Below are 56,549 nucleotides of genomic sequence, written 5' to 3'. Positions count from 1 at the left end.
CGACGCTGCACTGCCTCACGGGCTGCGCCTTCGGCGAGATCCTCGGCCTGGTCATCGGCACGGCCTTCGCCTGGCACAACCTGCCGACGATGGTGACGGCCATCGCGCTCGCCTTCGTCTTCGGCTACAGCCTCACGCTGTACGCGGTGCTGCGCGCGGGCCTCGGCGTGAGTGCGGCGGTCAAGGTCGCGCTCACCGCCGACACCGTCTCGATCGTGGTGATGGAGGCCGTGGACAACTCGGTGGTGGCGCTGGTCCCCGGCGCGCTCGACGCGCAACTGACGGATCTGCTCTTCTGGGGCTCGCTGGCGCTGTCGTTCGTGATCGCCTTCGTCGTCACCACGCCCGTGAACCGGTGGATGATCGGCCGGGGCAGGGGCCACGCGGTGCTGCATCCCTACCACTGAGAGCGACCACGACCCCGCAGGGCACATCCGCCGGCCGCCGCTCCGGGCACCGGCCGCCGGCCGCGGCTACAGCTCGGGCCCCATGCCGGGCTCCTCCTGGTAGGAGTACCGCTGTTCCTTCCAGGGGTCCCCGAGGTTGTGGTAGCCGCGCTCCTCCCAGAAGCCACGGCGGTCCGCCGTCATGTACTCCACGCCCCGCACCCACTTGGGGCCCTTCCACGCGTACAGCTGCGGCACCACCAGCCGCAGCGGGAAACCGTGTTCGGCGGTGAGCAGTTCACCGGCGCGATGGGTCGCGAAGAGCGTCGTCTCCGCGGCGAAGTCCGCGAACCGGAGGTTCGAGCTGAACCCGTACTCGGCCCAGACCATGACGTGCGTGACGTCGCCGGCGGGAGGCGCCAGCTCCAGGACCGTACGGGCGAGCACCCCGCCCCATTCGGCGCCCAGCATGCTGAACTTGGTGACGCAGTGCAGATCGCCGGTGACCGTCTCGTACGGCAGCGCCGTGAACTCCTCGTGATTCCAGGAGTGCTTGTCGCCGTCGGCGGTCGCCCCGAAGACCCGGAAATCCCACCGCTCGGGCTTGAACCTCGGCACCGGTCCGTAGTGCGTGACAGGCCAGCCACGCTGGAGCCGCTGCCCTGGCGGAAGCGGTTGCTGCTCCCCTCCAGGACTCTCCGGCCGACCCATCCCTCCATGGTGACAGACCCCTCCGAGACCGCTTGCCGGCACCCCGGCGTCACGGTGGCCGCACGCTCTTCGCTCGCCAATTCGGCCCATTTCGGTAAGCCTTCGCTTACTGGACCGGCCGACGAGGCGGTGCGAAGATGCGCGCGCACGCACGCACCTGGCACTTTTTCTGTCCTGGAAGGAGCCCGCAGTCATGCAGGGTGATCCCGAGGTCATCGAGTTCCTCAACGAGCAGCTGACGGCCGAGCTGACCGCCATCAACCAGTACTTCCTGCACGCGAAGATGCAGGAGCACTTCGGCTGGCCGAAGCTCGCCCGCTACACCCGTGCGGAGTCCTTCGACGAGATGCGTCACGCCGAACGGCTCACCGACCGCATTCTGTTTCTCGAAGGACTCCCCAACTACCAGCGGCTGTTCCACGTGAACGTCGGACAGTCGCTGACCGAGATGTTCACCGTGGACCGGCAGATCGAGGTCGAGGCCATCGACAGGCTGCGGCGCGGGGTGGAGGTCATGCGCGCCAAGGGAGACATCACCTCGGCGAACATCTTCGAGGACATCCTCGCCGACGAGGAACACCACATCGACTACCTGGACACCCAGCTGGAACTGGTCGAGAAGCTCGGTGAGCCGCTCTACATCGCGCAGCTGGTGGAGCAGGAGGCGCCGGCGGAGAGCTGACGCCGGGACCGGCCGGGCCGAACCGGCCGGCGAAGCCGCGGGGTCAGGCGGCTTCGGCCACCGAGGGCGCCGACGCAGGCGCCGATGCCTGCTCCTCGACGACCGCCGCGGGCCCGCGCCCCGGGCATGCGGCCCGTCCGAGAAGTCCCTGAATCCGCCGCACGCAGGAGCCGCAGTCCGTACCGGCCTTGCTCACCGACGCGATCTGGCGCGGTGTGCAGGCGCCGGCCTCCTGGTGCTCACGGACCTGCCGGTCCGTGACGCCGAAGCAGGAGCAGACGTACACGCGGATCCTCCTAGGCCGGGATCGCAGGACTGATGAGGTAAACCTAACCTTGGTTAAGCTAACCTTACCTGCGGCCGTCTGTCCACCGCACAGGAGTGGGGCCCGCATCGATGTGATGCGGGCCCCACTTCTGTGTGCGCTGCCGTGTGTTGCTCCGGCGCGGCCTACTGGTCGCGGTACATCTCCGCGACCAGGAAGGCCAGATCGAGCGACTGGCTGCGGTTGAGACGCGGGTCGCAGGCCGTCTCGTAGCGCTGGTGCAGGTCGCCGACGAAGATCTCGTCGCCACCGCCCACGCACTCCGTGACGTCGTCGCCCGTCAACTCGACGTGGATTCCGCCCGGATGGGTGCCCGCGCCCTTGTGCACCTCGAAGAAGCCCTTGACCTCGTCGAGCACGTCGTCGAACCGCCGGGTCTTGTGACCGCTCGCGGCCTCGAAGGTGTTGCCGTGCATCGGGTCGCAGACCCACACGACCTGGGCGCCCGAGGCGCTGACCTTCTCCACGAGCGTGGGCAGCCGGTCCCGTACGGTGCCTGCTCCCATGCGCGTGATGAAGGTGAGCCGGCCCGGCTCGCGGTCCGGGTCGAGCTTGTCGATCAGCGTGAGGGCCTCTTCCGGCGTCGTGGACGGGCCCAGCTTCACACCGATCGGGTTGCGCACCTGCGAGGCGAACTCGATGTGGGCGCCGTCCAGTTGGCGGGTGCGCTCGCCGATCCAGACCATGTGCCCCGATACGTCGTACAACTTGCCGCTGCGCGAGTCCGTACGGGTCATGGCCGACTCGTAGTCCAGCAGCAGCGCCTCGTGCGAGGCGTAGAACTCGACGGTCTTCAGCTCTTCGGGGTCGGTGCCGCACGCGTGCATGAACTTCAGCGCCTGGTCGATCTCGCGGGCCAGCGCCTCGTAACGCTGCCCGGAGGGGGAACGCTTCACGAAGTCCTGGTTCCAGGCGTGCACTTGGCGCAGGTCTGCGTAGCCGCCGGTGGTGAAGGCCCGCACGAGGTTCAGCGTGGAGGCCGACGCCTGGTACATCCGCTTCAGGCGCTGCGGGTCGGGCGTACGGGCGGCCTCGGTGAACTCGAAGCCGTTGACCGAGTCGCCGCGGTACGTCGGGAGGGTCACCCCGTCCCTGGTCTCCGTCGGCTTGGAGCGCGGCTTGCTGTACTGCCCCGCGATGCGGCCGACCTTGACGACCGGGACCGACCCGGCGTACGTCAGCACGGCGCCCATCTGAAGCAGCGTCTTCAGCTTGTTGCGGATGTGCTCGGCGCTGACCTGGTCGAACGCCTCGGCGCAGTCGCCGCCCTGAAGGAGGAACGCCTCGCCGCGCGCGACGGCACCCAGCCGGGACCGCAGCTGGTCGCACTCGCCGGCGAAGACGAGCGGCGGATACGACTCGAGCTCGGCGACGGTCTCGCGCAGAGCCTCACGGTCCGGCCACTCGGGCTGCTGCGCCGCGGGAAGGTCTCGCCAGGTGCGGGCACCGGCGTCGGGGTTGGCGTTCGCACTCACGCGCCCCAGGTTACGGGGTCACGCGCGGCGTCCCCCGCCCTGACCGGGTGCTGAGACGGAAACCACCCTCGCGGCCACCGCTGAGGTAGGCTCCCCGCCATGTTCGCGCAGACCTTCGTGCCGCCGCTCCCGGCAGCGGCACAGCAGAACGACTGGTGGTGGACCGCTCATCCGGCGGCCCACTGACTGCGCGCGCATCACGAGACAGCGACAGACGCGAAGGCCGCCCGAGGGGCGGCCTTCGGTGTGTGTCCGCACGGCCGTTCCTCCGCGCGTGACCGGCGCTCTCCGAGGAAGGACCGTCCGATGTCCCAGCACCGACCGCCACGGCGGCCGCAGCAGTCCCGCTCCGCTTCCGGCCCGTACGCTCCCGCACCGCCCGCCGACGCGGACGCGGACGCGGACCGGGACGCGTATGCGCCTCCGCCCGCGTCCGAGATCGTCGGGCGGCTGCTGCGCGACGACGCCCCGCCCTTCGCGCTGCTGCGCCGCCGCACCCCGGGCCGCCCGCACGACACCGTCGAGGTGCTGACCGGGCCCGTACACGAGGCGGAACGGCTCGCGGACATCCCGGACGGCGGCCCGCGGCCCGGGTACGGCGCCCTCGCGCTCGTGCCCTTCCGGCAGATCCGCGAGCGGGGCTTCCGCGTGCGGGACGACGGGACGCCGCTGGCCGTGCTGCTGCCGCGCGAGGTGTACGAGCTGCCGCTGGCGGACGTCGCCGCGGCGCTGCCCGCGCACCGGGTGAACGTCGAGGACGGGGCCTTCGACGTCTCCGACAAGGAGTACGCCCGTACCGTGCGCCGCGTCGTAGAGGACGAGATCGGCACGGGCGAGGGCGCCGACTTCGTGGTGCGGCGCACCTTCGAGGGCCGGATCCCGGGCTTCTCGCGCGCGGACGCGCTGGCGCTCTTCGGGAGGCTGCTGAGCGGCGAGCGGGGCGCGTACTGGACCTTCGTCGTGCACACCGGCGAGCGGGTGCTGGCGGGGGCGAGCCCCGAGGTGCACGTGCGGATGTCGGGCGGCACGGTCGTGATGAACCCCATCAGCGGCACGTACCGCTATCCGCCCGGTGGCCCCTCCGCCGAGGGGCTGCTGGACTTCCTCGCCGACCGCAAGGAGAGCGAGGAGCTGTCCATGGTCGTGGACGAAGAGCTGAAGATGATGTGCACCGTCGGCGACATGGGCGGCGTCGTGGTCGGCCCGCGGCTGAAGGAGATGGCTCATCTCGCGCACACCGAGTACGAGTTGCGCGGGCGCAGCACCCTGGACGTGCGCGAGGTGCTGCGGGAGACGATGTTCGCGGCGACGGTCACCGGCTCGCCCGTCGAGAACGCCTGCCGCGTCATCGAGCGCCACGAGCCCGGCGGCCGCGGCTACTACGCGGGCGCGCTCGCCCTGGTCGGCCGGGACGCCGGAGGCGCGCAGACCCTCGACTCGCCCATCCTCATCAGGACCGCCGACGTGGACGCGGCGAGCGGCCTGCTGCGCGTACCCGTCGGGGCCACGCTGGTCAGGGCCTCGCAGCCGGCGAGCGAGGTGGCCGAGACGCACGCGAAGGCCGCGGGCGTGCTGACGGCGCTGGGCGTGCGGGAGGCACCCGCGCACCGGAGGCGGGCGGCGCCGGCGGTCCCGCTCGCCGACGATCCACGGGTAAGGGCGGCGCTCGCGGCACGCCGCGCGGACCTGGCGCCGTTCTGGCTCCGGATGCAGACCGGCGGCGGCAGCGAGCGTCCTGAGCGGGGGCCGCGGCCCGGAACCGGGGACGTGCTGATGGTGGACGGCGAGGACACCTTCACATCGATGCTCGCCCACTTGCTGCGGGCCACCGGCGCATGGGTGGAGGTGCGGCGCTTCGACGAGCCGGGGCTGCGGGAGGCGGCGCTCGCGCACGGCGGCCCCGTCGTGCTCGGTCCGGGTCCGGGCGACCCGCGCGACCTCGCCGACCCGAAGATCCGCGTGCTGCGGGACCTGGCGGCGGAACTGCTGCGGGAGCACCGGCACGGGCTGCTCGGGGTGTGCCTGGGGCATCAACTGCTCGCGGTCGAGCTGGGGTTGGAGATCGTACGCAAGTCACCGCCGTGCCAGGGCGCGCAGGAGACGGTCGGCGTCTTCGGGCGGGAGGAGACCGTGGGGCTCTACAACTCGTATGCGGTGCGCTGCGGTCGGGAGGAGGAAGGCCGGGCGGGCGGGGCTCGCCTACCGGGCCGTGTCGAGGCCGACCGCGACCCGGTGACCGGCGAGGTGCACTCGCTGCGGGGCGAGGGGTTCGCGAGCGTGCAGTTCCACCCGGAGTCCGTGCTGACGCTGAACGGCCCGGGGATCGTGGCGGAGATGCTGGAGGCGGCGGCGGGGGCGGGCGCCCGGCGCGGCGCGGGCGAGCCGCGCTGACCCGCGCGAGCGCGGCAGGACCAATGTGAGGAGGGGTGCACACGCGCTGTGTGCACCCCTCCTCACGGGCTGGGCGGGCCGGCGGTGGAGACGGTGGAAACGGCACCGCCGCCGGCCGAGCGCTCAGCCGAAGAAGACCTCGGCCTCCTCGTACAGCTCCGGATCGACCGTCTTCAGCTTCGAAGTCGCCTCCGAGATCGGCACCCTGACGATCTTCGTGCCCTGGAGGGCGACCATCTTCCCCCAGTCCTGGTCCCGTACGGCGTCGATCGCGTGCAACCCGAAACGGGTGGCCAGCCAGCGGTCGAACGGCGTGGGCGTGCCGCCGCGCTGGATGTGCCCGAGGACCGTCGTACGGGCCTCCTTGCCGGTGCGCTTCTCGATCTCCTTCGCCAGCCACTCGCCGACGCCCGACAGCCGCACGTGCCCGAACGAGTCGTGCGAGTCGTCCTTCAGCACCATCTCGCCGTCGCTGGGCATGGCGCCCTCCGCGACGACGACGATCGGTGCGTAGCTCGCCTTGAAGCGGGACTGGACGTAGCCGCAGACTTCGTCGACGTTGAAGCGGCGCTCGGGGATGAGGATGCAGTTGGCGCCGCCCGCCAGGCCGGAGTGCAGGGCGATCCAGCCCGCGTGCCGCCCCATGACCTCCACGACGAGGACGCGCATGTGCGACTCGGCGGTGGTGTGGAGCCGGTCGATGGCGTCGGTGGCGACGTTGACCGCGGTGTCGAAGCCGAAGGTGTAGTCGGTGGCCGAGAGATCGTTGTCGATCGTCTTGGGCACGCCGACGGCCTTGACGCCGAACTCGTCGGTGAGCCGGGCGGCGACACCGAGGGTGTCCTCCCCGCCGATCGCGATGAGTGCGTCGACGTCGTGCTTGACGAGGTTCTCCTGGATGCGGCGTACGCCGTTCTCCTCCTTGAACGGATTCGTACGCGACGAGCCAAGAATCGTGCCGCCGCGGGGCAGCGTGCCACGCACAGCGGGAATGTCCAGCTGGACCGTGTCGCCTTCCAGCGGCCCGCGCCAGCCGTCCCTGAACCCGACGAAGTCGTAGTCGTACCGCTGGACGCCCTTACGGACGACGGCCCTCATCACCGCGTTGAGTCCGGGGCAGTCGCCGCCACCGGTCAGCACTCCGACCCGCATGGGATCTCCCTTCTCACATCGCCGCGCGTGCGTCGTGCCGCGCGGCCTGTACGCAACTGCCGCCACGCTAGCGGTGATCCACATCACGAGGGGCAGGGCGCGGAGAGGTTTTCCGATCAGTTACGGGACGGGAGGCGGCCCCGACGGCCCGGCGGCTGCCCGGTCGCGCTCCCCGCCGCGGGGATCACTCCGCGTCCAGGCCGCGCTGGATCGCGTACCGCACCAGCTCTACGCGGTTGTGCAGCTGGAGCTTGCCCAGCGTGTTCTGCACGTGGTTCTGCACCGTGCGGTGGGAGATGACGAGCCGCTCGGCGATCTGCCGGTAGCTCAGGCCCTTCGCGACGAGGCGCAGCACCTCGGTCTCCCGCTCCGTCAGCCGCGGTGCCGCGGGCTCGTCGGAGCCGGCTGCGGGCGCGGGGTCCGAGGCGAGCCTGCGGTACTCGCCGAGCACGAGGCCCGCCAGGCCCGGCGTGAAGACCGGATCGCCCAGGGCCGTACGGCGGACCGCGTCCTGGAGCTCCTCCATGCTCGCCGACTTCACGAGATAGCCGGTGGCCCCCGACTTCACCGCCTCCAGCACGTCGGCGTGCTCGCCGCTCGCCGAGAGCACCAGCACGCGCAGGCCGGAGCCGGTGCCGACGAGGCTGCGGCACACCTCGACACCGGGCAGGCCCGGCAGGTTGAGGTCCAGCACCAGCACGTCGGGCGAGGCGGCTCTGGCACGGCGTACGGCCTGGGGGCCGTCGCCCGCGGTGGCCACCACGTCGAAGCCGGCCTCGCCCAGGTCGCGCGCCACCGCGTCCCGCCACATCGGATGGTCGTCGACGACCATCACCTTCACGGGCCGCTGCCGCGCGTCGGATCCCGCGCCCGCGGCCCCCGTGTCCTTCCGCGTCTCGTCCGGGGTGACCTCCGGAGTTCTCTTCAGGGTGCCTTCCGGACCCTTCAGGGTGTCTTCCTGGCTGCCCTCGGTGTTCGTCATCGCCCCCGACCCTTCTCCGTCATTTCCCGCGCCCCCGGGGCGACTTCGGCACCCGCAGCTCGACCTCCGTGCCCTGGCCGTGCACCGAGACCAGCTCGGCGCTGCCACCGAGGTCCCGCAGCCGGCCCCGTATCGAGAGCGCGACTCCCATCCTGCCTTCGGCCTCCGCGTCCGCGAGCCGTCCCTCCTCAAGTCCCGGGCCGTCGTCGCGGACCGTGACCAGCACGGCGTCCGGCTCGTCCTCCAGCAGGATCCACGCCTGCGCCTCCTCGCCCTCCGGTCCGCCCGCGTGCTGCCGCACATTGTCCAGGGCGGCGCTTACGGCCGCGGCCACCTCGTTCGCCGCCTGCGCGGGCAGCGGAACGGGCGCGCCCGGCTCCACGAAGGTCACACGGGAACCGGAGTACGGCGAGAGCAGGGCGCGCAGATCGCACTCGGCGGCAGCGGCTGGCGCTTCGCGGCCGTTCGGCCTGCCGCGCGCGGTCCTGCCCGCGCGCACGCCCGCTCCCGCGTCGGTGATTCCGCCCGCGCCCGCGGCTCCGCCCGAACCCGCACCCGAGCCGGGGCCGGTACCTGCGGCCGTACCTGCGCCCGCAACTGTGCCCGTGGCCCCCTCCGGCGCCGAGGGCGGCCGCGCCGTCACAGCCTGGGCCGCTCCCGGAATGCCCGTGGCGGCACCGGCTTCCCCGGACCTCCGCAGCCCGTCCGTCTCGCGCGATACGAGGCTGCGCAGCGCCACCTCCTGCTCCCCCGCCATGCGGCCGAGCTCCGCCGCCTCGCCGCCGATCTCGTTGCCCCGGCGCTGCACCATGGCCAGTACCTGGAGCACGCTGTCGTGTATGTCCCGGGCCAGCCGCTCCCGCTCGCGGGTGGCCGCCTCGATCTGGAGGGCGTGCTCCAGGGTGCGTTCGCTGGCCCTGGCCACCTCGATGACGTAGCCGATGCCGATGCTCGCCACGCACACCAGCAGCACGTTGTGCAGCGTGGGCCGGGTGATCGCGCCCCGTTCGATGATGTTGGCGATGCCGACGACGGTCGCGGCCACCGCCCCCCAGCGCCAGCCGCCCTTGACCGCGAACGCGAGCACGGGCCCCGCGACCCAGATGGTCGGGAGGGTGGGCCCGATCCTCCCGGCGGCGTCGACGTAGAGGGAGCCGAGGATGCCCGCGACGGCGAGGGCGATGTCGACGGTGAGGAAGCGCTTCGTGCAGCGCCGCGCGGAGAGGACGTGGGGGACCGTGGCCAGCGTCCACACCGTCAGCACGCCGAGGTAGATCGCGCCCGGCACGGGATGCGCGAGACGGTCGTACGCCCACACGAAGACGGCGATCGCATAGCCGAGCCCCAGCAGCCGGTAGCCGGTCAGCGCCCGCCACAACGGCCGTTCAACGGACTGTCTCAGGACCATCTGTACCGGCCCGCCCCCTCGCCCCGCGCCGCCTGCGCTGCGCCTGTCTGCATGTGTCCGTGTGTGCGCTTCTGCCCGTGTCCGCGCTTGTCCCCGTGTCCGCGCTTGTGCCCGTGCCCGTGTGTGCGTCCCCGTGCGGGGCCCTCCGCGCTTGCCCGTATGTGCACAGGTCCTCGTGCTGCCGCGTGCTCGCGTCTACGCCGCGCGGTCACGCTCGTTCCACTTGCGCCTGACCGCCGCGAGCCTGCCCGCGGGCCCGGCGCCCCCGGGACGCACCGCGCCCTGGTCCCCCTGCCGGGCCTTCCCGGCCTCCCGTTCCGCTTCCTTCACGGTCCGCTCCGCCTCGGTCTGCCGCTTGGCCTCCTCGGCGAGCTGGCGCTTGGCGGCGGTGGCGTACATGTCGACGTACTCCTGGCCGGAGAGGCGCATGATCTCGTACATGACCTCGTCGGTGAGGGCCCGCTGGATGAAGCGGTCGTTCTCCATGCCTTGATAGCGGCTGAAGTCCATCGGCTCGCCGATCCTGATGCCCGGGCGCATCAGCTTGGGCATGACCTGCCCGGGCGGCTGGATCTTCTCGGTGTCGACCATCGCCACGGGCAGCACGGGCGCTCCCGAGCGCAGCGCGACCCGCGCCAGCCCGCCGGGCTTGCCGCGGTAGAGGCGGCCGTCGGGCGAGCGCGTGCCCTCCGGGTAGATGCCGAACAGCTCGCCGTTCGCGAGGACTTCGAGCCCGCTGCGGATCGCGGCCTCTCCCGCGCCGCGTGCACCGGACCGGTCCACCGGCAGCTGCCCCACGCCCTTGAAGAAGGCGGCCGTGAGCTTGCCCTTCACACCGGGCGACGTGAAGTACTCGGCCTTGGCGATGAAGGTGACCTTGCGGTCGAGCACCGCGGGCAGGAAGAAGGAGTCGGAGAACGACAGATGGTTGCTGGCGAGGATGGCCGGCCCCTCGGCGGGAACGTGCTCGAGCCCCTCGACCCAGGGCCGGAAGGCAAGCTTGAGCCCGTTGCCCACCGACAGTTTCATCGCTCCGTAGAACAACCCGAGGACCTCCTGTTCCCGACACGGCGACCCTATCTCGCCGTCGCGGAAGGAGCGCTGCCGCGTAGGGCAGTGCTGAACTACCCGGCGTCCGGCCCCCACGCGTAGGCTGGCACTCGCCCGCTCGTACGCCCGCACACCGGCTGCTTGCGAGCGGACCCCGAGCGCAGTCGGCACCCGAAGCAACCGAACCACCGGCAGCAGGACTTGCACAGCCAGCACAGCGCCCACCGACGTCGACACCGACTCGATACCGACCGGCTGGAGGCCGAAGTGTCCATCCTTCCCGGGGCCGAGCCCATGCGTCATGACGGATCCGAGACGGGCGTCCTGGTGTGCCACGGGTTCACCGGCTCCCCTCAGTCCGTGCGCCCATGGGCCGACCACCTGGCCGCGAAGGGGCTCACGGTCTCCCTTCCGCTTCTGCCGGGGCACGGCACGCGCTGGGAGGACCTGGCCGTCACGGGGTGGCAGGACTGGTACGCGACGGTGGACCGCGAGCTGCGCTCGCTGAGCCGCCAGTGCGAACAGGTCTTCGTCTGCGGCCTGTCCATGGGCGGCGCGCTCGCGCTGCGGCTGGCCGCGTACCACGGGGACGCGGTGAGCGGCGTCGCCGTGGTCAATCCCGCGGTGACGTTCCCGCGGTTCCAGGGGTACGCGCTGCCACTGGGCCGCTTCCTGCTCCGCTCGGCGAAGGGCATCGCGAGCGACATCGCCAAACCCCATGCGCAGGAGGTGGGTTACGAGCGGGTGCCGACCCAGGCCGCGTACTCGCTCCGTGACCTGTTCCGCCGCGTGCGCGGCGAACTGCCGCAGGTGACGCAGCCGCTGCTCGTGATGCACAGCAGGAACGACCACGTGGTGCCGCCGTCCGACTCGGCGCTGGTGCTCGGCAAGGTCTCGTCGGGCGACGTGACCGAGACCGTCCTGGAGGACAGCTACCACGTCGCCACTCTCGACCACGACGCGGAGCGCATCTTCGCGGACTCCTACGGATTCATCACCCGGCTCGGCGCGAAGAGGACGCAGACGGAGACGGAGACGGCTGGCGATGGTGCGTAACCCCGGCGCGGAGGACCACGACCACGGCGAGGACGACCGGGACGAGACCCGCGGCGACGGGACCGGGACCGGAACGGGAGGCACCGGCGACACGGCCGGTGCGGGAAGTGCGGGCGGCGCGGGAAGTGCGGCCGGTGCGGAAAGACCGGGCGGTGAAGGGACCGCTGCCGGCGGTGAGGACCCCGACGGGAGCGGCGAAGCGCCGCTGCCCCTGGACGAGGAGGCCGCCTGGGAGCAGATCGTCGCCGCGTACGGAGACCATCCGAAGGCCGAGGACATGGCGCCCGCCGAGCCCGGGGGCGACGCGCGCACCGGCACCGCGGCCCGCCCCGCTCCCGGCTCCCGCCCCGACGGGGACGGCGAGGGCGACGAGGGCGGTACGTCCGTACGCAGCTTCACGGTCTACTCTGCGGGCTCCGGTCCCCGCGACTGGAGCCTGCCGTCCGCGGACGACGAGCCGGACGGCGCGGGCGAAGAGGACGACGAGGGCCACTTCGTACCGCCGGAGCCGCCGCCGCTGCCGCAGCCCGACACCACGGCGAAGTTCGCGTGGCTCGCGGTGCTGGGCGGGCCGCTGCTGCTCATCTTCATGGTGGTCTTCCAGCAGGAGCTGACCTGGTGGATCGCGACGCTGGGCGTCGGCGGCTTCCTGGGCGGCTTCGCCACCCTCGTTGCCCGCATGCGCGACGGGCGGGACGAGGACGACTGGGACGACCCGGGCCGTGGCGCCGTGGTGTGAGCGCGTCATCCCGGAGTGCGGGAGGAGCGCGCGCGTGAGGCCTCGTCAGACCCGGGTCTCAGGCGGCCCGTCCGGCTCCGGCGGCCCAGCCGTCTCAGGCGGCCCGGCCCATTCCGGCGCCCCGGTCCATTCCGGCGCCCCGGCCTATTCCGGCGGCTCGGCGGGCTCCGCCGCCTCGGCGGGCACCCGCAGCGCCGCCAGCACGGGCAGGTGATCGGTGGCGGCCCGCAGGTCGTCCGCCGAGACTCCGTCCAGCCCGTCCGGGACGCCGCAGCCGAGCACCTCGACGCCCTCCGATGCCAGCACCGCGTCGATGCGCTGATGCGGACGGACGGGCGTCGACGTGTGCTCGCCGCCCCACGGCGCCACCGCCCACCCGTCCTGGAGCGCGCCCGCGAGACGGCGGAAAGTACGGCCACGGGGGCGTTCGTTGAGGTCGCCGGCCGCCACCGTGTGCCGTGCGTCCAGGGCCGCGAGCCGGTCGAGCAGCATGCGGCCCTGTGCCTGCCGCTCATCGGTCTGGAGGCTCAGATGGCAGCTGAGCACCCCCAGCCGCGCCGACGTCCCGAACCGCAGTACCGCCGTGGCGAAGCCCCGCCGGTGCAGGCCGGGCGTGTGCGGCAGCAGCACGTCCTCGGCGCGTACGACCGTGGCCCGCAGCGAGGCCAGGATCATCGGGCCCGTGGCGGGCGCGCCTCCCGTCACATAGACCAGGCCGCACTCGCGCGCGAGCCACGCGGCGTGCTTGCGCCAGCGGAAGAACCGCGGCGCCTCCTGTACGCACACCACGTCGGGGGCGCACGCCCGGATGACCCGGGCGAGCGCCCTCCGGTCGTCCCGCATGGAGCGGATGTTGTAGCTGAGCAGGCGGACGACGGCCGAACCGTCGGGCTCCGTACGTCCTGCGGGCAGATCCGCGAGCGTCATCGGCGCGGTTCACACTCACATTCGTCGGTCGTTCCGCTTCATCCGCCCCCGTGGCCGGGGCCGCACCTCAGGTGGAGCGCCGGCCCGTGGACGGCGGGCCCGTCGCGTGCGGTCAGCCCTGCCGCGCGAGGTCGGCGACGCCCACCATGCCTGCCCGGCCGCCCAGTTGGGCCGCGAGCACCTCGGCGTGCGGACGCCAGCGACTGCCCACGAGCCAGCGCCGGTAGGACTTACGGATGGGGTCGAGCACGAGGTCGCCCTCGTCGGAGACTCCGCCGCCGACGATGAACGCCCCCGGGTCGAAGAGCGACGCGAGGTCCGCGAGGCCCGCGCCCGCCCAGCGCGCCAGCTCCCGGAAGGAGTCCACGGCGACGGGACAGCCGCGGCGGGCCGCCTCGCTGATGTGCTTGCCCTCGATGCCCTCGGGGGTGCCGTCGCCGAGCTCCAGGAGGACCGTGGCGTTCTCCGGCGTGGCCGTGGCGCGCTGCTGTGCGTACCGCACGAGCGCGCTGCCCGACGCGTACTGCTCCCAGCAGCCCTGGTTGCCGCAGCCGCACAGCAGCCCGTCGGGAACCATCCGGATGTGCCCGAACTCGGCTGCGACGCCGAAGCGGCCACGGTGCAGCCTGCCCCCGATGATCACGCCGCCGCCGAGACCGGTGCCGATGGTGATGCAGACGACGTCCTCATGTCCGGTGCCCACGCCGAACTTGTACTCGCCCCAGGCGGCCGCGTTGGCGTCGTTCTCGATCACGACCGGGAGTCCGATGCGCTGCTCGACCTTGTCCTTCAGGGCCTCGTGGCGCCAGGTCAGGTTCGGCGTGAAGAGTACGGTGGCCCGCTTGTCGTCGACGTAGCCGGGAGCGCCGATGCCCACGGCGTCCACCTCGTGCTCGGAGCTGGCATCCCGTACCGCGTCGGCGATGGCGTCGATCACGCCCTCCGCCGTGGGCGGGGTGGGCACGGTGCTGGTTTCCAGGATCGTGCCGTGCTCATCGACGACTCCGGCTGCGATCTTGGTGCCGCCGATGTCGACGCCGATAGTGAGTCCCATGTGTCCCTCGGTATTTCCGGTCCTACCCCGCCGCGGAACACCGTACCGGAGGGGCCGTGCCGCCCGGTCCTGAGCTTTGGCCCGGCCCGTACCGTCAGCGCCCGCGCTCCTCGCCCCCGTCGCTCCGGCCGCCGTCGCCCTTCTCGCCCCTGTCGCCGGTGCTGCGGGTGCCGCCGGTGCCGCCGCTCCCGCCGTCGGTGTCCCCGGAACCGGCGGGCTCTCCAGGATCCTTGTCCAGGTCGATGCGCTCTATTCCGGCGGACGGCCCGTACGTGACGCTCCCCCGCCGCTCGTCCGGGGCGGAGGTGCCGGGTGTGCTCCCGGTGCCGGGTGTGCTCCGGGTGTCCTGGGGGCCGGCCGTCCAGCGTCCCTCCGCGTCCTGCACGGCGGCACGGTAGGCGGCGAGCAGTTCGCCGCCGGCTGCGGCGAGATGGTCGAAGATCTGCGGGTTGCGCTCGACGACGGGCTCCACCGCCGCCTTCGCCTGCGTGATCAGCTGCTGTGCGACGCTCTGGGCCGCGGCCGAGGCCAGCGTGCCGCCGAAGGGCCTGCCCAGCTCCGCCACCTTCTCGGAGACCGCGTCCGCGAGACGCCGCAGCTCCTCCGCCGCGCTGCCGTACTGCTGTCCCTGCTCCGCGCGGCGGCGGGCCTTCTCCGCGTTCAGGTCCTCCTCGCAGGCGGTGGCCCAGGCGTCGGCGTCGGGCGGGGTCTGTGCCTCGTACTCGACAGGCCCGGCCGGCTCTGCGGACCGGGCGGAGCCGGTGGACCCAACGGACTCAGCGGACTCGGGGGGCTCGGGGGGCTCGCTCATGGCGGCGCTCCTACGGCGGAAGGGAGGACGGCCGACTCGTGTCCGTCGGCCCGTGTTCCGACGTTACCCGAACAGGCGCAGCACGGAGAGCGGCGGAGAGAGCCCATGGGACCGGCCGGTGCCGGGGCACACGCGGCCCTGCGCGGCCCTCGTACCCGGTGTACTCGCAGCCTCGACCCCCGTGTACTCGCAGCCCTCGTACGGGGCCCGCTCAGCGGCCCGTGCCCTCCGGCCACAGCGCCGGATCCGGAGCGCAGCGGACCCGCAGTTCCCCGCGGTCCAGGGAGGCGCCCACGACCCGGCATCTGCGCAGCGCCGAGGGCAGCGGGAGCACCCGCCGGTACGGACCGAAGCCGAGGATCAACTCGTCCCCGCGGCGCACGAGTTCCAGCTCCTCCTTGCGGACCGCGGGGAGCGCCAGCCGCCACACCAGCAGGCCGTCGGCGGCGATCCGGTCCTCGACGACGCCCTCGACGATGCCCTGGGGGACGCCCTCGCCGGCACCCTCCGCGGCGTCCTCGCCGACGTCCTGTGCGGTGCCTGCGGCGGCGTCCCCGGAGAAGCTCCCGGCGAGGCGCAGCAGATCGTCCGCTCCTCGCGGTTCCCGTCCCAGATGCGGGAGTTCGCAGACCGGCACGCCCTCGGCCCCGTACTCCTCGCGCCACGCCTTCAGCACCGTCTGCTGCCGCCCGGACAGCGAGGCCGTCCAGGTGTCCCGACTCCCGGACGGGAGCACCCTGTTGGCGACGACCGCCGCCAACGGCAGCCCGTACAGGCCCAGTCCGGCCCGGCCCACGCGCAGCGCCTCCGCGGCGAGCGGGCCGGGCTCGGCGACGAGCCGCACGGAGACGGCCGGCGACTCCAACAGGCCCTGTACGTCGGCGAGTCCGGCGTCCCAGCGGGCGGCGCCCGAGTAGAGCGCGTCGGTCGGCATCGGTATGCCCACCAGCTGTGCCAGCGCGGGCCGCAGCGCACGCGCGGCCTGTCGCTCGGCGGGCAGGAGCCTGCGCAGATAGCGGCGCAGCTGCGCGGGGAGAGCCAGGGTCCGCAGCGCCTCGGGCGTGTGCGGCAGATCGACGACGACGGCGTCCCAATCCCCCGCCGCGTGCGCGGCGCGCACCGCGCCGAGCAACGCGAAGTCCGCCGAGCCGGGCAGTTCGGTCAGCTCGTCCCCGTCCAGCGGGTCCGAGCCGAGGAGTTCGAGCACCTTGCGGCCGCGCTCCTGCAAGGAGACCGCGGCGGCGCGGAAGCGCTCGTCCGTAGCGGTACGGGCCGCGTACAGGCGCCCGTCAGTGCCCGGTACCGCCGCCGCTCCGCCCTCGCGCAGGGCGCCCTCGGGCGTACCCAGCACGGCCTCCAGGACCGCGGGCTCCTCGCCGCTCAGCAGCAGCGTGCGGCTGCCGTCGCGGGCGGCGGACACGGCGCTCGCCGCGGCGACGGTCGTACGTCCCGCCCCGCCGGCGCCGGTGACCAGCAGCATCCGCGGGCCGCGCGAGGAGGTGCCGGCGTCCGTGCCGCGGCCGTGGTCCTGTGCGCGCGCCTCAGCTCCGGGCGCACCCGGTGCCGTCCCCGCGTCCTGTGCGCGCGACGACGGTCCGCGCGAACCGTCCTGGTGGGAAGCGTCCCCGAGCGAACCGTCCTCGTGCGAACCGCTCCGGCCGTCCCGGCCGCTCCCGCCGCCCCGGTGGTCGTGGTGGCCGCGGTCGTCCGCCCCGCCCTCCGCCGCGTGCACCCGCGCGTCAGCCTTTGGCGGGGTCCGCGCCCGTGCCGGCGCCGCCGCCCGACTCGACGCGCTTCTTCAGGCCGGACAGCGCACGGTCGATGATGACCTTCTCGGCCTTGCGCTTGATCATCCCGAGCATCGGGATCTTGACGTCGACGGTCAACTGATAGGTGACCTCGGTGCGTTCGCCTCCGGCCACCGGCGACAGCCGGTAGACGCCGTCCAGTTCGCGCAGCATCTGGGACTTCACCAGGGACCAGCGGACCTCGTGCTCGCCGATCCACTCGTAGGCCAGGGTGTGTTCGTCCTTGATGGCCCCCGCGTCCAGCAGCAGCCTGACCTGCTCGGCCCTGCCCTGGGAGTCCTCGCAGAGCACCTCGGCCTCCTTCACCTCGCCCGTCCACTCCGGGTAGCGGGCGAAATCGGCGATCACTCCCATCACGGCTTCGGGCGCCGCATCGATGGTGATGTTCGAGCTGGTGTGTTCCGCCATCGCCGTGGCTCCTCCATATGCTGCGCGCGGTCCCCGATTCCCGCTGGCAGGCTACCGCGCGTATGCCCCCGGGGACCCACCGGCCTCCTGCCGCCCGCGGCCCGCGCGACCCGTGCACCGTGGCCCGGCGCCCGCGGCGCGAGGGCTCACCACTCCAGCACCCAGGGCGTCCCGGTCGCGGCGAAGTGCCCCACGTTCACGCACTCCGTCGGCCCGATCCGCATCCGCCGCACCAGCGGCTGGTGCACGTGCCCGAAGAGGTGGAAGCGCGGCCGGACCGAACGCAGCGCGCGCAGCAGCGCCTCACTGCCGCGCTCGAAGCGCCGCGCGACGGTGTCGTAGCACAACTCCGGTACGTCGGGCGGGATATGGGAGCACAGCACATCCACCTCGCCCAGCGCCTCGACCTTCGCGGCGTACGTCTCGTCGTCGATCTCGTACGGGGTGCGCATGGGCGTGCGCAGCCCTCCGCCGACGAAGCCGAACCGCAGCCCGCCGATGTCCGCCGTCTCGCCGTCGAGGACGGTGGTGCCCTCGCCGGCGTACTCCGGCCACAGCGGCGGCATGTCGACGTTGCCGTACGTCGCGTACGTGGGCGACGGGAACGCGGCGAACAGCTCGGCGTACTGCCCTCGCACCGCCGCCTCCGTGGCCGCCGCCCGGTCCATGCCCTCCCAGAGCCTCGCGGAGAACTCGCGCGCCTCGGCGAAGCGCCGCGCTGTGCGCAACTCCACTATGCGGTCCGCGCTTTCGACGCCGAACAGCTCGGGGAAGATGCCCCGCGAGTGATCGGCGTAGTCGAGGAAGAGGATGAGATCTCCCAGGCAGACGAGCGCGTCGGCGCCGTCGCCCGCCTTCGCGAGGTCGCGGCTGTTTCCGTGCACATCGCTGACCACGTGGACTCGCATGGGCACACCCTAGAGCGGAGCACCGCTCTCGCGGCACCCCCGCCCGCACCCCCTCCCCGGCCCCTTCTCACCTGCGGTTACTTCCCTCTCCGCGCGTGCGTGGACTAGGATTTCGGAGACGCACCCGAGTCGTGTGACGCATCAGACATCTCAGCGTTACCCCCTATCCCGCTGACCCTACCGATGGGTAACGTCCGGGCCGTCATCTTCATCCGGGTCTACCCGCGGCCCGGATCCGAGCCATCGGAGGCCGCCCCCACAACGGCCGCCGTCCTCCGGCCCGACGAGGAGCAGCAGCCTTGCGTGAGTTCAGCCTTCCGGCCCTTTACGAGGTGCCGACCGACGGCAATCTGACGGATCTCATCCGCCGCAACGCGGCACAGCATCCCGATGTGGCCGTCGTCGCACGCAAGCAGGGCGGCGAATGGACCGATGTGAACGCCGCCGACTTCCTGGCCGAAGTGCAGGCCGCCGCAAAGGGGTTGATCGCCGCCGGTGTCCAGCCGGGCGACCGCGTGGCGCTGATGTCCCGCACGCGCTACGAGTGGACGCTCCTCGACTTCGCGATCTGGAGCGCCGGAGCCGTCACCGTGCCGGTGTACGAGACGAGTTCGCCGGAGCAGATCGCCTGGATCCTGGGCGACTCGGGCTCGGTCGCCTGCCTCGTCGAGACCGGCGAGCACAGCCGCGCGGTCGAGTCCGTGCGCGACCGGCTGCCCGCCCTCGCCCACGTCTGGCAGATCGAGCCGCGGCGGACCACCGCGGGCAAGGGCCCCGGAAAGGGCGCGGTCGAGCAACTCACCGCGGACGGCGCCGGCATCGACGACGCGACGGTCGAGGTCCGCTCCTCCAGCGCGAACGCCGACTCCCCCGCCACCATCGTCTACACCTCGGGCACCACCGGCCGCCCCAAGGGCTGTGTGCTCACCCACCGCAGCTTCTTCGCCGAGTGCGGCAACGTCGTCGAGCGGCTGCGCCCGATGTTCCGCACCGGCGAGTCCTCGGTGCTGCTCTTCCTGCCCATCGCCCATGTCTTCGGCCGGCTCGTGCAGGTGGCCGCGGTGATGGCGCCCATCAAGCTCGGACACGTCGCGGACGTGAAGTCGCTGACGGACGAACTCGCCGCGTTCCGGCCGACGATGGTCCTCGGCGTGCCCCGCGTCTTCGAGAAGGTCTTCAACTCCGCGCGGGCGCAGGCCCAGGCGGGCGGCAAGGTGAAGATCTTCGACAAGGCCGCCGAGACGGCCACGGCCTACAGCCGCGCCCTGGAGGACCCTTCGGGCCCCTCGCTCCAACTCAAGCTGCGCCACAAGCTGTTCGACGTGCTCGTCTACAGCAGGCTGCGCGCGGTGCTCGGCGGCCTCGCCACCCACGCGATCTCCGGCGGCGCGCCCCTGGGCGAGCGCCTCGGGCACTTCTACCGGGGCATCGGCTTCACCGTGCTTGAGGGTTACGGGCTCACGGAGTCCTGTGCCGCGACCGCCTTCAACCCCTACGACCGGCAGAAGATCGGCACGGTGGGCCAGCCGCTGCCCGGCTCCGTCGTGCGCATCGCGGACGACGGGGAGGTTCTGCTGCACGGCGAGCACCTCTTCACGGGGTACTGGAACAACGAGCAGGCCACCCAGGAGGCCCTCTCCGACGGCTGGTTCCACACCGGCGACGTGGGCACCCTCGACACCGACGGCTATCTCGCCATCACCGGGCGGAAGAAGGAGATCCTGGTGACGGCGGGCGGCAAGAACATCGCCCCGTCCGTCATCGAGGACGGCATCCGCGGGCACGCGCTGGTCGCCGAGTGCATGGTCGTCGGCGACGGGCGGCCCTTCGCGGGCGCGCTCCTCACCGTCGACGAGGAGTTCCTGGCGCGGTGGGCGCAGGAGCGCGGCAAGGCGGCGCTCACCCACGAGGAGCTGCTGCACGACGAGGAGCTGCTGGCGGAGCTCCAGCGGGCCGTGGACGGGGGCAACGCGCTGGTCTCGCGGGCCGAGTCCGTACGCAAGTTCCGTGTGCTGAGCACCCAGTTCACGGAGGAGTCGGGGCACATCACGCCGTCGCTGAAGCTCAAACGGGGCGTGGTGGCCAAGGACTTCGCGGACGAGATCGAGTCGCTGTACGCCTGAGGGGCACGCCTCGGACGTCGCCGTGCCGTGCCCCTCAGAGCAGCTGTCTCATCCGCTCGGCGAGCAGGTCCCAGCGCCAGCGGCCGAGGACCCACTCCCTGCCCTTCTCGCCCATGCGGGCCCGCAGTGCCGGGTCCTTCAGCAGCGTGACGACGCGGTCGGCGGCCTCGCCGTCGGCGCCGCCGCGCACGACCCAGCCCGTCTCCCCGTCCAGTACGGCGTCCGGTGCGCCGCCGGAGTCGCCTGCCACGACGGGCAGTCCGGTCGCGGACGCCTCCAGATAGACGATGCCGAGCCCCTCCACGTCCAGTCCGCCGCGGCGGGTGCGGCACGGCATCGCGAAGACGTCGCCGGCGCCGAAGTGCGCGGGCAGCTCCTCCCAGGGGACGGCGCCGGTGAAGCGCACGGAATCCGCCACACCCGTCGTCTCCGCCAGCTTCTCCAGACCGCCGCGGTACGGCCCGCCGCCGACCAGCAGCAGTACGGCGTCCGGCACTTCGGCGAGGATCCGCGGCATCGCCCGGATCAGGGTGTCCTGGCCCTTGCGCGGCACGAGCCGCGAGACGCACACCACCACGGGCCTGCCGCTCAGGCCGAGCCGCTCGCGCACCGAGTCCCCGCCGGACCCCGGGTGGAAGGTCTTCTCGTCGACGCCGGGCGGCAGTTGGACCATGCGGCCGGCCGCCTCCGGGGTGAGGGCGCCCGCGATCCTCGACCGCGTGTACTCGCCGAGATAGGTCAGCGTGTCGGTGCCCTCGCCGATACGGCGCAACAGCCGCCGTGCGCCGGGCAGTCGGGCCCAGGCCGCCTCGTGCCCGTGCGTCGTCGCCACGATGCGCCGCGCGCCCGCCGCGCGCAGTGCGGGCGCCATCAGACCCAGCGGTGCCGCCGCCCCGAACCACACCGTCTCGCAGCGGTGTTCGCCCAGCAGCCGCACCGCGCGCCGTGTCACCCGCGGCGTCGGCAGCAGCATCGTGCTGCGGTCCCGTACGACCGTGAAGGGCTGCTCCGCGTCGAACCGGGCGGTCTCCCCGGCGCGCTCGCCGCTCCGCCCGTACGACGAGGCGTAGACGACGAGCCGGGAGGGATCCAGCCGCAGCGCCAGGCTGTGCAGGAACGCCTGGATGCCGCCGGGCCGCGGCGGGAAGTCATTGGTGACGATCAAGGTCTTGTGCATCGCCGCCGACAGTACCGTCCGGGTGACCGCCGAGGTCCGGGCGCGGAGTCGCCACATGCGCGTACGGGGCCGCCGTGCACCATGGCGCGGGCGGCCGCACGGGTGGGGGGAAGTAATGAACTGACGCCGTGCCGGGCAAGCGTCGGACACGGCAGGCGAGCAAGCGAGCAAGCGAGCAGGCGAGCAGGCGACGGACAGGTGGGCATGACGGACAGCACGGCGGCGCCGGCACCGCGGGAAGCAGCGTCCGGGACCGGCCACGGGGCACACGACGCGCCTGATGAGGCCGACGAGACCAACTCAGCGGACGGGAAGGGCGGTTCGGACGCGACGGACCCCGCGGGCGAGCAGCCGGACGTGGCGGCCGAGCCCGTCGAACCGTCCGGTCCTGACAGACCGTACGAACCGGGTGTGCCGTACGAACCGGACGGGTCCCGGCGGCCGGGCCGCGACCGCGGCGCCCCCCGCGGCAGTCACCGGCGCGGCGGCCCACGCACCGGCCCCCGCCCCCGTACCGCCGTCGCCGCCCCCCTCGCGATCTGGGCGCTCACCCGCACCGCCCTGCTGCTGTGCGTCTTCAAGGTCTTCGTCGTGCCCGGCCCCGACTACACCAGCGACGTCAGCGCCATCTACCAGAGCTGGTACGGCCTGCTGAAGTCCGGGGTCTTCCCCGCGAACGACGTCACCTGGCAGTACCCGCCCGCCGCGGCCCTGGCGATCCTCTCCCCCGCCCTGCTCCCCTTCCTCGACTACGCCACCGCCTTCTACGTGCTCGCCTGCGCCGCCGACGCCGCCGTACTCGGCCTGCTGCTGCGTGCGTCGGGACGCCCGGGGAGACGCCCCGGGGGCGCGTGGTGCTGGATCGCCGGTGTGACACTGCTGGGGCCCACCGCTTACGCGCGCTACGACCTGATGGTCACCGGCGTCGCCGTCGCGGCGCTGCTCGCCTGTGCCCGCCGTCCGAGACTGGCCGGTGCGCTCGCCGCGTTCGGCGCGACGCTGAAGATCTGGCCCGGCCTGCTGCTGCTCGGCGTGCGGCACGGCCGTGAGACGCGTACGGCGTGGACGGCGGCGCTGATCACCGGCGCGGCCGTGATGTGCCTCTTCGCGGCGACGATGCCGGGCGCGCTGACCTTTCTCGGATTCCAGCAGTCCAGGGGCACCGAGGTGGAGTCGCTGGGCGCCCTGGTCTTCCACGTGGCGAGACACTTCGGCTGGGAGGGGCAGGTGCTGCTCAACTACGGCTCGATGGAGTTCGTCGGCCCGTATGTGAACCTCGTCAGCGACGCCGCGCTGCTGCTCACGGTCCTCGCCTTCCTCTGGCTGCTGCTGTGGCGGCTGCGCGCCGTGCGGTGGACGGCCTCGACGCCCGCGGACGCCGCGCTCACCGCGGTGCTGCTGTTCACCACCACCAGCCGCGTCATCAGCCCGCAGTACATGATCTGGCTGGTCGGCCTCGCGGCCGTCTGCCTCACGCTGCGGGCAAGCTGTCAGGCCCTGCCCGCGGGGCTTGTGCTGGCGGCCACGGGTGTGACGCTGATGGAATTCCCGCCGGGCTTCGCCGACGTCGTCGCCAGCGACTGGCTCGGCGTGCTGCTGATGTCCGTACGCAACGGCCTCCTCGTGGCGGCGTCGCTTCTCGCCTGCGTGCGGCTGTGGCGCTCGACGCGGCCCTCGGGGCGGCGGACGGGCGCCTACGGCACGCGTACGGCGCGTACGGAGCCGGAGACGGACGCGCCCGTGACGGCGGAGGAAGCGGAAGCGGAGCCGGAGGCAGGGGCGGACGGCGTCACGTCAGCTGCTTCCGTACGTACGAGCGCCACCGCTCGGTGAACTCCTTCCGCCCGAGGCCCAGTTCGGCCTGCATGGCGTCCTCGACGGCCGCGTCCTGCCGCTTCTGCGAAGCACCGATCCGCAGATAGAGCCCGAGCAGCCGGTCCTTGCCCCACTCGTCCTCGATGAGCCTGCACGCGAGCCAGCCGCTCTCGTACGCGCGCCCCAGCGCCTCCGCGTCACTGCCGAAGCGGAAGTCGTGGTCCGTGGGCAGTTCACGGGGCAGGTCGTCCTCCCCGGCCGCCCGCACCAGCTCCGCGGCGACCTCCTTGGGCTTGCGGTCCGTGCTGCCGTAGGCCACCCAGTCCGCGAACCCTTCGGACAGCCAAAGCGGCGTGGCGGCGCTCGTATGGGTCCGGCTCGCGACGTGCACCGTCTCGTGGGTGAGGACGACCTGCTGCCCCTGACCGCTCAGCTCGCCGTACGCCTCGGGGTTGACCACGATGCGGTCGGCGGGAGCGTCCGTGTGCTCCCCGGCCTCGCCGGTGGTGACGGCCGCGATGCCCTCGTATGTCGAAGCGGACGCGTTCAGCAGCCGTGCCATGTCCCGCAGCGAGGAGGGCGACTCGACCACCACCCTGCGGGGCCAGCTGCGCGGCCACGCGCGCTCCACGTCCGTGACGGCACGGTCCGCGTCGCGGGCGAGCCCGCGCAGGGCCCCTTCGCCGCGGTCCGCGCCCAGCACCAGGCTGTGCTTGCCGCGCACCACGCCGATCTTGCCCTCTTCCCACAACTGACGGTCGCTGCCGGGCAGTTCGGCGCTGACGTACCACTTGCCGCCGCGCTCGGCGAAGGCCAGGCGCTCGTTGGCGGAGACGGGTGCGTGGTCGTCGCCGCGCAGCTTGTAGCGCAGCCGCACATCGGCCACGACGTCACCGTCCGCCGGACTCGACGAGCCCTCGCCCCGCTCCTTGCCACCGCTGTGCCGCACGTCCCCCACGGTGTACGACCACTCGGTGAGCGGCAGGCGGCGCAGATTGGCGAACACCTGGCGCTGCGCGGTGCGGTAGCCCTTCTCGCGGGGATCGACCGCCGCCAGGTATCCGCTCTCCTTGCCGCTGCGCACCGCCGACGCCTGCCGGTCCAGCACGCGCTGCACGGCGGCACGTTCGCGGCCCTCGCGTTCCTCTCCCGCGTCCGCTCCGCAGCCGCAGGCCGCCGTCAGCACCGCGCCCGCCATCGCCGCGCCCAGCACGCGGCGGCCCGCGCCGCTCGTCGCATCACAGAACTTCCCAGGTCCCACCACGCGACGATCGTACGGGCGTGCCCGGCGGAAGCCTCAGGGGCGGGTCACGGAGGAGACCGGCATCATGTCCGCCCGGTCGTAGCGCACGGGCGCGCCGGGGTGCGGTGCGTGCACCACCTGGCCGCCGCCGACGTACATGCCGACGTGGCTGGCGTCGTCGCGGTACACCACCAGGTCACCGGGGCGGGCCTGGCTCATCGGCACCTGCCGGCCCGCCGAGCGCTGCTCCTGCGACGTACGCGGAATGGCGACGCCCGCCCGCCCGTAGGCCCACTGCGTCAGGCCGGAGCAGTCGAAGGAGCCGGGACCGGTGGCGCCCCACACATACGGCCTGCCGACGGCTGAGCGTGCCGCGGCGACGGCTGCCGCCGCTCGCTGCGAGGAGGCTTCCTCCGTGCCGCCCGGCAGGGCCGCGACGCTGCGCCCGCCGGCGCGGGACGCGCGCTCGCGGCGGGCCCGTTCGGCGGGCGAGAGTTCACCGGTCAGCTCGCGCGCGGCGTCGAGCTTCTTCAGCACGGCCTGCTTCTGTCGCTTACGCTCGGCGCGCTCGTGCTCCAGCAGCCGGAGCTTCGCGCCGGCCTCGGCGCGCTGCTGCCGCAGGGCGCGCTCGGCGCCGCGCAACTGCCGCAGCTTCTCCTCCTGGCGGCTGCCGATGCGGTCGAGGGTGCTGGCCTTGTCGAGATAGCCGTCGGGGTCCTCGGTGAGCATCAGCGCGATGGACGGGTCGATGCCGCCCGAGCGGTACTGCGCTCCGGCGACCGAAGCGAGGGCGTTGCGCAGGCGGTTGACCCGCTCCTGCTTCCTCGCGGCGTTCTCCTGTGCGTACTCGACCTGGCGCTGGAGCCTCGCGGCGCGCTCCTTCGCGGCGTTGTACCTCTCCGTGGCCGCCTCGGCCTGCTCGTAGAGCTTGTCGATACGGGTGCCCACCGAGCCCGCGGCACGGTCACCGGCGGCGCCCGGGTCGGCGGGCCTGGCCCCAGCGGGCACGGCCGGGGACAGGGCGGCTGCGGCACCTGCCGCCGCCGTCAGCACTGCGAGGCGGCTGGACCAACTTCGCCCGCGCTGGGCGGGTTTTCGGTGACTGCGGTAGGGGACCACTGCGGACGCGCTCCTTCCGTTACGGCGCGGCGAATCTAGCCGCACCGCTGGAAGGTTCCACGTACCGCACGCGACGCGATAGCCCGGACACATGCGCGGACGCCGTCGATCGACGCAGGTCAACGACGGGGTCGGGGGTCATTCGGACAAGTTGGCTTTCACCCTTACGAACGACCTTGCCCGATGGGCGAGATGACGCCCGTGTTGCCGGAGTCGCCCCGGCTGACAGGGGATGCACGAGAGGCACGGGACGTGCGGGATGTTCACGGCGTACACGGGACACGCGTGTGCCCTGGAGCCGTTGCGACTCCAGGGCACACGCGTGAGGAAGTCCGGTACGGCGGAAGTCCGTACGTAGGAGGTCCGTACGCCGGAGGTCCGGTCGGGGCGGCCCGGCTCAGCCGATGCGCACGCCGAACTGGAACGGCATGTTGTTGATCGACTCGTAGCGCACGCCCGCGCCCGGCTTCGGGGCGTGCAGGACCTGCCCGTTGCCCGCGTAGAAGCCGATGTGGTGCTGGTCGCCGTAGAAGATGACCAGGTCGCCGGGGGCGAGCTGACCGCGGCCCACATGGGTGCCGGCGCCCGCCTGCGCCTGCGAGGTGCGGGGAAGCGAGACGCCCGCCTGCTGGTACGCCCAGGAGGTGAGGCCGGAGCAGTCGAAGGAGCTGGGACCGGTGGCGCCCCACACGTACGGCGAACCTATCTTGCTCTTGGCCGCGGAGAGCGCGGCGGCCGCGCGCTGCGAGGCGGAGGCGTCGCTGCCGAGGTCCACACGGGACGCGGAGGCGCGGTCCGCCCTGGCCTGCTGGGCGGCGAGCTTCGCACGGTCGTCCGCCGTGAGGGAGTTGAGGAGTGAGCGGGCCTTGGAGAGCTTCTTCTGGATGTCCTGCTTCTTCTCGCCGAGTTCCTTGCGAGTGTCGTCCAGGTCCTTGAGCTTGTCCGCGGCCTCCTGGCGCTGCTGCGCCAGATTGCGCTGCTTCGTCTGGATCTTCTTCAGCGCCTCGGCCTGCTTGCTGCTCATCTGGTCGAGCGTGGAGGCCTTGTCGAGGTAGCTGTCCGGGTCGGAGGAGAGGAAGAGCTGCACGGACGGGTCCACACCGCCGGTGCGGTACTGCGCGGTGGCCATCGAACCCAGGCCGTTGCGCATGTCGTTGAGGTCGTCCTGCCCGCGCGCGACGCTGTCCTGGAGGTTCCCGACCTCCTTCTCCAGCTTCTTCTGCTTGTCCTTGGCGCCGTTGTACTTCTCCGTGGCGCCCTCGGCGTCCTCGTAGAGCTTGTCGACCTTCTCCTTGACCTCTTTCTTGGAGGCCTTGGGCTCCGCCTGGGCTCCCTGGGCGGTGAGCGCGACGGCTGCGGCCGCCGTGGCCGTCAGCACGGTCACGCGGCGAGTACGGCTGGGCTGCTTGGGTCGACGGTGGGACGCCACTGGGGCGAGCTCCTTCTTCCTCAGCCGCCTACCGGACTGACACTCCGGCTCCACTTCGCCTTGGGGCCGGCTCCGTGGAACGAGGCGGTCCTCCGCCGCCGCCCCGGATGGACGGCCAACTTTGCGGAGGTTCGAGGCCAGACATTAGCCACGGGTAATCGTCGGATCAAATCACTCTCCGAAAAAACCTGTCACACGACTCGATTCTTTACTCATCTCGCACTGGGAGCGATGACGGTGTCACTCAGTGTGCGAACACGGCGCCGCTGCGGGCGATTTGAGAAGGAGCACCGTACGGCGCGGACGAGGCCGGGACGCCATGTGTACAGCACGGCCTCCGATGTCATCGGTGCAGCTCAGCACCGGGTCATGTCAACTGGCGGCGGCCGAGGCGCCGTTGCTCAGCCGTCCGTACGGCGCGTACGAACACCGCGGTGAGGCCGAAGAGGAAACCTGCCCTCCGGGCGCCGGGTGTAACCAGCCTCACGTCGGCGAGACGTCGCGAATACGCCCCAACTCGGCCCCACGGGCCGCCCGTTAACCGTCCGTTACGACCGGACCGCCCGGTTATGCGTAAAAGCGGAAGGAGCCGGGGGCATCAGGTACGGCCAAGTCGGCGCAGCAGCAGAGCGGATGAGACGGGGCGCGCCCCGGCCGCCGCACAACCGTCCGCCACCTCGCGGTCGGAGGAGACGACCACGACCGCACGCCCGGCCGGTTCCGCCCGTACGAGCTGCCGGATCAGTTCGTCCGCGGTCTGCCCCGGCTTGCTGAACAGCACCCGCACACCGCGCGGCGGCGCCAGCAGCACGGGCGCCGCGAGCTCCGCGCCGTCGAAGACACAGGTGACCTCGGCGCCGGACTGCGCCGCCAGACCGGCCAGTCCACCCAGCAGCCGCAGCCGCTGCTTGTCCAGCGGCATCGTCGGATAGCCGGTCTTGGTGACGTTGTAGCCGTCGACGACCAGATGCGACTGCGGCAGCGCGAGCAGCTGGTCGAGCAGTTCCGGATCGGTCTCCGACAGGGCGCGGGCGGCGATGTCGCGCGGCGTCATGCGGCCCGGCTCGACGGCCTCGACGGTGTCGGCGGGGCGGCTCGTCGTCGGCGGCAGCGCCAACTCCCGGCGCAGGCCCTGCGCGGCGTCCAGCACGCTGTCCAGCAGCAGCCGCACCCGCATGTCCTCCACGCTGCGCCCCTCACGCGCGGCGCGGCGCCCGGACTCCAGCGCGGACTCCGTCTCGGAGAGCCGCGTGCGCAGCCGCCTGCTCTCGCTCTCGGCGGCCGACTTCTCCGCCGCCGCCGAGGAACGGAGCTCCTCCAGCTCGCTGCGGAGTCTGCGGGCCTCGGCCGCGCCGCGCTTCACATCGCTCTGGGCGCTGCGCAGCTTCCGCCGGGTGGTCTCCAGCTCCCTGCGCGCCGACTCCAGTTCGCCGCGGCTGCGTTCGCTCTCCGTACGGGCGGCGGTGCGCGCGTCGGCCAGTTCGCGCCGCAGCCGGGCCAGTTCGCGCTGTGCCTCGGCGCCCGCCTGCTCGGCCTGCGCCCGGTGGGCCTCCTCGCCGGCCGCCGCGACGAGCTTCGCCCAGTCCACGGGACGCAGTACGTAGGCGACCGCGGCCACGTCGACAGGGTCGGCGGCGGGCGGCGGCGTGCCCGAGGACAGCGCCTCGGTGAGTTCCGGGAACCGCTCGCGCAGCTGCTCGGCGATCCGCTCGCGGAAGGCGGGCTCGCTCTCCAGGGCCGCGGCCATGGCGTTGGCGCCGAACTTGATGCGGCGCTGCGGTGTGAAGCGGGCGTACTGCCGCAGCGGGGCGGGGAGTTCGGCGACGGTCAGTCCTCCGAGGGCGTCTCCGGTGAGGGTCACCACCCGGCGGCGCACCTTCTCCGGCAGCGGCCTGTCGAACGGCTCGCCGTCCTCGGAACGCGGTGGACCCGTGAGGCCGGACCCGCCTCCCCCACCCTCGTCCTCGTCCTCGCCCTCGCCCTCGGCGGAGGCAGGGCCCGTGCCCGTGCCGGGCTCATCTTCCGGTTCGCGCACCGGCTCGGGCCCGGACAGCGGCTCAGACCCGGACAGCGGCTCCGGCGCGGGCCGCGGCTCCGGACCGGGCTGCGACTGTCGCCGCGGCTCCTGGTCCGGTCCGTCGCCCGGTGCCGGCGGCTCGTGACCCGGGCCGCCGGCAGTCCCATCCACCACCGTTCACACCTGCCGTTCCTCAGACTTGAGCGCCCGGCCGCTCCACGAGCTCGACCTGGTCGGCGGCGTCGCACCACCGGCAGCGTACGGATTCGATGCTCTCACTGAGCACCTCCTGCTCCTCGATCCGCGGCTCACCGGCCAGGTCCAGGTGCACGTACTCGACGACCTTGCTGGAGCGGGTCACGTCGAAGCGCGTCAGATTGCCGCAGAGAGTGCAGCGCCACCTGGTGCCGTCCGTGGGCTTGGGGACCGTCATGGTCTCGACCTCATTCCTTCGAGCGTTCACGGGCTTCGGTGCGGTGCGACCACGTGTGCGCGCGGTAACCGGACGAAAGCGCAGCATCGCCTGCCGTAACCCTAAGACCTGCCGCACACCACGCGTCCCGAGGAGCCTGCCCAGTGGCCGAACCGTCATGAACCGCACCTCCGCGAAGCTTCCCGTCGTTACGTGTGCGCTCATCCTCCTGTGCACCGTGATCTTCCTCACCGGACCGGCCTCGGGCTTCCTGCCGGGCTACGGAACGGGCGCGGCCCTGCACCGGGCGCAGGCCGCCTACTTCGACCACTGGGGCGTCGTGCCGCGCACCCTGTGGAGCGGTGCCGCGCGCCCCTTCATCACGCCGCTCACCGCCCTCTTCCTGCACGCGGGCTGGCTCCATCTGCTGGGCAACCTGCTCTTTCTGCACGTCTTCGGCGTTGCCGTGGAAGCGCGGATGGGCAGCCTCCGCTTCGCCGTCTGCTATCTGTGCGCCGGCTACATCGCCATGCTCTGCTACGCGGTGGCCCACCACCAGTCGGCGGAGACCCTGGTGGGGGCGTCGGGCGCGGTCTCGGCAGTGCTGGGCGCGTTCCTCTATCTCCACCCGTCGGCCCGGGTCACCAGCCTCTTCCCGTTCCTGTACTTCCTGCCGCTGCGCTTCCCGGCCTGGGTGGTGCTGGTCTTCTGGCTCACGCTCCAGTGGATCGCGGCACGCGGCGACGCCGACGGGCCGGGCGTCGCCTACCTCGCCCACGTCGTCGGCTTCACCCTCGGCTTCCTCTACGCATGGGCGCGTTTCCGCCGATTCCATACGGCTACAGTGGGCACGCCCGCTCCGGCGACCCAGGGAGAGCCGACACCGTGATCACCTCGATCGTGCTCATCAAGACCAGCACCGAACGCATCCCCGAGATCGCCGAGCAGATCGCCGCGCTGGAAGGCGTCAGCGAGGTCTACTCGGTCACCGGTGCGCACGATCTGATCGCGATGGTGCGGGTGGCGCAGCACGACGACCTCGCCGACGTCATTCCGGGACGGATCAGCAAGGTGCCGGGCGTGATCTCGACGGAGACGCACATCGCCTTCCGTACGTACTCGCAGCACGATCTGGAGTCGGCCTTCGCCATCGGGCTGGACGCCTGACAGGGCGCCGCGCGGCCGTGCCGCGCGGCGCCGGCTGACGTCAGACCGCCGGGCGGGCGGCAGCGGACTCCGGTGGCCGCCCCGGCGTCCGCGAACCCTCCGGCGCCTGCCGGGTCTCCGGGGGCTCCGGTATGCAGCGTCCGTCCTCCGTGCGGTAGCGCCACCTGGCGCCGTCACGCACCAGCTCACGCACCGCTCGTACGAACCGCTCCACGTGCTCGTCGGGGGTGCCGGCGCCGATGCTGACCCGTACGGCGTTCAGGGACCGCCCCTCGGAAGCGCCGCACTCGCCGGGGTCCTCGCTGCCGGAGCCGAGCAGGGCGCCCAGCAACGGGTGAGCGCAGAAGAGGCCGTCGCGTACGCCGATCCCGTACTCGGCGGAGAGCGCGGCGGCCAGGTGCGAGCTGTTCCAGCCCTCGACGGTGAAGGAGACGACGCCGACCCGGTGTTCGGCCGCGGAGGGGGTGGCTCCGGCCGGGATGTCGGAGGCGGCGTCGGTGGCGCGGGCATCGGTGGCGCGAGTGCCGGTGCGGGTGCCGGTGGCGGTGGCGGTGCGGGTGCCGTGGCTCTCGTCGTCGGCGCCGAAGAGGGAGAGCACCCTCACCTGCGGCACCTCCCCCAGCCCGGCCAGCAGCCGGTCCGTCAACTCCCGCTCCCGCGCGGCCAGTTCGTCGAACCCGGCGCCGCTCAGCGCCCGGCAGGCGGAGGCCACCGCGTATGCGCCGATGACGTTCGGCGACCCCGCCTCGTGGCGCGCGGGCCCGGTCTGCCACTCCGCCGTCACGCTGCCGTCCGACGTCCGCGCGACCTTGCGGCTGGCGCCGCCGCCCGCCAGATAGGGCTCCGCCGCGTGCAGCCAGTCGGAGCGTCCCGCCAGCACCCCGGCGCCGAATGGCGCGTACAGCTTGTGACCGGAGAACGCGACCCAGTCGACGTCCAGTTCGCCGATGTGCACGGGCCGGTGCGGTGCCAGCTGGGCGGCGTCGAGCACGATGCGTGCCCCGTGCCGGTGCGCTGCGGCGGCCAGGCTCCGTACGGGCCAGATCTCCCCCGTGACGTTCGAAGCCCCGGTCACGCACACCAGCTTCGGGCCCTCGGGCGCCGCGCTCAGCGCACGCTCCAGCGTCTCGACGGCGGCACGGGGCGAGCGCGGCGCGTCCAGGAAGACGGTGGCCGCCCCGGCGCCGGACCACGGGAGCAGCGCGGCGTGGTGCTCGGTCTCGAAGACGAAGACGCGGGTGCCCTCGGGCAGTGCGGACGCCAGCAGGTTCAGCGAATCGGTGGTGGAGCGGGTGAAGACGACCTCGTCCGACTCACGGCAGCCCAGGAAGCGCGCCACCGTCTCCCTGCTCTTCTCGAAGATCGCGGTGGAGTGCTGGGAGAGATGACCGGCTCCCCGGTGCACGCTGCCGTAGTACGGGGCGTAGGCGGCGACGTCGTCCCAGACGCTGCGCAGCACGGGTGCGCTGGCGGCGTAGTCCAGTGCGGCGTAAGGGAGTTCACCGCCCGTCACGAGGGGGGCGAGTACGTCCAGGCCGAGTACCGGCAGCGGCCCGGCCGGCCGGACGGAGGCACCCGGCGCCCCACAGGGGACGGTTCCGGAAGCGGCGGGACCCGATCCGGTCGTGGCCCCGGAGTGTGTGGTGGTCCCGGACTGCGTCGTGGACCCGGACTGTGTCGTGGACCCGGGCTCAGTGATGGACCCGGACTGTCCGGACTCCGTCGTGGGCCCGGCAGCGCTCCCGGAAACGGAGACGCGGTCGTAAACGGACGCCGTGAGCAGGCTCATGCGATGACTCCCTCGAAGACCAGGGACCCCTGGCCGTCGGCCGCCCCGCCCGCGGGCGAGGTGGAGAGGGATCCGTGCTTGCCGCTCGACCCTGCTGTCGTGCGGCCCGGTCATCACCCGGGGCACCCCACCACGGAAGGAGGGTTGCCGGACAGCGGGCCGGGGCCTTCATCGCTGTCGCTCGTGACCTGGCGGTGAGTATGGCACACGGTGCCGCCGGCCCTGTCCGGCCGTCCGTATCCCGGACAGACCTTCCCGGACAGACCCGGCGTACGACCCGCGGTACGACCCGGACCGGAGGCGGTACGCCCCGGACCGGAGGCCCAGGAAGAGGCAGGGGTCCCAACCGGCGGCAGCGGGACGTCACTTGTGGCTGGCCGTCACCCAGCGGTCGAGCGCGGCACGGGCGGCACCGCTGTCGACGGACTCGGCTGCCCGCTCCATGGCCTCGCCGATCTGAGCGGTCAGCGGGACATCGCCCGCGGCGTCCGGCTCCAGCGCGACGAGCGCCGCCGCCGAGTTGAGGAGCACCGCGTCGCGCACCGGCCCGTGCTCGCCGTCCAGGAGACGGCGGGCCACGTCGGCGTTGTAGGCGGCGTCGGCGCCCCGCAGCGCCTCGACGGGCACGATCTCCAGCCCGACGTCCCGCGGGTCGAAGGACTCCTCGCGCACCGCTCCGTCCCGTACGACCCACACCGTGGACGTCGCGGTGGTCGTCAGCTCGTCCAGGCCGTCGTCACCGCGGAACACCAGCGCCGAGGAGCCGCGTTCGGCCAGAACGCCCGCCATGATGGGCGCCATGCGGGCGTTGGCGACTCCCGTCGCCTGGGCCTGCACCCGCGCGGGGTTCGTCAGCGGACCGAGAAAGTTGAACGAGGTGGGGATGCCCAACTCGCCCCGCGCATTGGCCACATGGCGCAGCGACGGGTGGAACCTCACCGCGAAGCAGAACGTGATCCCGGCCTCGTCGGCCACCTCGGCGACCCGCTGCGGGCTCAACTCCAGGTTGACGCCCAGCTTTTCCAGCACGTCCGTGGCCCCGCTCGCGCTCGACGCCGCCCGGTTGCCGTGCTTGACGACCTTCGCACCGCATCCGGCGACGACGATCGCGGACATCGTGGAGATGTTGACCGTACGCGCCCTGTCGCCGCCCGTGCCGACGATGTCCACCGTCGGGCCGGGCACCTCGATCACGTTGGCGTGCTCGTACATCGCCCGTACGAGACCGGCGATCTCCCCGACCGTCTCGCCCTTGGCGCGGAGCGCCACCGCGAAGCCCGCGATCTGGGCGTCGGTGGCCTCGCCGCTCATGATGTGGTCCATGGCCCACGCGGTCGCGTCGGAGGTGAGGTCCTCCCCCGCGAGCAGCGACGTCAGCACGTCGGGCCAGGTGTGGTGACCCCCGGGAGCGCCACCCGGGCCGGAGGCTCCGGTGGGGGTCCCGCCCAGGCCGGAGGCGCTGGGGGACGGAGAGCCGGCAGACGGAACGGCACTCATGATCCCTCCTGAGGTCTTCTTGTCGGTCGGAGGCCGGAAGGCCGGAACCGGTGCATCGCCGTCCCGGCGGTACTGCGACGCACCGGTCGGGCATGCGGGGATACGGCGTGGCGTGGGGGACGGCACGGGCTGCCGGGCCCGGCCGACCCCCACCCTAGCGGCAGACGCCCCGGGCCAAGCGATCCGTTTCCGGCACGGCCGTCGTACGGGACGGGAGCGTGCGGGACGGGAGCGCGCGGGGAGCGGCCGCACGCGGGAGGGCCCGGCAGAGGAGGCGGACATACGCGAGGGGCCGGACCCTCCCGTACGGGAAGGCCCGGCCCCTCGTCATGCCGGAGGCCTCTCGTCCGCTCCGGGACGCCGAGGCGTCGCCGTGCGCCGAGCGGCTGGCCGCTCAGTGGTGGCCGTGGCCGCTCGTGAGCTCCTTGTACTCGTCGGCGGTCGGCTTGGGGATCTGAGCCTGCTCGCCGTAGTAGCCCCTGGAGAGCCGGGCACGCAGCTTCTGGCCGCGGCCGACCTTCCGCTGGACGCCGTTCTCGTCGACCTCGGGGCCCGCCTCGTACGGCTTGTGCTGGTCGTGCGCCGTGAGGGTGTGCAGCTGCTCCTGCGAGAGCTGCTCGTGCACCTCGATGAACTCGCCGTGCGGCAGCCGCTTGATGATCCCGGACTCCCGCCCGTGCAGCACCTTCTCCCTGTCGCGGCGCTGAAGTCCGAGACAGGCGCGCCGGGTCACGAAGAAGACGATCACCGGTACCGCGAAGAAGGCGATGCGCACGAACCATGTGATCGAGTTGATCGACAGGTCGAAGTGCGTGGCCACGAGGTCGTTGCCGCCGCCGATCAGCATCACCGTGTACCAGGCGAGCCAGGCAGCGCCGAACGCCGTACGGGTCGGGGCGTTCCGCGGCCGGTCGGCGAGATGGTGCTCGCGTTTGTCGCCCGTCACCCACGACTCGATGAACGGATAGACCGCGATCGCCGCCAGCACCAGTGGGAAGACCATCAGCGGGATGAACACGCCCATCACAAGCGTGTGGCCCCACAGATGGATCTCCCAGCCGGGCATGACGCGGATCAGCCCCTCGGAGAAGCCCATGTACCAGTCGGGCTGTGCGTTGGTCGACACCTGGTCCGGCCGGTAAGGCCCGAGCACCCAGATCGGGTTGACCGTGAACGTCGCCGCGATGACCGAGATGACGCCGAAGACGAGGAAGAAGAAGCCTCCCGCCTTGGCCATGTAGACCGGCAGCAGCGGCATTCCGACCACGTTCTTGTTCGTACGGCCGGGACCGGCGAACTGCGTGTGCTTGTGGTAGAAGACCAGGATCAGGTGCGCCACCAGCAGGCCCAGCATGATGCCGGGCAGCAGCAGTACGTGGATCGAGAAGAACCGCGCGACGAAGTCGTGCCCCGGGAACTCCCCGCCGAACAGGAACATCGACATGTACGTGCCGATGATCGGCATGGAGAGGATCGCGCCCTCCATGAACCGCACGCCGGTGCCCGACAGCAGGTCGTCCGGCAGCGAGTAGCCGGTGAAGCCGGTGAACATCCCCAGCACGAACAGCAGGAAGCCGAACAGCCAGTTGATCTCGCGCGGCTTGCGGAAGGCCCCGGTGAAGAAGACGCGCATCATGTGCACGAACATCGCGCCGAGGAAGATCAGCGCCGCCCAGTGGTGGATCTGCCGTACGAGCAGACCGCCGCGGACGTCGAAGCTGATGTCCAGCGTGGAGGCGAACGCCTCCGACATCCGCACGCCCTGCATCGGCACGTAACTGCCGTGGTACTCCACCTCGTTCATCGACGGGTGGAAGAACAACGTCAGGTACACGCCGGTCAGGATGATGATGATGAAGCTGTAGAGCGCGACCTCACCCAGCATGAAGGACCAGTGGTCCGGGAAGATCTTGCGCATGTTGGCCTTGGCCAGGGTGTAGATGCCCAGGCGGCCGTCGGCCCAGTCCGCGACCCGCTCGCCGGCGGGTGCCTTGCGCTTCGGGGCGGTGGTCTCGGTTGCTGTACTCATGCTCGACGCTCCCAGTAGGCCGGGCCCACGGGTTCTTCGAAGTCGCCCTGCGCCTCGAGGAATCCGTCGTTGTTGACGCTGATCTTCAGCTGCGGCAGCGCGTGGCCGGCCGGGCCGAAGATCACTCGTGCACCGTCCGACAGGTCGAAGGTCGACTGGTGGCACGGGCAGAGCACATGGTGCGTCTGCTGCTCGTAGAGGCTGACGGGACAGCCGACATGGGTGCAGATCTTGGAGTAGGCGACGATCCCCTCGTGGGACCAGTCCAGCTCCCGCTTGTCCTTGATGTCGTCCGGCTCCAGCCGTACGAGCATCAGCGCGGCCTTGGCGATCTGCTGCTGGAAGTCCTCGTCCTTCTCCTCCAGGCCCTCGGGCATGGCGAAGGTCAGCGAGCCGACGCTGATGTCCTCGGGACGCAGCGGCTCCTGGGTGTTCTCGTTGACCAGCAGCTTGCCCTTGGTCCACAGCGTGTGGGTCAGCTTGTCCTCGGGCAGCGGCCCCAGGTCACGCAGGAGCACGACGCCGGACAGCGGCAAGAGGGTCAGCGCCCCGAACATGGTCTTGCGGATGAGCGAACGCCGCCCCAGACCCGACTCCTTGGCGCCCTGCGCGAAGTCCTCCATGACCTTCGCGCGGGTCTCCGGCTCGGCGGAGACGGCGTGCCGCTCGTCGACCAGCTCGTGGTCGGACATCAGAGTGCGCGCCCAGTGGACCGCGCCCGCGCCGATGCAGAAGAGCGCGACGCCGAGCGTCGTGCCGAGCGCGAAGTTCAGCCCGCCGATGCGTCCCGCCGGCCACACATAGATGATCTTGTCGACGGGGATGAGCACGAAGCTCGCGATGAAGGCGAGCGTGGCCAGCATCGACACGGTGAAGAGCATCGCCACGACGCGCTCGGAGCGCTTGGCTGCCCGCTCGTCGATGTCCTGGATCCGCGGCTCGTGGGGCGGCATTCCCGGGTCGGCGAACGGATCGTCCGCGACGGCCAGCGTGCCGTGACCGTTTTCCTGCTGACTCGGCAGGTTCTTCTCTGACACGTTCTCGTGTGATCCAGTCTCGCTCATGACTTCTTGGCCTTTGCGGTCCGGGCTGCGACCCAGATGGCGACGAGGATGAGGACGCCGAGGCCGAAGATCCAGGCGAACAGGCCCTCGATGACCGGGCCGAGGCCGCCGAGCTTGTAACCGCCGGGGCTGTCGGACTCCTTGCTGTTCACCGCCTTCAAGTACGCGGCGACATCCCGCTTGTCCTGCTGCGGCATCACCTTGTCCGGGAAGGACGGCATGTTCTGCGGGCCGGTCTGCATCGCCTCGTAGACGTGCTTGGGATCGGCGTCGTTGAGGTTCGGCGCGTACTTGCCGTGGGTCAGGGCACCGCCCTCACCTGTGAAATTGTGGCACTGCGCGCAGTTGGTGCGGAAGAGCTCCCCGCCCCTGGCGACGTCCGCACCGCTCGGGTCGTACTGGCTCTTGGTGGGCTTGATCGGGCCCGCGCCCAACGAAGCGACGTAGGCGGCGAGTTGGTCCACCTCGTGCTCGCTGTAGATCCTCTTCTTCTTCGGCACCTGGGCGCCCGGCTGCTGCGCGGGCATGCGGCCGGTGCCGACCTGGAAGTCCACGGCGGCGGAGCCGACGCCCACCAGGCTCGGGCCGTCGCTGGTGCCCTGGCCGCCGGTACCGTGGCAGCTGGAACAGCCGACGTCGTAGAGCCTCTTGCCCTCCTCGATGGCGAGGGACTGGCTCGACGACTGGTCGGCCTTGGCCTCACCGGCGGGAGCGAACGCGGCGTACAGCCCCCCGGTGGCCGCCAGCGCGAAGATGAGAACGACGAGCGCCGCCAGCGGATGGCGCCGTCGTGCGGAGAGCTTTTTCACGGATTACCCCGGTGTCAGGATCTTCTGCGTCGATGCTTCTGCTTTTGTCTGTCACTGTCCGGCGCGCGCTCGCGCCACCGGCGCCCGATCAGCTACTTGATCAGGTAGATCGTGGCGAAGAGGCCGATCCAGACGACATCGACGAAGTGCCAGTAGTAGGACACGACGATGGCCGCAGTGGCCTGCTGATGGGTGAAGCGCTTGGCCGCGTACGTCCTGCCGAGCAGGAGCAGGAACGCGATCAGACCACCCGTGACGTGCATCCCGTGGAAGCCGGTGGTCAGGTAGAACACCGATCCGTAGGGATCCGAGGAGAGCGAGATGCCGTCCTTCTCCACCAGCTCCGTGTACTCGAAGATCTGGCCGCCGATGAAGATCGCGCCCATGACGAACGTGATGATGAACCAGCCCCGGAGCTTCTTCACGTCACCGCGCTCGGCTGCGAACACACCGAGCTGGCAGGTGAGCGAAGAGAGCACCAGGATCGTGGTGTTCACCGCCGAGAAGGGCACGTTCAGCGCGTCGGCGTGTTCCTTCCAGAAGTCCGCACCCGTCACGGACCGAAGGGTGAAGTACATCGCGAAGAGGGCCGCGAAGAACATCAGCTCGGAACTCAGCCAGATGATGGTTCCGACGCTGGTGAGGTTCGGCCTGTTGACCGACGGGTGCGCGTGCCCGGTTTCTACTGCTGTTGCTGTCGCCACGCCGACATTATGTCGGTCGCTCATACGGCCCCTGCTGGCGGGGTGCCGTTCGGTGTGTCCGGGACCCGTGTCCAGCTTGAACAGGCCTCTCCCGCGGGCATGGGGAGCGGTGTTGACGAACGGGGCGAGGGAGTAACATCCGCGCTGCGGCTTCCTTTGCCGCTACGTGATCACGTGCGAGACGTCCAGCGGAGGAACGATGCAGCCGACCGCCACGGTGCTGGTCTACAGCGACAACGCAGACACCCGCGAGCAGGTCCGGCTCGCCGCCGGCCGCCGTCCCGCCGCCGACGTGCCGCCCGTCGAGTACGTGGAGTGCGCGACCCTCCCCGCGGTCATCTCCACGCTGGAGAAGCACCGCATCGACGTGTGCGTGCTCGACGGTGAGACCGCTCCCGCGGGCGGCATGGGCGTATGCCGGCAGATCAAGGACGAGATCTTCGACTGCCCTCCCGTGCTGCTGCTGATCGGCCGCCCCCAGGACGCCTGGCTGGCGTCCTGGAGCCGCGCGGAGGCCGCCGTGTCGCACCCCATCGACCCCGTGGCCCTCGCGGGCGCCCTGGCCGGGCTGCTCCGGGAGAACGACGGGGCCGAGCCGCAGGTGCAGCCGCTCTGACCTCCCTGGCCGGTGGTGATCCTCCGGCCGGCCGCCCGGTGACCGGTGCCGGTACCGGCCGGGTGGTGCCGGGGAACTGGTGCCGGTGCCGGTGATCGTCCGGGCCCCGTGCCGGACCGGACGCCGTCACACCTGGGGGCGGAGTCTGCTCACCCCGGTCGCCGAGCCCACGGCGTCCTGGTCCTGGCTGCCGCGCAGCAGCGCACTGCCCGACTTCCACTTCGGCCACGACAGGTTCCAGTCGCCGAAGCCGTTCCCGAAGGGCGCCATCTCGTCGCCGTCGGAGTTGACGTACTTCACGGGGACGCCCGGGCGCACGTGCTCGAAGAACCACTGGGCGTTCTCGGTGCTCATGCCGGTGCAGCCGTGGCTGCTGTTGGAGACGCCGTGCGAGCCGGAGGACCACGGGGCGGCGTGCACGTACTCGCCGCTCCAGGTGAGCCGCGAGGCCCAGTGGACTCCCAGGTCGTAGGACTCGCCGCCGCCGATCCCGACGCTGCCGCTTCGCATGCGGACATACGCCTCGCGGCCCAGGATCACCTTCGTTCCGTTGCGGGTCTCGAACCCGGCCTTGCCCGTGGTGATCGGCATCTCCTTGATGACCTTGCCGTTCTTGCTGAACTTCATCGACAGGCCCGAGGCGTCCGCGAGCGCCTCCACCCGGTCGCCGGTCTTCAGCTTGACGGGCTTGGCCTTGTCCCCGTAGAGGCCCTCGCGGATCTTCAGGCCCTTCAGGCGGGAGCGGACGCTGACCGTCGAGTGTGCGGGCCAGTACTCCTTGGGGCGGAAGTGCAGCTCCTTGCTGTCCACCCAGTGCCAGGAGCCCTCGACGTGCGGGGAGGACTTCACGATGAGCGCGCCCTCGACGAGCTTGCGCTGCTTGGCGCCCTTGATCTTGTGGCTCAGCTCGGCGGTGATGGGCTGGCCGACGCCGTAGGTGCCGCTGTCGGGCCCGAAGGTGACGCCGAGCCTCTTGGCGTGCGCGGGCTTGGTCTGGAAGTTGAGCGTCCGGCGCCCCTGCTCGCCGGAGCCGTTCTCGGTGCTGATACGGACGGTGTAGCGGACGCCCGCGGCGAGGTCGGAGGTGCTGCGCCAGCGGGTGCCGTCCTCGGAGAGCCTGCCGCTGAGGAAGCGCCCCGCGGTGTCGACGGCGGTCACGTCGGTTATCCGGCCTTCGTCGCCGGTGGCGGTCACTTCGAGGGGCTTGGAGGGGTCGACGACGGACCCTTCCTCGCCCGCGCTGACGGATATCTGGTTGCTCGCGTCGTACGGGGCTCCCGCGAGGGGGTTGCCGCTGCTGCCGACGCTGCACGCGGAGAGTCCGACGGCCAGGGGCGCGAGGGTCAGGGCACAGCCGGCGGAGATCCGGCGCTTCGTCCTGTTCGAAGAGTGATTCATAGGCCCAAGGTAGGAAACGTCCCGTTTCAGGGCCTGTTGGGCGCATGCAAACGGGTCGGGCCCCGGTGATCACCGGGGCCCGGCCTGTTTGCGGACTGCTTCCGCCTGGAGCCTTACTGGGTGCGATTCTCGCCGTGGTAGTACTCGAAGACCCAGCCGAAGAGGCCCACGAACAGCAGCGGCGCCGATACGAAGACCACCCACCAGCCGAAGGCCACGCCCAGGAAGCCGAAGGCGGCCCCGAGCCCGAGAGCGAGCGGCTGCCAGCTGTGCGGGCTGAAGAACCCGACCTCGCCGGCGTCGTCCGCTACCTCGGCCTCCTTGTTGTCCTGCGCGCCGGCGTCCACGCGGCGCGCGGTGAAGGCCAGGTAGTAGCCGATCATCACCGCGAGGCCGAAGGCGAGGAACAGCCCGGTCGTGCCGACGGGCTCCTTCGACCAGGCGCCGTAGACGATGGCCGTGGCGAGCAGGAAGACCGCCAGGCCGAGGAACATCTTGCCCTGGACCTTCACTTCGACTCCTCCTTACCGCCGACGAGCGTCTTGGTGCCCGCGGCCTGCTGCTCACCGAGCTGGTCGAGCGCGGCGACCTCCGGGTAGTGGAGGTCGAAGGCCGGGGACTCGGAACGGATCCGCGGCAGCTGGAGGAAGTTGTGCCGCGGGGGCGGGCAGGTCGTCGCCCACTCGAGAGAGCGGCCGTAGCCCCACGGGTCGTCGGTGCCGACCGGCTTTCCGTACTTGGCCGTCTTCCAGACGTTGTAGAGGAACGGCAGGACCGAAAGGCCCAGTACGAACGAGCTGATCGTCGAGACGGTGTTGAGGGCGGTGAAGCCGTCCGCTGCCAGATAGTCGGCGTAGCGGCGCGGCATGCCCTCGGCGCCCAGCCAGTGCTGGACGAGGAAGGTGCCGTGGAAGCCGGTGAACAGCGTCCAGAAGGTGATCTTGCCGAGACGCTCGTCGAGGATCTTCCCGGTGAACTTCGGCCACCAGAAGTGGAAGCCGGCGAACATCGCGAAGACGACCGTCCCGAACACCACGTAGTGGAAGTGCGCCACCACGAAGTACGTGTCGGAGACGTGGAAGTCCATCGGCGGCGACGCCAGGATGACGCCGGTCAGACCACCGAAGAGGAACGTGACGAGGAAGCCGATCGCCCAGAGCATCGGTGTCTCGAAGGACAGCGAGCCCTTCCACATCGTGCCGACCCAGTTGAAGAACTTCACGCCCGTGGGCACCGCGATCAGGAACGTCATGAACGCGAAGAAGGGCAGCAGCACCCCGCCCGTGACGTACATGTGGTGCGCCCAGACCGTGACCGAGAGGCCGGCGATGGCGATCGTCGCGCCGATGAGGCTGATGTAGCCGAACATCGGCTTGCGGCTGAAGACCGGGATGACCTCGGAGATGATGCCGAAGAACGGCAACGCGATGATGTAGACCTCTGGATGGCCGAAGAACCAGAAGAGGTGCTGCCACAGCAGCGCACCTCCGTTGGCCGCGTCGAAGACGTGCGCCCCGAACTTGCGGTCGGCCTCCAGGGCGAACAGCGCGGCGGCCAGCACCGGGAAGGCCAGCAGCACCAGCACACCGGTGAGCAGCACGTTCCAGGTGAAGATCGGCATCCGGAACATCGTCATGCCGGGCGCGCGCATGCAGATGATGGTGGTGATGAAGTTGACGGAGCCGAGGATCGTGCCGAATCCGGAGAGGGCCAGGCCCATGATCCACAGGTCGGCGCCGATGCCCGGAGAGCGGATCGCGTCCGAGAGCGGCGAGTAGGCGAACCAGCCGAAGTCCGCGGCGCCCGACGGCGTGAGGAAGCCGCCGACGGCGATGAGCGAACCGAAGAGGTAGAACCAGTACGCCAGCATGTTCAGCCGCGGGAAGGCCACATCGGGCGAGCCGATCTGGAGCGGCATGATCCAGTTCGCGAAGCCCGCGAAGAGCGGGGTGGCGAACATCAGCAGCATGATCGTGCCGTGCATGGTGAACGCCTGGTTGAACTGCTCGCTCGACATGACCTGGATGCCGGGCCGCGCGAGCTCCGCGCGCATGAACAGCGCCATCACGCCGCCGAGCAGGAAGAAGGCGAAGGACGTGACGAAGTACAGCGTCCCGATCTTCTTGTGGTCGGTCGTGGTGGCCCAGTCGACCAGCATGGCGCCGGGCGTCTTCTGGCGTACGGGCGGTGCTGCCTCGGCCGTCGCGGCGGCACCCTTGGATTCGTTGAGGATGCTCACGGGTTATTCGTCTCCGCATTCCTGGCGTCGCCGGTGGTGGCGGTGCCCGACGGGATGTAGCCGGTCTGGCCCTTCTGGGCCAGGTCCTTCAGATGCTTCTGGTAGCGCTCAGGGGAAACGACCTTCACGTTGAAGAGCATCCTGGAGTGGTCGACGCCGCACAGTTCGGCGCACTTGCCCTTGTAGGTGCCCTCCTTGTTGGGAGTCACCTCGAACCGGTTGACGTGACCGGGGAGTACGTCCTGCTTCATCAGGAACGCCACCGTCCAGAAGGAGTGGATGACGTCGCGGGAGGTGAGGATGAACTGCACCGTCTCGCCCTTGGGCAGCCAGAGCGTGGGGCCCGGGTCCCCCGTCTGCGGATTGCGCTCGGCCGGTGTCCCGACGGTGTATACGCCGTCGGCGCCCTTGGGGAAGGTCGTCCTCATCCGGTCCGGGATGGCGGAGAGTTCCTTGTCACCGGTGTTGGACGTGGAGGCCTTGCCGTCCACGTCCTCGATGTAGTTGAAGCCCCAGCTCCACTGGAAGCCCACCACGTTGACGACGTGGTCGGGCTTCTTCGTCGTGGCCAGGAGCTTGGTCTCGTCCCGCGCGGTGAAGTAGAAGAGCACCGCCACGATGATGATCGGGACCACCGTGTACAGAGCCTCGATGGGCATGTTGTACCGGGTCTGCGGGGGGACCTCCACCTTGGTCCTGGAACGCCGGTGGAAGACCACGCTCCAAACGATCAGGCCCCAGACCAGAGCGCCCACGGCGAGCGCCGCCGCCCAGGATCCCTGCCAGAGGGCAAGGATCCGCGGGGCCTCGTCCGTGACCGGGGTGGGCATGCCGAGGCGGGGAAAGTCCTTGTATGTGCAACCGGTGGCGGTCGCCAGGACCAGGCCCGCTGCGAGTGCCTGGTGCAGCTTCCGCCGCATCGGGCGCCGCGACATGGGGATACCGCCCACGCCCTTCGGGCGGTGGGGGAGGTCGGAGCCGTTGGGACTCACGTAGCGCCTTCCCGAGAGTCTCGCCCGCCCGATACCGGCTCGGCCGTTTTGCTGGTCGGGCGCGGGCCCTGGCGCGGGCAGGGGTTTGGATGTTTATGCGGGGCAAACCTTACTGGACCCTTCTCAGGGCCTCGCTGGGAGGGTCCCCAACGCGCCGCGCACCCCTCAACAGCGGCCTTGTGGCGTCCTGTCGGGGCCGGGCGGCGTCCTCTCGGTACTGCGCCGGGAGCGCGTTAGCGTTCACATGTGCCCTACTTCGACGCCGCGTCCTCCGTACCCCTGCACCCCGTCGCCCGCGAGGCGCTGACCGCCGCGCTGGACGAGGGCTGGGCCGACCCCGCGCGGCTGCACCGCGAGGGCCGGCGGGCCCGGATGCTGCTGGACGCGGCGCGCGAGACGGCCTCCGAGGCGGTCGGATGCCGCCCGGATGAGCTGGTGTTCACCACGTCGGGGACCCGCGCCCTGCACACGGGCATCGCGGGCGCGCTCGCCGGGCGGCGCCGGGCGGGGCGGCGCCTGGTGGTCTCCGCGGTCGAGCACTCTGCGGTCCTGCACGCGGCCGCAGCCCACGAGGCCGCGGGCGGACTCGTGACCGAGGTGCCCGTCGACCGCACGGGCCGTGCGGCGCCCGCGGGCTTCCGGGCGGCGCTCGGCGATGACACCGCGCTGGCCTGCCTCCAGTCGGCCAACCATGAGGTGGGTACGGAGCAGCCCGTCACGGAGGTGGCCGGGGTGTGCGCCGACGCCGGCATTCCCCTCCTCGTCGACGCGGCCCAGTCGCTGGCGTGGGGCCGGCACGGCGACGCCTGGTCGCTGCTCGCGGGCAGCGCGCACAAGTGGGGCGGGCCGCCGGGCGTGGGGCTGCTGGCCGTACGCAAGGGGGTACGTTTCGCGCCGCCCGCGCCCGTTGACGAGCGGGAGTCGGGGCGGGCTTCGGGCTTCGAGAACATTCCGGCGATCGTGGCAGCGGCGGCGTCGCTGCGCGCGGTACGTGCGGAGGCGGACGCGACCGCGGCCCGGCTGCGCGCCCTGGTGGACCGGGTGCGGGCCCGGGTTCCGGAGTCGGTTCCGGACGTCGAGGTCGTCGGCGACCCGGTGCGGCGGCTGCCGAACCTCGTGACCTTCTCCTGCCTTTACGTGGACGGGGAGGCCCTGCTGCACGCGCTGGACCGGCAGGGCTTCTCGGTCTCCTCGGGCTCGTCGTGCACGTCCAGCACGCTGACGCCGAGCCATGTGCTGCGGGCGATGGGCGTGCTCTCCGAGGGGAACATCCGCCTGTCGCTGCCGCCGGGGTCCGTCGGTTCGGCGGAGGAGGACGTGGAGCGCTTCCTGGAGATCCTTCCGGAGGCCGTACGAGAGGTGCGGGAGCAACTGGCCGGTCCCGGCGGGCGGAACGGTGCGCCGGAGAGGCGGACGGCGCGGACGGGGACGGCGACGGCGACGGCGACAGGACTCGAAGCGGAAGCCGAAGCGGAGGGGGCACGGGCGTCCGCGTCCGCTCACGCGCCGGGCGAGCCCTCCGTGACGGTCGACGCGCTCGGTTCGCTCTGCCCGCTCCCGGTGATCGAACTGGCCAAGGTGATCGGCGAGGTGCCCCTGGGCGGTGTCGTCCGGGTCCTCGCGGACGACGAGGCAGCCCGCGTGGACATCCCGGCCTGGTGCGAGATGCGCGGACAGGAGTATCTGGGTGCCGACGGCGAGGAGTTCAGGGTGCGCCGCCTCAGCTGACCGCGCCCGGCCGCCCGACTCCCCCTGGCGAAGGGGCAGATGGGCCCGGCCGTGCGACAGGTCCGTACGACGGGTCCGTACATCGGGTCCTGCAACCGGACGGGCGGGGCAGCCGGTTGGCCGCCCCGCCCGTCCGCGGACTGCGTCAGCACGTCACAGCACGTCACAAGTGCGCACTCGGCGCAGCTCGTTCACCTGCGCCCGAGTACGGATGCCTTCGGACGCGCGTCAGTTCAGATGCGCGGCGACCTCCGCGGCCGCCTCCTCGCCGTACTGCTTGGTGAAGCGCTCCATGAAGTGGGCGCGCCGCAGCTCGTACTCCTGCGTGCCCACCGTCTCGATGACGAGGGTGGCCAGCATGCAGCCGATCTGAGCGGCCCGCTCCAGGCTCACGCCCCAGGCGAGGCCGGAGAGGAAGCCCGCGCGGAACGCGTCGCCCACACCGGTGGGGTCGGCCTTGGCCTCCTCCTTCGGGACGCCGACGACGATGGGCTCCTGGCCCTCGCGCTCGATCCGGACGCCCTTCGCGCCCAGCGTGACGACGCGGGTACCGACCTTGGCGAGTATCTCCTTGTCGCTCCAGCCGGTCTTGGTCTCGATGAGCTCCTTCTCGTACTCGTTCGAGAAGAGGTACGTCGCGCCCTCCATGAGGGTGCGGATGTCCTCGCCCTCCATGCGCGCGATCTGCTGTGAGAAGTCCGCGGCGAAGGGGATGCCGCGCTTGCGGCACTCCTCGGTGTGGCGGGTCATCGCCTCGGGGTCGTCGGCGCTGATGCAGACGAGGTCGAGGTCGCCGACTCGCTCCGCGACGCTCTGGAGCTCGATCTGGCGGGCCTCGCTCATGGCTCCGGTGTAGAAGGAGCCGATCTGGTTGTGTGCCTCGTCGGTGGTGCAGACGAAGCGGGCGGTGTGCCTCACGTCGGAGATGTGGACGGACTCGGTGTCCACCCCGTGCCTGTCGAGCCAGGCTCGGTACTCCTCGAAATCCTCGCCCGCGGCGCCGACCAGGATCGGGTTCGCCCCCAACTGCCCCATTCCGAATGCGATGTTGGCGCCCACGCCGCCCCGCCTGATCTCGAGCGAGTCGACGAGGAAGGAGAGCGAGACGGTGTGCAACTGGTCGGCGACGAACTGGTCGGCGAACCGGCCGGGGAACGTCATCAGGTGGTCATTCGCGATAGAGCCGGTGACTGCGATACGCACGGCGAAAACTGCTCCTGTCGGAGGTCGCTGTCGGATGGCACCATCACGCTACCTGCTCCCCCGGCTCAACCGAACAGGACGGAACTACCAGATAGTAGGGCCTTCCAGGCGCCTCACCTGCTGCGTAGCGTCGACTTCATGCTGAACACAGCGCGGTGCACGGCCGCGGAACCCGAGTCCATGGACCAGTTGCTGGGCGACTGCGCCCGCATGGCACCGCACTGGACGGTCACGGGGGTCACGGGGTGCGATGTGCCCGCAGCGGGCCCGGCGGCGTCGTACGAGGCGCTGCACGGGGTCCGGGTTCCGGCCGCGTCGGCCCGGCTGCTGGAGGGGATGTCCGAGTACGGGGACTGGTGACCGTACGGACCACACGGGCACCTGCGTACGGGCAGGGGCACGGGCGAACTACTCGGCGCCGGCGGGAACCTCGCGGGCTCCGGCTCCGTCACAGAGATGTCCATCGCGGTCCCACCGCAGGCAGGGGCGGCAGGAGACGCGGTCGGGCGGATCCGAAGGAGCATTGCCGTGGACACCGAACCGTCCCCCGGGCACGGCGGAGAGAGCCCCACCGAATCAGCGGGTGCCGGCGAGCCGGTCACCCCCAGCGGATCAGCGCGTTCCGAGGAGCCCGGGAGCTCCGGGACATCCGCGGACGGACGGCGGCCCGTGCGGCGCCGCCGTCACCGGGCGTCCGTCCTCGCGGTGGCCGCTGCCGTGCTGGTGGCGGGCGGCGGGGGCGCCTGGTGGGCCTCGGCCGCGGGCGACCGGGGGTCCGCCGGAGCCGGAGGCTCTGGCTCCGCAGGTTCGGGCAGCGAGGCCGAACCGCCCGAGCTGGCCCTGGACGGGCTCGTGGCCGCCGGGCAGAGCGGCAAGGACGGCGGCGGACGGCCCGGCATCGCACCCGGCGAGCCGCACCCCAGACTCTTCCGGGCCGACGTCAAGCTGCCGGACGGCCCCGGCACCGCGAGCGTCTATCGCAGCCCGGCCCACGTCGAGCGGGCCTCGGTCGCCGCGCTCGCCGAGGCGCTCGACGTGGCGGGCAAGCCGGAGAAGAAGGACGGCCGCTGGGTCGTGGACGAGGGCGGGAAGTCCCCGGGCGGTACGGCGGGCGGTACCGCGCTCACCGTGAACGACGGCCGCATGACCGGGAATTGGACGTACCACTCCGGCGACGACCGGCCCGTGCTGCGCTGCGGCAAGCCGCTGCCCACGGTGCCGGGCTCGGGCCCCGGCTCAAGCTCCGGCTTCGTACCGCCCGAGGAGGACCCGGGCAGCCAGGCCCCGGACCGGTGCCCGGGCATGCCCGGTTCCGGCAAGGGCGACCCGGTCTCGGAGAAGAAGGCGAAGAGCGCCGTACGGCCGCTGCTGAAGACGCTGAAGCTCAACGGCGCCCGGCTGGACGCCGGAGTGACCACGGGCTCGCTGCGCATGGTGACCGCGACACCGAAGATCGACGGCATGCCCGCGAAGGACTGGAACAGCACCTTCACCGTCGACGAGGACGGCAAGGTCGTACGGGCACACGGCAATCTCGGGAAGCTGCGCCGCGGCGCCACGTACCCCGTGATGTCGGCCGAGGACACCCTCAAGCAGCTCAACAGGCAGGGCTCGCCGGGCACGGCAGGCGTCAGCGAGGCGCAGCCGCATTCGAAGAGCCCGGACCCGAAGGGGAAGGTCGCCCCCAGCAAGGCGCTGAAGGTGACCGGCGCGGAGTTCGGGCTGGCGACTCGCTACACCAACGGCACCCCCGTGCTCGTACCGTCGTGGATCTACGAGGTGCGGCTCGGCGGCGACCACAGGGTGAGCGTGGCCCATCCGGCCGTGGAACCCGAGTACTTGAAGCCGGCGCGGCCCGCACGACCGGGCCCCGCACCGGACCCGGACCCGGATCCGGGGTCCGGATCGGATTCGGGATCGGCCCCGGGTTCCGGACCGGACTCAGGCACGGGTTCCGGATCGGATTCCGGCCGGGCCGGGGAGGCCGGGGCGCCGCCCGCACAGGCCGCCGAGTCCTTCGAGACGGACGGCCGCACCCTGAAGGTCACCTTCTGGGGCGGCGTATGCGGCGGCTACGAGGCGAGCGCCGAGGAGTCCGGAAAACGGGTCGAGGTGACCGTACGGCCGAAGGACACGGACCCGGGCAAGGTGTGCGTGAAGATGGCCCAGCGGCGAACTGTCGAGGTCAAGCTGGACCGGGCGCTGGACGGACGCGAGGTCGTGGACGCGGCGGACGGAGATGCCCTTCCGCACAAGTGAACCGGCGAACACTGGGTAGACATGTCGCCAGAGCGACAATCGGACGCCCCGGACCACCCGCATCGGGAGCCGTCCGGCACCGACCGGCAGAGCTTTACCGGCAGACCTGAGGAGCACGGGGGCGGAACGACGAAGGCGGCGGACCCCTGGTGGGGGGAGTCCGCCGCCTTCGTCCTCTTCGGTTTCAGGCGTCTCCGCTCGGCAGCGCGGCCGGCCGGGCCCGTCAGTTGAAGGAGTCGCCGCAGGCGCAGGAGCCCGTCGCGTTGGGATTGTCGATCGTGAAGCCCTGCTTCTCGATGGTGTCGACGAAGTCGATCGAGGCGCCGCCGAGGTACGGGGCGCTCATCCGGTCGGTGACGACCTTCACACCGTCGAAGTCCTTGATCACGTCGCCGTCGAGCGAGCGCTCGTCGAAGAAGAGCTGGTACCGAAGGCCGGAACAGCCACCGGGCTGGACGGCGACCCGAAGCGCCAGATCGTCACGGCCCTCCTGCTCGAGCAGGCTCTTGACCTTCGCCGCGGCGGCGTCGGACAGGATGATGCCCTCGCTCACAGCGGTGTCGTCCGATACGGACATCTGCTTCTCTCCCGGGTTGTTCGGACTGCTCTGCCGCCGACTGCAACCGGCGGCGTCCCGGATTCATTCCAGGGGGACACGTTCTTTTCTACGTCGTTCTCCTCACTCATGCTCGCACACGCCACAAGCGGCCGGGAATGCGTCACATCGACGCGAACGCCATCGTCTAACTGACGTGAAGCGGTTATGATTAATAGCGTCAGTTAGACGAAAAGCCGCTTGCGGCGATGGAGAAAGGGAGGGTGGGTGCTGTGACCGCCCCACTGGACGTACAGCCGACTCCGCTTGCGCTGCTGCTCCTCGGCCGCGAGTCCGACCCGAAGAGCGAGCGCGGCGTCGAGTGCCCCGGGGACCTCCCCGCTCCCTCGGACCCGGATCTGGTCGAGCGTGCGCGCGCGGCGAAGGCGAAGCTCGGGGAGCGCGTCTTCGTACTGGGCCATCACTACCAGCGTGACGAGGTCATCGACTTCGCGGACGTCACCGGGGACTCCTTCAAGCTGGCGCGGGACGCGGCGGCCAGGCCCGAGGCGGAGTACATCGTCTTCTGCGGCGTGCACTTCATGGCCGAGTCGGCCGACATCCTCACCTCCGAGCGGCAGAAGGTCGTCCTTCCCGACCTGGCCGCGGGCTGCTCCATGGCCGACATGGCCACCGCCGAGCAGGTCGCCGAGTGCTGGGACGTGCTCACCGAGGCGGGGGTCGCGGACGTGACGGTGCCCGTCTCGTACATGAACTCCTCGGCCGACATCAAGGCGTTCACCGGCAGGCACGGCGGCACCATCTGCACGTCGTCCAACGCACGGCGGGCCCTGGAGTGGGCCTTCGGGCAGCGGGCGGACGGCGCCGGGCCGCAGGACGGCAAGGTGCTGTTCCTGCCGGACCAGCACCTCGGGCGCAACACCGCCGTGCGGGAGATGGGCATGTCCCTGGAGGACTGCGTCGTCTACAACCCGCACAAGCCGGGCGGCGGGCTGACCGCGCAGCAACTGCGGGACGCGAGGATGATCCTCTGGCGCGGCCACTGCTCGGTGCACGGGCGCTTCTCGCTGGAGTCGGTGCGCGACGTGCGCGAGCGCATCCCGGGCGTCAACGTGCTGGTGCACCCCGAGTGCAAGCACGAGGTCGTCGCCGCGGCCGACCACGTCGGCTCGACGGAGCACATCATCAAGGCGCTCGAGGCCGCGCCGGCCGGTTCGAAGTGGGCCGTCGGCACCGAACTCAACCTGGTGCGGCGGCTCGCCGACCGCTTCGCGGACGAGGACAAGGAGGTCGTCTTCCTCGACCGTACGGTCTGCTTCTGCTCGACGATGAACCGCATCGACCTGCCGCATCTGGTCTGGGCGCTGGAGTCGCTGGTGGACGGCAAGGTCGTCAACAGGATCGAAGTCGACGCGGAGACCGAGAAGTTCGCGAAGCTCGCGCTGGAGCGGATGCTGGCCCTGCCGTAATCTGCGGCCGATGCTGCTGCGACCCGTCCGGGACACCGAGGAGGACGCCGAGTCCGTACGGCGGCTGGCCGAGGCGTCCTTCGCGGCCGCCGACGCCTCCGGTGCCGGGACCGGTGCCGCCGGGACCGGTGCCGCGACCGTCGCGAACCCGCCCGCGGTGCCCCACGATCCGGCCCCCGCGCGCAGCCGTGAGCGGGTCCGGCATCTCGCGCGTACCGATCCGTCCGGCGGCTGGATCGCCACGGACGCGGGCGGGCGTCCCGTCGGTGCCGCGCAGTCGCTGATACGGGAGGGCACCTGGGCGCTGGCGCTGCTGGCAGTGCTGCCCGAGGCCCAGGGCAAGGGGGTCGGCACGGCGCTGCTGGAGCGCACCGTGCAGTACGGCAGGGCCTGTCTGCGCGGCATGGTCTCCTGCACCCCGCACCCGGTGGCCGCGCGCGCGTACCGCAAGGCGGGCTTCGACCTGCATCCGGCGATGCGGCTGAGCGGCACGGTGGACCCGGGGCGGCTCGCGGCGCCCGACGGACCGGTCGTCGTGGGGTCCGCGGCCCAGCGGGACATGATGGACAGCGTCGACCGGCGGCTGCGCGGCGGCGCGCACGGTGTGGACCACGAGTTCCTGGTGCGCCATCACCGGCTGTTCGTCGTCGACGAGTTCACCGGCAGCGGCTACTGCTACCTCCGCGAAGGCGGCCGGGTCGAACTGCTCGCCGCCACCTCCCGCCGGCTGGCCAGCCGCCTGCTGACGGCCGCCCTGCTGAGCCTTCCCGAGGGCACGCGCGCATCGGTGCGCGGGGTGACGGCCGAGCAGCAGTGGGCAGTGGACGTGGGGCTGGCGGCCGGGCTGGAGGTGAGCACGGGCGGCTATGTGTGCCTCCGCGGGATGCGGCCGCCCACGCCCTACATCCCTTCGGGCGGGTTTCTCTGAGGGGCGGGCGGCTTTCGCTGAGGGCGAGGACGCCGCCGGAGGCGGTGGCCCGGGGGTATCCGGGGGCCGGGGAGGAGCGCAAGTCTCAGCCGGAGCCGGGGCGTACGAGCCCGTTCTCGTAGGCGGCGACTACCAGTTGGGCGCGGTCCCGCGCGCCCAGCTTCGACATGGTGCGGTTGACGTGCGTCTTCACGGTGAGCGGGCTGACCGCCAGCCGCTCGGCGATCTCGTCGTTGCTGAGGCCGCCGCCGATCAGGGTCAGGACCTCGCGCTCGCGACTGGTGAGGACGTCGACGGGGCGCGGGGGCACGGAGCCCCCGTCCCGCGGAGCCTCCTCGTCCGCCGAGTCCGGCGCCGGCCGTGGGCCGTCCTGCGCCAGGAAGGACGCGATCAGGCCCTTGGTGGCGGCGGGCGACAGCGGCGGATCGCCCTTGGCGGCCGTACGGATCGCGGTCAGCAGCTCCTCGGGCTCCGCGCCCTTGCCGATGAAGCCGGAGGCCCCGGCGCGCAGGGCCTGCGCCACATAGTCGTCCACCTCGAACGTGGTCAGGATGACGACCCTGACCTCCGACAGGGACGGGTCGGCGCTGATGGCGCGCGTGGCGGCGAGCCCGTCGGTGCCGGGCATGCGGATGTCCATCAGCACGACGTCGGCGCCCTGTTCGCGTACGGCGTCCACGGCTCCGGCGCCGTCGGAGGCCTCGGCGACGACCTCCATGTCCGGCTCGGAGTCCACCAGGACCCTGAAGGCGCTGCGCAGCAGGGCCTGGTCGTCGGCGAGCACCACGCGGATGGTCATGCGGACGCGCCCTCCCCGGCTTGCTCGGCCTCTCCGGCTTGCTCTGTCTCCCCGGCCTCTCCGGTCTCGCGGGCCTCCTCCGCTGCCCTCTGCCGACCGGCCTCCGGAGCCCGGGGTCCCGGCGGGCCGGTCTCCTCGGGGCGTAGTTCCAGCGGCAGCCGTACGTGTACGCGGAAGCCGCCGCCCGGAAGCGGCCCCGTCTCGCACTCGCCGTGCAGCGCGGCGGCACGCTCGCGCATTCCCATCAGCCCGTGCCCGCCGCCCTGTTCGGCCGCCGCGGAGGTACGGGCGGTGTGAGCGGTGAGAGGAGCGGCGGGTTCCGTGGGCGCGGAGGGCCCACGGGCGGAGCCCGTGGCTCCGGCGGGCGGGGTAGTCGGGGCGGTCGGGGCATCGGATCGGGCGGCCCGCTGGGCCGGGCCGCGCGGGCCCGCACGCTCCGCGCCCTCCGCCGTCTCCGCGCTCTCCGGGCTCCGGGGCGTCGCCGCCGTCCCGTCGGCCGCCGCGGGGCCGTCCCCGGCGCCCCCGCCGTCGTCGGTCACCGTGATCTCCAGGGCGTACGGCCGCGTGACGATACGCACCTCGGCGCGTGCGCCCGTACCGACGTGCTTCTGCACGTTCGTCAGGGCCTCCTGGACGACGCGGTAGGCGGTGAGGTCCACGGCGGACGGCAGCCGCCGCTCCGGCCGCTCCCCGCCGGGCCCGCCGGGCCCGCCGCCCCCGGCCCGTGAGGCGCCGAAGGTCCCGTCAGACGTCCCGCCGGAACTCCCGCCGGAGGTCCCGCCGCAGGTCTCCTCGGAGAGCTTGCCGGAGACCTCCTCGGAGATCTCCGAGGTCACTTCCACCGAGACCGAGAGCCCCGCCCTGGTGAACCCCTCCACCAGCTCGTCCAGCACCCCGAGCCCGGGAGCGGGCTCCGTGGGCGCGACGCTCTCTCCGGACTGGCGCAACAGGCCCACGGTGGCCTGGAGTTCGTTTAGCGCGTGCCTGCTCGCTTCCCGTACGTGTGCCAGCGCCTCCTTGGCCTGGTCGGGACGCTGGTCCATGACGTGCGAGGCGACGCCGGCCTGGACGTTGACGAGCGCGATGTGGTGGGCGACCACGTCGTGCAGTTCCCGGGCGATGCGCATGCGCTCCTCGGCGACGCGGCGCCGGGCCTCCTCCTCGCGGGTGCGCTCCGCCCGTTCGGCCCGCTCGCGCATGGCGTCGACGAAGGCGCGCCGGTTGCGTACGGCCTCGCCCGCGGCGGCGGCCAGCCCCGTCCAGGCGAAGATGGCGAGGTTGTCCTGCGCGTACCAGGGGCGGCTGCCGAGCAGCATGCCCGCCGCGGTCAGCACCCCCACCGTCAGGATGCCGACGCGGACGCTGGTGACGCGGTCGGTGCGGTTGGAGACGGTGTACAGCGCGATGATCGCGGCGATGACGATGGGGGCGCGATGGCCCTCCGGGGGATCTCCGGCGCGGGGATCGACGACGAGGCCGACGACGGTGACGAGGCCGGTGATGCACAGCACCGGCATCGGCGCGCGGCGGCGGAGCACCAGCACGGCGCAGGCCAGCGCAGCGAGTACGGCCGTCTCGGGAGGGACGTCCCGGGTGCCGAAGCTGGGGCTCATCTCCTGGGCGGGCGAGGACTCGGCTGCGGCGCCGACCAGGATCGCGACGAAGACGCCCAGTGCGATCAGCGCGTCGACGGCGTAGGGATGGGCGCGCATCCACTGCCGTACATCGGCGAGTGCGCCCGCGCCTGCGCCTGCTGCGGGCTTCGCCGTCGTCTGGGGTGCGTCTGCTTCGTCGGGCACGTCGGAGGGTTCAGGACTCGGGGGGCTCAACGGACTTGTGGCTGCTCGGGGCCGGGGCTCTGGGCCCGGGGGGGCGGAACCGGAGGGGCACGGCGAGCGGCGCCGTACGAGCGGGAGGGACCGGAGGTGCGCGGCAGGTGTGCGGAGGCGGGACGCCGCACCGGACGCCGGCCGCGAGGCCCCGGTGCGGCCCGGATCTCACCCGGGGATGAGGCCGTCTTCCGTGAGCATCTCCCGTACCTCTTCGAGTGACGCGTCGGGCGCGGGCAGGATCAGCTCCGACGGCTCCAGGGCGTCGTCAGGAAGCGAACTGCCCATCGTCCGTACGGCGTTGAGGAGAGCCGTCAGGGTGCGGCGGAAGCCTTCCTCGTCTCCGCTCTCCATCTCGGACAGCAGCTCGTCGTCCAGCTTGTTCAGCTCGGCGAAGTGGCTGTCGTCCAGCTTCACCTGGCCTTCCCCCATGATCCGTACGATCATGTCGCTCTCCTTCTGGCGCGGGGCCGTCAGCTGCTGATCGGTGTCGGTTCCGGTGCCGGTTCCCGTGCCGCTCCGGGTGGGGGTACGGGCGCCGCCGGAGCGGTGGCCGGGGAGGACCGGGCCGCCTCGGGCGCCCGTGCCGCTCCCCCGCGCCGCCCGCGGACCGCTACTTCTCGAACTTCGGTGTGTCCTGGGACTGCTGCTGGCCCTGGCCCTGGGCCTGCTCGGTGCCGTTGCCGCCCTCGATGGCCTGCCGTCCGCCGCTGTCCGAGCCGCCGGCCAGCTCGGCCTTCATCCGCTGAAGCTCCAGCTCCACGTCCGAACCGCCGGAGAGCCGGTCCAGCTCCGCGGTGATGTCGTCCTTGGAGGTGCCGGACACGTCGTCGAGCGCGCCGGAGGCGAGCAGCTCGTCGATGGCCCCGGAGCGGGCCTGGAGCTCCGCGGTCTTGTCCTCCGCGCGCTGGACCGCCATGCCGACGTCGCCCATCTCCTCCGAGATGCCGGAGAAGGCCTCGCCGATGCGGGTCTGCGCCTGGGCGGCGGTGTAGGTGGCCTTGATGGTCTCCTTCTTCGTACGGAAGGCGTCCACCTTCGCCTGGAGCCGCTGCGAGGCGAGAGTCAGCTTCTCCTCCTCGCCCTGGAGCGTCTGGTGCTGCGACTCCAGGTCGGTGACCTGCTGCTGGAGCGCGGCACGTCGGGAGAGGGCCTCGCGGGCGAGATCCTCGCGGCCGAGCGCGAGGGCCTTCTTGCCCTGCTCCTCCAGCTTGGAGGACTGGCCCTGGAGCTGGCTCATCTGGAGCTCCAGGCGCTTGCGGGACGTCGCGACGTCGGCGACTCCGCGGCGCACCTTCTGTAGCAGCTCCAGCTGCTTCTGGTACGAGTAATCGAGCGTCTCGCGCGGGTCCTCGGCCCGGTCCAGGGCCTTGTTGGCCTTCGCGCGGAAGATCATCCCCATACGCTTCATGACACCGCTCATGGGCCTCGCGCGCCCCCTTCGTAACGGACTGAGCCTCAGCAGCACACCTACAAGACCCAAGACTACGGGCCCTGGTTCCATTACCGCACTGTTCGGCGGCGGATGCGCTCCTCCTGAAGGACGATCGCGCTCCGTGGCCTCCGGCGCAGGGAGTACGCGGGGACCGGCCGGGAACCGCCGGTGCGGGCGGCGGCACGGGCCCTCCTGCGGGCGCCGGACCAGGCACGACACCGGTGGAGTCCACGGGACCCGGGCGGCCGGGACCGTATGGAATCCGAACGGGAACGGGCCCCGAAGCGGCCCCGCACCGCCCCCCGCGGCGTTGCGAGATCGTTCCCAGCCGGGCCTGGGGAGAGTCCCGCGCGGCACCGTAGGCTTGAGCCGTGTTCCGAAGCCGTTCGAAGGACGGGCAGGCCGCTCCCGCCGACAAGGTGACCGCCGCC

General features: G+C 71.7%; 50 protein-coding genes, 1 pseudogene and 1 riboswitch (2 of these 52 cut by a window edge). Of the genes and pseudogenes, 16 read left to right on the top strand and 35 right to left on the bottom strand.

Features of this window, described 5'->3' with window-relative positions; translation table 11 throughout:
* Window positions 1–407, top strand: the 3' portion of a protein-coding gene (locus HCC61_RS17980; protein ID WP_169136511.1) for a DUF4396 domain-containing protein. It extends 118 nt beyond the left edge of the window; the window shows 407 of its 525 coding nt (coding positions 119–525); its start codon lies off the left edge, out of view; the stop codon is at window positions 405–407.
* A 66-nt stretch (window positions 408–473) separates the two neighbouring features.
* Here HCC61_RS17980 and HCC61_RS17975 read toward each other — a convergent pair whose 3' ends face one another.
* Window positions 474–1,097, bottom strand: coding sequence for a sulfite oxidase-like oxidoreductase (locus HCC61_RS17975; RefSeq protein ID WP_169136510.1), 624 nt, complete (start codon window positions 1,095–1,097; stop codon window positions 474–476).
* A 193-nt stretch (window positions 1,098–1,290) separates the two neighbouring features.
* Here HCC61_RS17975 and bfr point away from each other — a divergent pair, with 193 nt between their 5' ends.
* Window positions 1,291–1,779 carry a bacterioferritin gene (gene bfr, locus HCC61_RS17970; RefSeq protein WP_169136509.1) on the top strand — a complete coding sequence of 163 codons (489 nt, stop codon included), beginning with the start codon at window positions 1,291–1,293 and terminating at the stop codon, window positions 1,777–1,779.
* A gap of 43 nt (window positions 1,780–1,822) precedes the next feature.
* Here the strand turns inward: bfr and HCC61_RS17965 are convergent, their stop codons facing one another.
* Window positions 1,823–2,065, bottom strand: a complete 243-nt coding sequence (locus HCC61_RS17965; protein ID WP_169136508.1) for a (2Fe-2S)-binding protein — start codon at window positions 2,063–2,065, stop codon at window positions 1,823–1,825.
* A 164-nt stretch (window positions 2,066–2,229) separates the two neighbouring features.
* Complete coding sequence (locus tag HCC61_RS17960) at window positions 2,230–3,579, bottom strand: 3-deoxy-7-phosphoheptulonate synthase class II (protein WP_169136507.1); 1,350 nt, start codon at window positions 3,577–3,579, stop codon at window positions 2,230–2,232.
* A 306-nt stretch (window positions 3,580–3,885) separates the two neighbouring features.
* On the opposite strand from HCC61_RS17960, the gene HCC61_RS17955 reads away from it, so the two are divergent.
* A complete protein-coding gene (locus HCC61_RS17955) occupies window positions 3,886–5,970 on the top strand; it encodes an anthranilate synthase family protein (RefSeq protein WP_169136506.1) in 2,085 nt (694 codons plus the stop codon).
* A gap of 123 nt (window positions 5,971–6,093) precedes the next feature.
* Here the strand turns inward: HCC61_RS17955 and HCC61_RS17950 are convergent, their stop codons facing one another.
* From HCC61_RS17950 to HCC61_RS17935, 4 genes are all read right to left on the bottom strand, one after another.
* Entirely contained in the window at window positions 6,094–7,122 is a 1,029-nt protein-coding gene (locus HCC61_RS17950; protein ID WP_169136505.1) for a 6-phosphofructokinase, read from the bottom strand.
* A gap of 184 nt (window positions 7,123–7,306) precedes the next feature.
* Complete coding sequence (locus HCC61_RS17945; RefSeq protein WP_169136974.1) at window positions 7,307–7,954, bottom strand: response regulator transcription factor; 648 nt, start codon at window positions 7,952–7,954, stop codon at window positions 7,307–7,309.
* Window positions 7,955–8,123: 169 nt separating this feature from the next.
* Entirely contained in the window at window positions 8,124–9,512 is a 1,389-nt protein-coding gene (locus tag HCC61_RS17940) for a DUF5931 domain-containing protein (protein WP_169136504.1), read from the bottom strand.
* Window positions 9,513–9,707: 195 nt separating this feature from the next.
* The gene (locus HCC61_RS17935) at window positions 9,708–10,541 is read right to left on the bottom strand and encodes a lysophospholipid acyltransferase family protein (protein ID WP_240969088.1); all 834 of its coding nucleotides are present in this window, start codon (window positions 10,539–10,541) and stop codon (window positions 9,708–9,710) included.
* Between the two features lie 288 nt (window positions 10,542–10,829).
* Here HCC61_RS17935 and HCC61_RS17930 point away from each other — a divergent pair, with 288 nt between their 5' ends.
* Window positions 10,830–11,618 carry an alpha/beta fold hydrolase gene (locus tag HCC61_RS17930; RefSeq protein WP_169136503.1) on the top strand — a complete coding sequence of 263 codons (789 nt, stop codon included), beginning with the start codon at window positions 10,830–10,832 and terminating at the stop codon, window positions 11,616–11,618.
* Window positions 11,608–12,357 (top strand): hypothetical protein, encoded by a 750-nt coding sequence (locus HCC61_RS17925; protein WP_346777262.1) that lies wholly within the window; start codon window positions 11,608–11,610, stop codon window positions 12,355–12,357. Before HCC61_RS17930 ends, HCC61_RS17925 begins: the two co-directional genes overlap by 11 nt.
* A gap of 144 nt (window positions 12,358–12,501) precedes the next feature.
* On the opposite strand, the gene HCC61_RS17920 is transcribed toward HCC61_RS17925, so the two are convergent.
* From HCC61_RS17920 to HCC61_RS17895, 6 genes and pseudogenes are all read right to left on the bottom strand, one after another.
* Entirely contained in the window at window positions 12,502–13,284 is a 783-nt protein-coding gene (locus HCC61_RS17920) for an endonuclease/exonuclease/phosphatase family protein (RefSeq protein WP_169136502.1), read from the bottom strand.
* 112 nt (window positions 13,285–13,396) lie between these two features.
* Window positions 13,397–14,338 carry an ROK family glucokinase gene (locus tag HCC61_RS17915; RefSeq protein WP_169136501.1) on the bottom strand — a complete coding sequence of 314 codons (942 nt, stop codon included), beginning with the start codon at window positions 14,336–14,338 and terminating at the stop codon, window positions 13,397–13,399.
* Between the two features lie 202 nt (window positions 14,339–14,540).
* Window positions 14,541–15,149, bottom strand: a pseudogene (locus HCC61_RS17910) (DUF5304 family protein); the annotation flags it as partial.
* Between the two features lie 211 nt (window positions 15,150–15,360).
* Window positions 15,361–16,881 carry an ArsA-related P-loop ATPase gene (locus HCC61_RS17905; protein WP_346777261.1) on the bottom strand — a complete coding sequence of 507 codons (1,521 nt, stop codon included), beginning with the start codon at window positions 16,879–16,881 and terminating at the stop codon, window positions 15,361–15,363.
* A gap of 7 nt (window positions 16,882–16,888) precedes the next feature.
* Complete coding sequence (locus tag HCC61_RS17900) at window positions 16,889–17,365, bottom strand: SRPBCC family protein (RefSeq protein ID WP_169136499.1); 477 nt, start codon at window positions 17,363–17,365, stop codon at window positions 16,889–16,891.
* 146 nt (window positions 17,366–17,511) lie between these two features.
* Window positions 17,512–18,273 (bottom strand): metallophosphoesterase, encoded by a 762-nt coding sequence (locus tag HCC61_RS17895; RefSeq protein ID WP_169136498.1) that lies wholly within the window; start codon window positions 18,271–18,273, stop codon window positions 17,512–17,514.
* A gap of 299 nt (window positions 18,274–18,572) precedes the next feature.
* Between HCC61_RS17895 and HCC61_RS17890 the strand changes: the two genes are divergently transcribed.
* Window positions 18,573–20,396, top strand: coding sequence for an AMP-dependent synthetase/ligase (locus HCC61_RS17890; RefSeq protein ID WP_169136497.1), 1,824 nt, complete (start codon window positions 18,573–18,575; stop codon window positions 20,394–20,396).
* 34 nt (window positions 20,397–20,430) lie between these two features.
* Here HCC61_RS17890 and HCC61_RS17885 read toward each other — a convergent pair whose 3' ends face one another.
* Window positions 20,431–21,573, bottom strand: coding sequence for a glycosyltransferase family 4 protein (locus HCC61_RS17885; RefSeq protein ID WP_169136496.1), 1,143 nt, complete (start codon window positions 21,571–21,573; stop codon window positions 20,431–20,433).
* A gap of 204 nt (window positions 21,574–21,777) precedes the next feature.
* On the opposite strand from HCC61_RS17885, the gene HCC61_RS17880 reads away from it, so the two are divergent.
* The gene (locus HCC61_RS17880) at window positions 21,778–23,406 is read left to right on the top strand and encodes a glycosyltransferase family 87 protein (RefSeq protein ID WP_169136495.1); all 1,629 of its coding nucleotides are present in this window, start codon (window positions 21,778–21,780) and stop codon (window positions 23,404–23,406) included.
* Here HCC61_RS17880 and HCC61_RS17875 read toward each other — a convergent pair.
* The 5 genes from HCC61_RS17875 to HCC61_RS17855 all read right to left on the bottom strand — a co-directional run bounded on the left by HCC61_RS17875 (window position 23,363) and on the right by HCC61_RS17855 (window position 29,629).
* On the bottom strand, window positions 23,363–24,652 hold the full coding sequence (locus tag HCC61_RS17875) for a hypothetical protein (protein ID WP_346777260.1): 1,290 nt from the start codon (window positions 24,650–24,652) through the stop codon (window positions 23,363–23,365). The genes HCC61_RS17880 and HCC61_RS17875 overlap by 44 nt on opposite strands.
* 33 nt (window positions 24,653–24,685) lie before the next feature.
* Window positions 24,686–25,684, bottom strand: coding sequence for an NlpC/P60 family protein (locus HCC61_RS17870; protein ID WP_169136494.1), 999 nt, complete (start codon window positions 25,682–25,684; stop codon window positions 24,686–24,688).
* A 463-nt stretch (window positions 25,685–26,147) separates the two neighbouring features.
* Window positions 26,148–27,179, bottom strand: coding sequence for a C40 family peptidase (locus tag HCC61_RS17865; protein ID WP_169136493.1), 1,032 nt, complete (start codon window positions 27,177–27,179; stop codon window positions 26,148–26,150).
* A gap of 598 nt (window positions 27,180–27,777) precedes the next feature.
* A complete protein-coding gene (locus HCC61_RS17860; protein WP_240969101.1) occupies window positions 27,778–29,067 on the bottom strand; it encodes an NYN domain-containing protein in 1,290 nt (429 codons plus the stop codon).
* Window positions 29,068–29,389: 322 nt separating this feature from the next.
* Complete coding sequence (locus HCC61_RS17855; protein ID WP_169136492.1) at window positions 29,390–29,629, bottom strand: hypothetical protein; 240 nt, start codon at window positions 29,627–29,629, stop codon at window positions 29,390–29,392.
* A gap of 157 nt (window positions 29,630–29,786) precedes the next feature.
* Between HCC61_RS17855 and HCC61_RS17850 the strand changes: the two genes are divergently transcribed.
* Together HCC61_RS17850 and HCC61_RS17845 are read left to right on the top strand one after the other, a co-directional pair.
* The gene (locus tag HCC61_RS17850; protein WP_169136491.1) at window positions 29,787–30,497 is read left to right on the top strand and encodes a rhomboid family intramembrane serine protease; all 711 of its coding nucleotides are present in this window, start codon (window positions 29,787–29,789) and stop codon (window positions 30,495–30,497) included.
* Window positions 30,494–30,775, top strand: a complete 282-nt coding sequence (locus HCC61_RS17845) for an Lrp/AsnC ligand binding domain-containing protein (protein ID WP_169136490.1) — start codon at window positions 30,494–30,496, stop codon at window positions 30,773–30,775. The genes HCC61_RS17850 and HCC61_RS17845 overlap by 4 nt, the downstream gene beginning before the upstream one ends.
* A gap of 40 nt (window positions 30,776–30,815) precedes the next feature.
* Here HCC61_RS17845 and HCC61_RS17840 read toward each other — a convergent pair whose 3' ends face one another.
* The 6 genes from HCC61_RS17840 to HCC61_RS17815 form a co-directional block, all read right to left on the bottom strand.
* Complete coding sequence (locus HCC61_RS17840) at window positions 30,816–32,324, bottom strand: aminotransferase class V-fold PLP-dependent enzyme (RefSeq protein WP_169136964.1); 1,509 nt, start codon at window positions 32,322–32,324, stop codon at window positions 30,816–30,818.
* A 309-nt stretch (window positions 32,325–32,633) separates the two neighbouring features.
* Window positions 32,634–32,753: riboswitch (SAM riboswitch) on the bottom strand.
* A gap of 174 nt (window positions 32,754–32,927) precedes the next feature.
* On the bottom strand, window positions 32,928–34,061 hold the full coding sequence (trpD, locus tag HCC61_RS17835) for an anthranilate phosphoribosyltransferase (protein ID WP_169136489.1): 1,134 nt from the start codon (window positions 34,059–34,061) through the stop codon (window positions 32,928–32,930).
* Window positions 34,062–34,455: 394 nt separating this feature from the next.
* Window positions 34,456–36,090 (bottom strand): ubiquinol-cytochrome c reductase cytochrome b subunit, encoded by a 1,635-nt coding sequence (locus HCC61_RS17830; protein ID WP_169136488.1) that lies wholly within the window; start codon window positions 36,088–36,090, stop codon window positions 34,456–34,458.
* A complete protein-coding gene (locus HCC61_RS17825; protein ID WP_169136487.1) occupies window positions 36,087–37,154 on the bottom strand; it encodes a Rieske 2Fe-2S domain-containing protein in 1,068 nt (355 codons plus the stop codon). The genes HCC61_RS17830 and HCC61_RS17825 overlap by 4 nt, the downstream gene beginning before the upstream one ends.
* A complete protein-coding gene (locus tag HCC61_RS17820) occupies window positions 37,151–37,963 on the bottom strand; it encodes a c-type cytochrome (protein WP_169136486.1) in 813 nt (270 codons plus the stop codon). The genes HCC61_RS17825 and HCC61_RS17820 overlap by 4 nt, the downstream gene beginning before the upstream one ends.
* Window positions 37,964–38,055: 92 nt before the next feature.
* Window positions 38,056–38,691 (bottom strand): heme-copper oxidase subunit III, encoded by a 636-nt coding sequence (locus HCC61_RS17815; protein ID WP_169136485.1) that lies wholly within the window; start codon window positions 38,689–38,691, stop codon window positions 38,056–38,058.
* A 175-nt stretch (window positions 38,692–38,866) separates the two neighbouring features.
* Here HCC61_RS17815 and HCC61_RS17810 point away from each other — a divergent pair, with 175 nt between their 5' ends.
* The gene (locus HCC61_RS17810) at window positions 38,867–39,283 is read left to right on the top strand and encodes a hypothetical protein (RefSeq protein ID WP_169136484.1); all 417 of its coding nucleotides are present in this window, start codon (window positions 38,867–38,869) and stop codon (window positions 39,281–39,283) included.
* A 126-nt stretch (window positions 39,284–39,409) separates the two neighbouring features.
* Here HCC61_RS17810 and HCC61_RS17805 read toward each other — a convergent pair whose 3' ends face one another.
* From HCC61_RS17805 to coxB, 4 genes are all read right to left on the bottom strand, one after another.
* A complete protein-coding gene (locus HCC61_RS17805) occupies window positions 39,410–40,681 on the bottom strand; it encodes an Ig-like domain-containing protein (RefSeq protein ID WP_169136483.1) in 1,272 nt (423 codons plus the stop codon).
* A gap of 113 nt (window positions 40,682–40,794) precedes the next feature.
* Window positions 40,795–41,193, bottom strand: coding sequence for a cytochrome c oxidase subunit 4 (locus HCC61_RS17800; protein ID WP_169136482.1), 399 nt, complete (start codon window positions 41,191–41,193; stop codon window positions 40,795–40,797).
* Complete coding sequence (gene ctaD / locus HCC61_RS17795) at window positions 41,190–42,920, bottom strand: cytochrome c oxidase subunit I (protein WP_169136481.1); 1,731 nt, start codon at window positions 42,918–42,920, stop codon at window positions 41,190–41,192. The genes HCC61_RS17800 and ctaD overlap by 4 nt, the downstream gene beginning before the upstream one ends.
* Complete coding sequence (coxB, locus tag HCC61_RS17790) at window positions 42,917–43,855, bottom strand: cytochrome c oxidase subunit II (protein ID WP_169136963.1); 939 nt, start codon at window positions 43,853–43,855, stop codon at window positions 42,917–42,919. The genes ctaD and coxB overlap by 4 nt, the downstream gene beginning before the upstream one ends.
* Window positions 43,856–44,158: 303 nt before the next feature.
* Between coxB and HCC61_RS17785 the strand changes: the two genes are divergently transcribed.
* Complete coding sequence (locus HCC61_RS17785; RefSeq protein WP_169136480.1) at window positions 44,159–45,640, top strand: cysteine desulfurase/sulfurtransferase TusA family protein; 1,482 nt, start codon at window positions 44,159–44,161, stop codon at window positions 45,638–45,640.
* Between the two features lie 228 nt (window positions 45,641–45,868).
* On the opposite strand, the gene HCC61_RS17780 is transcribed toward HCC61_RS17785, so the two are convergent.
* Window positions 45,869–46,843 (bottom strand): carbohydrate kinase family protein, encoded by a 975-nt coding sequence (locus HCC61_RS17780; RefSeq protein ID WP_169136479.1) that lies wholly within the window; start codon window positions 46,841–46,843, stop codon window positions 45,869–45,871.
* A 138-nt stretch (window positions 46,844–46,981) separates the two neighbouring features.
* On the opposite strand from HCC61_RS17780, the gene HCC61_RS17775 reads away from it, so the two are divergent.
* Together HCC61_RS17775 and HCC61_RS17770 are read left to right on the top strand one after the other, a co-directional pair.
* Complete coding sequence (locus HCC61_RS17775; protein WP_169136478.1) at window positions 46,982–47,203, top strand: hypothetical protein; 222 nt, start codon at window positions 46,982–46,984, stop codon at window positions 47,201–47,203.
* A gap of 168 nt (window positions 47,204–47,371) precedes the next feature.
* Window positions 47,372–49,102: a hypothetical protein gene (locus HCC61_RS17770; RefSeq protein WP_169136477.1), complete on the top strand. Its 1,731-nt coding sequence runs from the start codon at window positions 47,372–47,374 to the stop codon at window positions 49,100–49,102.
* Window positions 49,103–49,325: 223 nt separating this feature from the next.
* On the opposite strand, the gene HCC61_RS17765 is transcribed toward HCC61_RS17770, so the two are convergent.
* On the bottom strand, window positions 49,326–49,679 hold the full coding sequence (locus tag HCC61_RS17765) for an iron-sulfur cluster assembly accessory protein (protein WP_169136476.1): 354 nt from the start codon (window positions 49,677–49,679) through the stop codon (window positions 49,326–49,328).
* 251 nt (window positions 49,680–49,930) lie between these two features.
* Between HCC61_RS17765 and nadA the strand changes: the two genes are divergently transcribed.
* Window positions 49,931–51,127, top strand: a complete 1,197-nt coding sequence (nadA, locus tag HCC61_RS17760; RefSeq protein WP_346777259.1) for a quinolinate synthase NadA — start codon at window positions 49,931–49,933, stop codon at window positions 51,125–51,127.
* A gap of 10 nt (window positions 51,128–51,137) precedes the next feature.
* Complete coding sequence (locus tag HCC61_RS17755) at window positions 51,138–52,055, top strand: GNAT family N-acetyltransferase (RefSeq protein ID WP_169136474.1); 918 nt, start codon at window positions 51,138–51,140, stop codon at window positions 52,053–52,055.
* A gap of 85 nt (window positions 52,056–52,140) precedes the next feature.
* Here HCC61_RS17755 and HCC61_RS17750 read toward each other — a convergent pair whose 3' ends face one another.
* From HCC61_RS17750 to HCC61_RS17735, 4 genes are all read right to left on the bottom strand, one after another.
* Window positions 52,141–52,854, bottom strand: coding sequence for a response regulator transcription factor (locus HCC61_RS17750; protein WP_169136473.1), 714 nt, complete (start codon window positions 52,852–52,854; stop codon window positions 52,141–52,143).
* Complete coding sequence (locus tag HCC61_RS17745; protein WP_346777258.1) at window positions 52,851–54,653, bottom strand: histidine kinase; 1,803 nt, start codon at window positions 54,651–54,653, stop codon at window positions 52,851–52,853. The genes HCC61_RS17750 and HCC61_RS17745 overlap by 4 nt, the downstream gene beginning before the upstream one ends.
* A 198-nt stretch (window positions 54,654–54,851) precedes the next feature.
* A complete protein-coding gene (locus HCC61_RS17740; protein ID WP_169136472.1) occupies window positions 54,852–55,130 on the bottom strand; it encodes a hypothetical protein in 279 nt (92 codons plus the stop codon).
* Window positions 55,131–55,296: 166 nt separating this feature from the next.
* A complete protein-coding gene (locus HCC61_RS17735) occupies window positions 55,297–56,187 on the bottom strand; it encodes a PspA/IM30 family protein (protein WP_169136471.1) in 891 nt (296 codons plus the stop codon).
* A gap of 302 nt (window positions 56,188–56,489) precedes the next feature.
* Between HCC61_RS17735 and HCC61_RS17730 the strand changes: the two genes are divergently transcribed.
* A protein-coding gene (locus tag HCC61_RS17730; protein ID WP_169136470.1) for a DUF3043 domain-containing protein crosses the window boundary here: on the top strand, window positions 56,490–56,549 show its start. It continues 540 nt past the right edge of the window; 60 of the gene's 600 nt are visible here — the first part of the coding sequence; it begins with the start codon at window positions 56,490–56,492; its stop codon lies beyond the right edge, outside the window.

This window comes from Streptomyces sp. HNM0575, from assembly GCF_012726265.1.
In the GTDB taxonomy this organism is placed as follows: Bacteria; Actinomycetota; Actinomycetes; order Streptomycetales; family Streptomycetaceae; genus Streptomyces.
Note: the sequence above shows the minus strand (reverse complement) of the source record. Positions and strands in the feature narration are given on the sequence as shown.

Excerpts from the sequence above, each read along its gene's own strand:
- HCC61_RS17830 (WP_169136488.1), bottom strand. The coding sequence starts at position 36,090 with ATGAGTACAGCAACCGAGACCACCGCCCCGAAGCGCAAGGCACCCGCC.
- HCC61_RS17810 (WP_169136484.1), top strand. The coding sequence starts at position 38,867 with ATGCAGCCGACCGCCACGGTGCTGGTCTACAGCGACAACGCAGACACC.
- HCC61_RS17750 (WP_169136473.1), bottom strand. The coding sequence starts at position 52,854 with ATGACCATCCGCGTGGTGCTCGCCGACGACCAGGCCCTGCTGCGCAGC.
- HCC61_RS17850 (WP_169136491.1), top strand. The coding sequence starts at position 29,787 with ATGAACCGCACCTCCGCGAAGCTTCCCGTCGTTACGTGTGCGCTCATC.
- HCC61_RS17975 (WP_169136510.1), bottom strand. The coding sequence starts at position 1,097 with ATGGGTCGGCCGGAGAGTCCTGGAGGGGAGCAGCAACCGCTTCCGCCA.
- trpD (WP_169136489.1), bottom strand. The coding sequence starts at position 34,061 with ATGAGTGCCGTTCCGTCTGCCGGCTCTCCGTCCCCCAGCGCCTCCGGC.
- HCC61_RS17895 (WP_169136498.1), bottom strand. The coding sequence starts at position 18,273 with ATGCGAGTCCACGTGGTCAGCGATGTGCACGGAAACAGCCGCGACCTC.
- HCC61_RS17950 (WP_169136505.1), bottom strand. The coding sequence starts at position 7,122 with ATGCGGGTCGGAGTGCTGACCGGTGGCGGCGACTGCCCCGGACTCAAC.
- HCC61_RS17945 (WP_169136974.1), bottom strand. The coding sequence starts at position 7,954 with ATGGTCGTCGACGACCATCCGATGTGGCGGGACGCGGTGGCGCGCGAC.
- bfr (WP_169136509.1), top strand. The coding sequence starts at position 1,291 with ATGCAGGGTGATCCCGAGGTCATCGAGTTCCTCAACGAGCAGCTGACG.
- HCC61_RS17855 (WP_169136492.1), bottom strand. The coding sequence starts at position 29,629 with ATGACGGTCCCCAAGCCCACGGACGGCACCAGGTGGCGCTGCACTCTC.
- HCC61_RS17935 (WP_240969088.1), bottom strand. The coding sequence starts at position 10,541 with ATGAAACTGTCGGTGGGCAACGGGCTCAAGCTTGCCTTCCGGCCCTGG.
- HCC61_RS17805 (WP_169136483.1), bottom strand. The coding sequence starts at position 40,681 with ATGAATCACTCTTCGAACAGGACGAAGCGCCGGATCTCCGCCGGCTGT.
- HCC61_RS17765 (WP_169136476.1), bottom strand. The coding sequence starts at position 49,679 with ATGTCCGTATCGGACGACACCGCTGTGAGCGAGGGCATCATCCTGTCC.
- HCC61_RS17740 (WP_169136472.1), bottom strand. The coding sequence starts at position 55,130 with ATGATCGTACGGATCATGGGGGAAGGCCAGGTGAAGCTGGACGACAGC.
- HCC61_RS17920 (WP_169136502.1), bottom strand. The coding sequence starts at position 13,284 with ATGACGCTCGCGGATCTGCCCGCAGGACGTACGGAGCCCGACGGTTCG.
- HCC61_RS17775 (WP_169136478.1), top strand. The coding sequence starts at position 46,982 with ATGCTGAACACAGCGCGGTGCACGGCCGCGGAACCCGAGTCCATGGAC.
- HCC61_RS17925 (WP_346777262.1), top strand. The coding sequence starts at position 11,608 with ATGGTGCGTAACCCCGGCGCGGAGGACCACGACCACGGCGAGGACGAC.
- HCC61_RS17885 (WP_169136496.1), bottom strand. The coding sequence starts at position 21,573 with ATGCACAAGACCTTGATCGTCACCAATGACTTCCCGCCGCGGCCCGGC.
- HCC61_RS17735 (WP_169136471.1), bottom strand. The coding sequence starts at position 56,187 with ATGGAACCAGGGCCCGTAGTCTTGGGTCTTGTAGGTGTGCTGCTGAGG.
- HCC61_RS17940 (WP_169136504.1), bottom strand. The coding sequence starts at position 9,512 with ATGGTCCTGAGACAGTCCGTTGAACGGCCGTTGTGGCGGGCGCTGACC.
- HCC61_RS17955 (WP_169136506.1), top strand. The coding sequence starts at position 3,886 with ATGTCCCAGCACCGACCGCCACGGCGGCCGCAGCAGTCCCGCTCCGCT.
- HCC61_RS17880 (WP_169136495.1), top strand. The coding sequence starts at position 21,778 with ATGACGGACAGCACGGCGGCGCCGGCACCGCGGGAAGCAGCGTCCGGG.
- HCC61_RS17755 (WP_169136474.1), top strand. The coding sequence starts at position 51,138 with ATGCTGCTGCGACCCGTCCGGGACACCGAGGAGGACGCCGAGTCCGTA.
- HCC61_RS17825 (WP_169136487.1), bottom strand. The coding sequence starts at position 37,154 with ATGAGCGAGACTGGATCACACGAGAACGTGTCAGAGAAGAACCTGCCG.
- HCC61_RS17815 (WP_169136485.1), bottom strand. The coding sequence starts at position 38,691 with ATGAGCGACCGACATAATGTCGGCGTGGCGACAGCAACAGCAGTAGAA.
- HCC61_RS17915 (WP_169136501.1), bottom strand. The coding sequence starts at position 14,338 with ATGGGACTCACTATCGGCGTCGACATCGGCGGCACCAAGATCGCAGCC.
- coxB (WP_169136963.1), bottom strand. The coding sequence starts at position 43,855 with ATGTCGCGGCGCCCGATGCGGCGGAAGCTGCACCAGGCACTCGCAGCG.
- HCC61_RS17900 (WP_169136499.1), bottom strand. The coding sequence starts at position 17,365 with ATGGCGGAACACACCAGCTCGAACATCACCATCGATGCGGCGCCCGAA.